Genomic DNA, 57,671 nt, shown 5'->3' with positions numbered 1-57,671 from the left:
GCATATTCCTTATCATTCAATGGTTCTTTTTCAAGGTCACGTACCGCTGTTTTATAACTGAAATCCGCAATTTTTGATAAAAATTCCTCTGTCTTGTTAAAAGGAAGCAGGGTCAATGGCAACTGCCCGACATCACTTTGGGCTTCGGAAGTGATACGCCAAACATCTGTTAACGCCGGACTTAATGAATACCGTGAATTCATGGCCAAAGTACTGCCGACCTTATCGTGCAATAAATCCACTTGATAGCTTAAATCATGAAAGGCTCGCTGATACGTATTTTCGGCGTTGATTAATACAGCATTTTTTTCCTTATGTTCTTGATAACCCCAGAATGCAGTTCCCGCAACAACTACAACAAGCAGGGCAATCACTATATTCCTGATCATTTCCCTTCACCTCTTTACTTACAAAAGATATGTTTTCCGATTCTTTTAATTTGTTCCCTTGACCAGATCCATTTGCTTGTTGCCGTATCGGGATTAAAGTAATATTCTGCATTACCGCTTGGATCCCATCCATTGATAGCATCCACCACTGCTTCTTTCGCCCTTTCGTTCGGTGTAAGCCAAATCTGTCCATCCGCAACAGCCGTAAACGCCCCAGGTTCAAAAATCACTCCCGAAATGGTATTAGGAAATGCAGCACTTTCCACCCTGTTCAGGATTACTGCTGCAACGGCAACCTGACCTGTATATGGCTCCCCTCGCGCCTCTCCATAAACGGCATTGGCCATCAGCTGTATATCATTTTGAGAATAACCTCCTGGAAGATTGGCTGATGTCGTTGTTTTGGGAGGAGCCTTTCCGGAAGCGGTTCCTCCATTTCCTTTCGCTTTTACCTGTTGTTCAATGGGGACTCCCCCATAATAGGTGAAATCGTTTCCTTTATTGATCTGCTCATGAACAAATGCTTTATTGAAATTAGACGCATTCGTCAACTTCTGTTTTGTTGTTGTCCCTGCCAAACCATCGATTGGAAGCCCGAAATCTTGTTGAAAGTTTCGAAGTGCCCAATAAGTGCCCCATCCATAGGCTCCATCAATCTTTCCCTTATAGTAACCGATGTTTTGCAGGCGTGCCTGCAGTTCAATTACATCATCTCCAACCGCACCTTTTTGAATGACTTGGCCCGAAAAGGCATTTGTTCTTGTTTCCGGGTAAATTCCGAAACATATAGTTATACACGAAAACAGCAAAAGCCATTTCCATTTTGACGAAATTCCTTTCATCAAAAACACTCCTCTTTTTCTTGAATTAATGTAATTCTATTTTCTTCTTTACTGGCTTTTTTATTCCAAACATAAAAAAAACGGAGCGGGCAAAATATGCCAGCACTCCGTTTTTAATAGTATTCGTCATTTGCTAAGGTAGTGATTTTGTGAAAGTTTTTCTGCGTGAAAGTCAGACAACAAACGTGCTTTCTTTACTTTTTTCATGCCTAACCACCATAGATAAATCATGAATGGCATAATAAAGTACACCCAAAATCTTTGGGAAACTAAAATATAATCATAAACCCCATGTAATGAAATGGGTATGATCAATGCCAACAATAAATAGACCTTATTATTCGAAGGCGAAAACTTCGCCTTGCCCAAATAATATCCCATGATCACTCCGAACAAAGCGTGACTGGATACAGGGAGAACGGCCCTGAGAAAAGCGTGTTCCACCCCGTTGGCCAGCAGGTACAAAATATTCTCCATTGTGGCAAATCCAAGGGAGACTGCAGCTCCGTAAACAATCCCATCATATGGCTCATCGAATGCCACATGCTGATAAATAACATAAATGAGTATGAACCACTTGAAGAATTCCTCAAGCAGTGCAGCCCATAAAAAAGCATTTGCTAAATCAGTATTCAAGATTTGTTCGGTTTCGAGTACATACTGTATGAACATAATCGGCAATACAAGAAAAACACCGAATAAAAATGTTTTGACCACAACCGATATCGGTTCGGTTTCATATTGATCTTTCAAATAGAAATAGCTCAGTAGCGCCAATCCTGGCGCGATAGCCGCTGCAAACATGACCAGCATTAGCTGACCCTCTTTTCATCTTCGTTTCCTTAATCGTACCATGGAATGAAGAAAAACTGAATCCAAGAATCAACTCTTCCAAATTTTATTTAATCCTTCAGTACTTAAAGAAGGTCTCATCTATTGTGTTTTCGCTTGCCAGCATGACAGCTAACTTAATTCGTGCCTTCTTGCTGTCATAATCAGCGCCTAATATCACACCGCGTTGTTTTAAATCAAATGCGCTGCCTTCATAATCATAAGCTGGGTACACTTTTCCTTCTTCTGCACTTGTAGTCATGACGATCGTTATTCCTTTATCGAGTGCAGCTTGTATGGAAGTTACCATTACAGGGGTAACTTGTCCCCTACCTACACCCTCGAGCACGATGCCTTTCGCACCGTTTGCAACCGCAGCATCAATAAAAAGGCCGTCAGCGCCTGTATGGCACTTGATGATATCCACCCTTGGGATGCAATTCTGAATATCATAACACTCCCTATGTAAAGGTTTTTGATAGATGCTCACGACATCATTATCAATTATCCCCAAATATCCATAGCCAAAAGATTCGAACCCCTGTAAATTGGAAGCATGAACTTTTTTGACATACTTTGCTGAATAGATCCGCTCATTAAAAACGACCACTACCCCAACATCCCTAATAAGATCACTCGCAGCGCATAATATCGAATTCCTTAGATTGGAATATACATCGGTGCCCACCTCTTGAGGAGAGCGTTGGGAGCCGGTCAATACGATTGGACGTTGATCTTTACTCGTGACATCAAGGAAATATGCCGTTTCTTCAAGTGTATCCGTACCGTGGGTCACGACGATTCCCGTAACTTCAGGATCCTCCAATTCCTTTTGTATGGCTGATTTAAGCTGCTGCATTTTTTCAAAGGACATGGACATGCTTGAAATCTGGAAAAGATCAACCACTTTAACCTCGATATCGCTGGGCAATTCGCAAAGGGATGCCAACTCATGGCCAGTCAATGCACCAGAGGCCAACATACCATTCGCAGTTTCTTTACTGGCAATAGTCCCACCAGTCGTTATTAATGATATTTTTTCCATACGGTAACAGCTCCTCATTTATATAATTCACTTTTCTTTAACAGCTAAATGATAGGCAATCAATCCACCATGAAACCTGCCGTTCTCTATGAAGATTTCGTTCGCATTATTTCCGGCTGCCAGAACCCCTGCAATATAAAGACCTTTAACGTTCGTTTCCATCGTTTCCTCGTTATATGCAGGCCTTCCAGTCTCCTTATCAATAGTAATGCCCATTGAAGCTAAAAAGGAATGGTCAGGATGGTAACCAGTCATTGCAAACACAAAATCATTTTTAATGACTTTTTCCTCATCACCTACATGATAGACGACGCTGTCTTCCGTTATCCTGTCGACATTCGCATTAAATTCCATTTTGATCGTTCCATTGCGGACTAATGATTCGAATTCCGGAAGAATCCAAGGTTTGATACTTGGAGAGTAATCCGATCCTCTATAAAGGACTGAAACCCTTGCTCCTGATTTGACCAATTCCAGAGCTGCATCCACACTTGAGTTTTTGCCACCGATGACTGCAACATCACAATTATAGTAGGGATGGCCCTCCTTGAAGTAATGAAACACTTTAGGGAGCTGTTCACCCGGTATGCACATATAGTTAGGATGATCATAGTATCCGGTCGATATGATCACATGCAGAGCTGCATAGTCCCCTTTCGATGTCTTGACCAAAAACTTCCCATCTTCTCCTTTCTCCACTTTTTCCACTTTTTCGAATTTATTGACCCGCAATTCTTTCCTTCTGACTACTTCCCTATAATAGGCTAGCGCCTGATTGCGGACCGGTTTACGGTTTTCGATTATAAAAGCGACATCACCAATCTCCAGTTTTTCACTCGAACTGAAAAAAGTTTGATGTGTCGGATAACGGTAAATGGAATCAACCACATTTCCTTTTTCAATGATCAGGGACTGTATTCCCACTTCTTTAAGAGCGATCGCAGCAGCCAATCCACAAGGGCCCCCACCTATGATAATGACTTCTTCAACATTCATCTTTTTCCACTGCCTTTCCATGCACTATGTAATACGTTCGTCTAAAAATAAAAACTCCTATCAATACATGATAGGAGTTTTTACAAATCATTTCAATGATAAAGCAATGAACATGATTTTTAACTATATGTTGATACTGATTTGAATCCTTTTAGATCCAGCCACGGAAGCGGGAAGCTTCAGCCATTTTTCTTACGCCAATCATATAAGCCGCCAGTCGCATATCAACGCGTCTTGATTGTGCAAGTTCATAAATGTTATTGAAAGATTTCACAAGGATTTTTTCCAGCTTTTCGTCCACTTCTTCTTCAGACCAGTAATAACCTTGATTATTTTGTACCCATTCGAAGTAAGAAACCGTTACACCGCCAGCAGAAGCAAGCACATCAGGAACAAGAAGGATTCCGCGATCCGTTAGGATTTGTGTCGCTTCAATTGTTGTAGGTCCGTTAGCTGCCTCGACAACGATCGATGCTTTGATATCAGCAGCATTTTCTTCAGTGATTTGGTTTTCAATTGCAGCCGGGACTAAAATATCACATTCCAATTCAAGCAGTTCTTTATTTGAAATTGTGCTTTTAAACAATTTCGTTACGGTTCCGAAACTATCTCTCCGATCGAGAAGATAATCGATATCCAATCCTTCAGGATCATGAAGTGCACCGTATGCATCCGAAATTCCAATAACTTTAGCACCTGCGTCATGCATGAACTTAGCTAAGAAACTACCTGCGTTACCAAAACCTTGAATGACGACCCGCGCCCCTTTAATATCGATCCCGCGTTTCTTGGCAGCTTCATTGATACAGATCGTTACACCCTTAGCAGTTGCTGATTCACGGCCATGAGAACCACCAAGCACTAGCGGTTTACCCGTAATGAATCCTGGTGAGTTGAATTCATCCATACGGCTGTATTCATCCATCATCCAAGCCATGATTTGAGAATTTGTAAATACATCAGGTGCCGGGATATCTTTAGTCGGCCCCACGATTTGGCTAATTGCTCGAACGTAGCCCCGGCTCAGTCTTTCAAGCTCACGGAATGACATATTACGAGGATCACAAACGATACCGCCTTTACCCCCGCCGTATGGCAAATCTACGATGCCGCATTTCAAACTCATCCAAATGGATAATGCCTTCACTTCACGTTCCGTTACATTAGGGTGAAAACGGATACCACCTTTTGTAGGCCCAACAGCATCGTTATGCTGTGCACGGTAACCCGTGAAAATTTTAACCGAGCCATCATCCATGCGTACAGGTATCTTCACCGTCAGTAAACGCAAAGGTTCTTTCAACAGCTCAAAAACTTCTTCCGGGTAACCCAGCTTATCCAAAGCTTTATGTATTACAGTTTGGGTTGACCTCAGTACGTCGTGTTTTTCTTCTTCATTTACATGGCTATTGCCTTTTGCCGATTCCATTAAAAGTACCTCCTAGAATATCTCATCCATATATAAAATTATAATGTACAAATAGTCCTCTTCATGTGCTAGTATACACCTTCGTTACATTAATGCAAGAGTAAAAATGGGAATTTAAAAGTTGGAAATATTCTAAAAATGAAAACGTTATCATATCAACTGCTTTCTTACACTTTTACCCTATATCTTCTTCGGCCGAAAGTTGAGACAAAAAAAGGCAAACCACATTTTTTTACCATAATGTGGCTGCCTGGATTCATTTGTTTTACATCAGCTAAAATGTGTGAGCAAAACATGTATCGCTTCATTTTCGATTATACATGTTCCATATTCATTGATGCGGCTGAGTGTCAATGTAGATGCATGGCCATACTCAGCCGCTAAAGATATGACCGTGTCATAAGTCGTGTCTTTTACATTTTCGATAAGTAAATAGTATCTACCCTCAAAATGATAAAGGGTACTTTTAAGCAAACCTTGAAAAGATAATCTATGAGATAATTGGACGATATCTTCAAAGTCATCGAAAACATACAGAATATGAGGGAAGTCATCAATCTTCACCTGTAAATCCAAGAATTCCTCTTCGTCTGCCAATAGTTCCTCTTCTTCCTTTGTCACAATGATTATCAACCCTTGCGCAGGCAAGGAGAAAATTTCGATTGCAATGGAGCCACTCATTTTAAAGCTGAGTTCTTCGCACGCTTCTTCGACCATATCCTGAAATAGCTTGTGGACCTTCAAGGAATTCCCTAAAATATCTTCTTTCGTTATGCCTCTATCAATTAAATCATCAAGGGTCAAAAAAATCTTGATTTTATTATTAGTTAATCGTTCCAGCTTCATAAAAAAATGCCCCCTGGTTACCATCTTCATACATCATATGAAGCCTTGGTCGCAGGGTGCATATCCATTATTTCTCCTAAGAGGGCCGCAGCTAACCTTTCAGCCACTCCTCCCATTTCATTTGCGTGTCCCCCATTAAGACTCCGCTGAAGGCAGTTCGGTCTTCTTCAGAAATAAGGCTGAGGGCCGCACCGCCAAGACCCACCTTCAAATCCGGGAAATCCTTTGTTAACGCTTCAATCAGCTTAAATGTTTCAGCAAGATTCTCTGTCAGTGAACATGACATGAATAGGTAAGAGGGCTTTATGATGTTTAAAACGGTGAAAAGGTCCTTATCAGCAATGGATTCTCCTAAATAAATGGTTTCATACCCTTTCCGCTTTAAAAAAATGGTAAAGATTAATAGTCCAAATTCATGTTTTTCACCGGGAGCACAAACGGTAAGGGCTTTCGGAAGAAAACCATTAGTCGGAATTGTATGCATAACTGAACTGATCCTGGATTTTATTATGTTCGACGCAAAGTGTTCATGAGCGGAAGTAATTTCTCCCCTTTCCCACTTATCCCCAATCCGAACCAATATTGAACCGAGTACATCAACTATGGTTTGTTCGATTGTATACATACTGAATGCTTGGCCTATCAGCATATGGGCTTTATTTTCATTGAAATTCAATAGAGCTTCGATTAATTCATCCGATAACTTAATCGCTTGCTCATCCTTACGGTTCGTTTCTGGAACTCCAGGCTCTAGAGTGCCAGTACTTTCGAGAAGTGAAACGGCTTGGCTTATAGTAAAACCTTGCTTTGTTTTATTAATGAGCCACTTAAGGATTTGCAGATGTTTTTCAGTATACAGCCGGTGCCCCGATTCATTCCTGACAGGTTCGATGAATTTATAGCGCCTTTCCCATGCCCTAAGGGTTCCCGACTGAATGTCCAGCAGTTTTGAAACTGCCTTTATATTATATTTACCTTCTTGCATGGTTTTACAAGGCCTCCAATAACTGTACGATCATTTGATGAAATTATGGTGGATTTTTCAAGGTCTTAAAATACCGGTATTCTCGATAAAAAGCAGCTTAATAGGTTTTTTCCACAGCTTCGCCTATTTCAGTCTCTGTACCCCTTTTCAGGGTGAAGAGGTGCGTTTCCGGCTTAGCTTCAAGCCTTAAAGGCACTGCGCTTGTCCCATAGCCATTACTCGTCATATATATACAGTCCTCCTCTTTTTTAATGCTTCCGATCTGATAGGGCCCGAATCCGAATATGCGAATCTGCCCGCCATGGGTGTGACCTGACAGGACAAGACTAATATGGTGTTCCGGAGTCAACTGTTTCTTGACCAAAGGATTATGGCTCACCAAAATCCGGAAATCCTCATTCCCGCAATCCGACAGGGCAAGGTCAAGCCTATCACGTTCTTCCGATATATCATCAATGCCCAGAAGAGCGATGTGGCTGCCATTTTGAGACTCAAAAGAAACAGCTGTATTATCAAGGATCTTCACACCATGTTTCAAAAGAGTTGCATCCAGTTCATGGAAGTCTCCTTCATAATCATTATTACCCCAAACAAAATAAAGGGGACCTAGTTCTTTTAGTTTCAATATATTTTTTTCCACACGTTCTAAGGGGACCCCGCTTTCCCTAATGTCACCGCCAATAATCACCAAATCTGCCTTGTCACGTGTTTCCTCGATCAATTTATCCGCAACGATCCGCCGATGAATATCGGATATAAAAAAAATCCGCACATCGCCAAAGCCTTCAGGGAAGTCTTTGAAATATAGGTCTTGGGAAATCACCCTATCTTGCATAGCCGTACGCCACATGTAAAAGATCGTGGCAAATGACAGCAGAATGATGATTAAAAATAATCCAGATAACCATAACATCTTAGTTAAACCTTCTTTCCATCCTTATCCAAACGTACTTTCATATAACCATAAAACGATATTACCCGCAATTAAATATCATTTAACGCATTCATCATTTATTTTCATGATATAAGTTAATATCATAATTCTTCTTCATCATTTCAAAAACCTTATGGCGATTTTTCCATTCTTCCTCTTTTTCCCACAATTGCTTACTTTTATTGATGATTTCACAGCGTAGCAGTTGAAACTCCTTTTCAGCTTTATCTAGCTTTTTTTTAATTAAAACCATATATCCATATAGACCAATCGCCGCCGCCAAATAAAGGAAATGGCTAAAATGGTCGACGAAAACACTAAACATACTGAAAAAGGAATAGGAATAGGGTACAACGATATAAAAATAAAGATAAATCATAAAAAGGGCAGCAACAATCATGGTTGCCCATAAGCTTTGAAGGTGCTTCTTTTTAAGTGCCTCGAATTTTCTCTTCCGATCCACGACATTTTGCAGCATTTGTTTTGTTGCTTGATCCGTTTTCTCATCCAATAAAATGATTGTCGATTCCATCGCATTTCCTCCTCTGCTCTTACAAATCATGATATGAAAGAGTAGAGGAAAAAATGATAATGTACCTGTCACGTTTGCCTTCATACTTAACCAAGTCAAACAATTTTAAAAACACCCTGCCTATAAAGACAGAGTGCCATCGTTATTTCTTGATCGGAATTTTCAATACCTGACCTTTGGAGATTTCATTGCCATTCAGCCCATTCCACTCCTTGATCAGAGCAATCCCTTCCTGTGATTTGTAGTAATTCATCGAAATGCGAAATAGTGTTTCTTCACCTTGAACAGTATGTAAGACAACTTTGTATCCCTCTTTATCCGGTTTCGCGGCTTGAACATTTTCGGCAGCCTTTTTCTTTTCTGCTGCTGCCTTCTTTGCTTTTTCGTCAGCTATTTGTTGTGCTTTGGCTTTTTCCTCAGCTTCTTGCTGCGCTTTGGCCTTTTCCTCAGCTTCTTGCTGCGCTTTGGCCTTTTCCTCAGCTTCTTGCTGCGCCTTGGCCTTTTCCTCAGCTTCTTGCTGTGCTTTGGCTTTTTCCTCGGCTTCTTGCTGCGCTTTGGCCTTTTCTTCAGCTTCTTGCTGCGCTTTGGCCTTTTCTTCAGCTTCTTCTTTTCCCTTCTCCGCTTCAGCCTTTGCCGACTCTTTTTCCTTTAAACCCTCTGCCGTTGCTGTAGTGGGAATCGATTCTTTATCTTCCTCTTTTAAGACTACTTGGTCACTTTCATTAACAGGTAAAGGCCTATCCTGAAGATATGTATAAAGGCTGTAAAATCCAATTGGTAGCAAAATAAAAAATAACGCTAATAATTGTATCATTGGAAGTTTAATCTTCACTTTACTTTTTTTCTTTTTATTCTGGTGGACTTTGCTACGCTTGGGCAATGATGACTTAGCCTTCTGACGTTCAATTCGCGAACGTAGTTCACCAGCCTGATCATTTTCTTTTTCATTCTTTTGCACCCGGCTCATTCAAGTCACCCCCTTTCTTGCTAAACCCTCTTTGCTTTTTGTTCCTGATTATAATGCCAAGGATAAAGTCAATCAAAAAGTGGGCCGTTATCGTCACGATGATATTATTAGTCATTTCAAATAAAAAACCGATAAAGAAGCTCAAAACCAAAACATTTAAAAATAAAAACCAATTAAAAAGGTAACGATAATGAACGGCTGCAAAAATGAGGCTCGTAAGAAGCAAACCAAAATGTGTTTGCAACACTCCACGGAATAATACTTCTTCACTTACCGCTACCACTAAAGCTACGATAAAAATCATCGGGTAAGACAAATTACTGAAAATGCGTTCGTTAATACCGCCATCATCCTGATAGGAAGATGGTGTCACTTTCATAAGCAATATGTCAAATAACACGACAATGACTCCAGCGGGAATTCCAATCAGCAAAATATTCAGGTCATCAAAGATAAACAAATCGAAAAAAGCAGAACGGTCTTTAAATAAAATAATACCTAAAAAGATGGCTAACGTTAAGAGAATAATTTGTGTAAGAAACAAATTATACAGCAACTGTTTATCTGTAAGTTGTTTAATTAATTCAGCTTGCTTATTTTTCATTGCCATTTTCCTTCTTTAATAAGATATAAGCCAATTCCTTTTTCCAATTGGAAAAGGAATTGACCGGATCCACCTTGACTTCCGGCCATACATCAGCCATTTTTTCGGCATCCATCCCACAGATATCACAGCAGATGGGGTTCACTTCCCGGTGCTTTTCTCCAAAGTAGTCCAGTATCCCTAAACGGCGACATTCCTGTGCATATATCCAGTGAAGGAATTTATGCAGCTTTTCTTGATTCCTGGATTTCCTCTTTTGACAATACTCTTTCATCCCTGCCACTTGATTCTGATTATTGCCAGTTATGAACTGGGTAAAAAAACGGAGCTGGATTTCGTTCAACGAAAAGGATTGCGACAGCTGTTCTTTTTCTGAAAGGGTCAAATTCGCCAGATTCTTTTGTGTTGCATTAAGGAAAGAACATACACCATCGATTTGCGAATCCGTAGGCAACTGTTGCTCCATCAAATGCAGGGGAAGCCCTTCATCCCCTTCGCTATATAATAAGACAGCCACACTTTGTTTCCGATCTCGTCCCGCCCTGCCTATCTCCTGCAGATATGCTTCCATCGTGGACGGGATATGAAAATGGATAACATATCTGACATCCGATTTATTCACACCCATTCCAAAAGCACTTGTTGCGCATATAATTTTCAACTGGCCGGAAATGAATTGCTGCTGAATGAGCATCCTTTGTTCCTGTTCCATTCCGCCGTGATAATAATTGACACTAACAATCCCGTTATCCTGTAAAAAACCAGCGACCGATTCCGCCACTTTTTTAGAGGAAAAATAAATGATTCCGCTTCCGGTAAATTTCCTGACAAGCTCCAGCACACGGGCTAGCTTCTCATCGTAGCTGAACATTCGCTCGACAATAATGGCAATATTTTCACGATCTACGGATGAGACCATTTCCTTGACCTGTCCAATGTTGAGTTTGACAACGATGTCCCTCCGGACCTCATCGGTTGCAGTTGCTGTCAGGGCAAGAGTCAACGGATTGTTCAGTTCACGCCTCACTTCCCCTAAATTCAAATAATCCGGACGGAAATCGTACCCCCATTGTGAAATGCAGTGTGCTTCGTCTATGACGAACAAACCTATTTCTATGGATTTCAAGGATTTTATCACATCATCGATGCTCAGCATTTCAGGAGATAAAAAGATGAAACGATAACTATGTAACCTATCGAAAGCTTTCCTTTTTTGATTAAGCGTCAAAAAAGAGTTGAGGGTCAATACACTTTTTTCTCCACTCATCTTCAGCTGATCTGCTTGATCCTGCATTAAAGATAATAACGGGGAGACAATTAGGACAGTCTTATTTAAAAGATAAGCCGGCAGCTGATAACATAATGATTTACCTGATCCGGTCGGGAGCATCGCTAAGGTATGACGGCCGGTCATCAATGATTCAACCACTTCCCTTTGACCAGGACGGAATTCATCAAATCCGAATTTTTCTTTGAGGACTCGTTCTATGTTCATCATCTCTCACCTATTTTCGCAAGTACAAGTCTTATTTGGAAAAAGCTTATTTGTTTATTATCGACCATCTGCTTGATAGCTTTAAGCTTTTTCGTACCAAGTTCCTTAATAGCTTCAGCAATTTCCCTCTCATCCTCGATTGTCACATATTCGGAAATCGGAAAATCTTTTTCCGATAAAACAATTTCTACGAGGTGATCTTCGATGGTGTTGACTTTCAATCTGCGGATTTCAGCTATTTCACCGAGATTTTTCCCTTCCTGGATGTATCGTAAAGTAGTCTTTGTAGATTGTGTCAAATGAGGATTACCACTTCTTTTCCAATCATTGGTTAATGAGGACAAGAGAGGGTAATCCTTTCCCGTTTCCATTTCTGCAAGCATTTGATGCAATGAGTCAAGGAATGTATAGCGAACATACTCTTCTTCTACATCTTTCCTTTTTGCAATCTGTTCAAACGTAAGTCCAATCCTGTTTATCCCTGTTATTTTCAAAATGAAAATGTCTCGTTTCATATCACTTTGATTTTCTAAAAGGGATATCAGTTCATCATATAGATGTTGGGCAATCAACGCTCGATCCTGACGATTGGCATGTAAAAATTCCTTTACGAAGAATTGGATTTTGGGATTTCGTTGTATCGGATAAAAACGTCTTTCATTGTGGACAATATGGGATATGGTTTGAATGAGTAAGTTTAACCTCCCCCAGAAAACAGGGGTGATATTGTGATACTTCCAACCATTTAAATACGCCGGAAAAGGATGACTTTTAAAGTAATCGTCCAACATTCCCTCTCCTTGCATACTAATTTCATATGCATCTGGTTTATCCGTTAAATTAATCAAGTCATGCTTAAGTAAATGTTCAATGTTTTGATTTAATTGCTGACGGGTAAATCGAGGTATTGTCCCAAAAATATCCGTTAACCCGAATAAGTGGGCATCTTGGATTGTTTGTGACGATTTCTTACCTTGCAGCATATGGTATATAGCATAAATGGAGCGCTCACCTTGAAATTTTTTTATCGCATATAGAATGATGGCCTGTAGATAATTATTCATGGGACTCACATCCTTGTTTCATTTAACCAATAAACCCATTGTAACAAAAAACTGCAAAAACCGCCGTTATTATTGATGAATACAACGGAAATTATGTGACTAAATGACGAAACATGGAAGGAACCAAGTTAATTATTTCGATGTTTTTCGTTGACATTCAGCTACATGATAGTTATTATCAATACAATTTCTATTGAAAAGTTTGGCATTCGGTCTTACAATAAGAAAGAGATAATAATCTGAAATAAAAAGATTATCAGTTGTTAATCAACTTAGGAGGGGTTATATTCATGGCTAAATTTACTATTGTGGATAAAGAAACATGCATTGCTTGTGGGGCTTGCGGAGCAGCGGCACCAGATATATATGATTATGATGACGAAGGGATTGCATTTGTTACCCTTGACGATAACGAGGGAATCGTTGAAATTCCAGATGTACTTATAGACGACATGATGGATGCATTTGAAGGATGCCCAACGGATTCCATTAAAGTTGCTGACGAGGCATTTGACGGAGATGCACTAAAATTCGAATAAAGGTACAAGCCATTTTCAATCGAGAATGGCTTTTCTTTTGGTCAATGTCGCATTACAACTTCTCATACCAAAAAACAGACATAAAAACAACCGGATATGGATATCCGGTTGTTTTTTTATTTCTATCGTCAATGCCATTAAGCATTTTAATATAATGTTTGCTTATTGATCCATGTCTGTAATTTAATGAACAGCAACATGAATACAGATGTGATGAGCACGCCTTTAATCACGTTGAAAGGCAAGATTGCCGTCGTAACGAACTTTCTTGACTCGGGCGCCGACATGGCATCCCATCCCATAAAGAAGGTATAAGCCGGTAAAAAAACAAAATAGTTTAAAACGCTCATGAATACTGCCATGGAGACTGTTCCCGCAAGTAAGGCGAACGTCATCCCTTTTTTTGAATTGATTTTCTGAAATACATAATAAGTTGGCAACACAAACAGTATTCCGGCTATAAAGTTAGCGATATGCCCCACAGGCACAGCAGTCAAGGTCCCTGTCATGACTAAATCCAATAGGTTTTTAATGAACTCGACTAGAATTCCAGCCATCGGACCAAAAATCAATGCCGCCATCAGTGCTGGGATGTCGCTAAAATCAACATTGAGAAAAGACGGGAATCCTGGAAACGGGAAATTTAAAAGCATCAATAAATAAGAAATGCTTCCCATCATGGCAAGAGTGACCGTTTTTTTCACTTTGTTCTTTTTCATAGTTCTCTCTCCTTCTTTTCCGATCTACCTGAAAAAGAGGTTAGGGTTCCAAAATATGTTGATGCTCAATAAAAAACCTTTAATTCCAATAGAATTAAAGGGATAAATTAAAGGTTACATCAAACAAACGTTCAGCAAATAACTGTTGAAACGCACTCAGGAACCTCCATCTTCTCCCATCCAGACTATACTGTCGGCTTTGGAATCACACCAAATCCTGCCTTGTAAGGCTCGCGGGCTTAGAAGAAGAAATTCCTTCATCACCGCCGGTGGGGAATTGCGCCCCGCCCCGAAGATAGACCTATAAAATTTTTTATACTTCCCATTATATCTGAAATACCTTTTTTTTGATAGCATTTTTCTCATTTGATGCATTTAGGAAGAATATCGAACGCAGTGAACGGCTGAAAAAAAATGCCGGATTTACAATATGACAATTCGAAAATTTTTCGCAAAAGAAGATGAAGCTAATTATATCGCGACATTAAACAAATGATCAGATGAAAATCTTTTGTTTAAGCGCTTTCATTCAGATAAGCCAAATTGACATAATCAGCATTTCAATTGTAAAATTAACTGAAATTTAAGATAATTTTTCCTAGGAAGGTGTTTAGACGTGTATCGGATTTTAGTAGCAGACGCCATTAAACCAGAAGGACTCGGACCGCTTTCAGAGGCACCCAATATTCATCTCATTCAGAAGACCGTAGAGGAAGCTGCAAACGAACTTGATCAGATCGATGCAATTCTCGTGAGAAGTGCAACAAAGGTTTCGGAAGATTTAATGAACCGTATGCCGCAGTTAAAAATTATAGCACGCGCTGGTGTCGGAGTTGATAACATAGACATCCCCGCGGCGACAAAACGCGGGATTGTCGTGGTTAATGCACCTGACGGCAACACCATTTCAACAGCTGAACATACATTCGCGATGATGGCTTCATTAATGCGCCACATTCCACAAGCTTATGCTTCACTGAAAAATGGGGAGTGGAAACGTTCTTCATATACGGGAACTGAACTTCGTGGTAAGACATTAGGCATAGTTGGCTTTGGACGTATCGGAGGGGAAATTGCCAAACGTGCTAAAGTGTTTGGCATGGATGTCATTGTCTATGACCCATTCCTGACTGTCGATCGTGCAAAGAAAATGTCCGTAACGGCCCTGCCGTTAGATGAATTGCTTCCTAAAGCAGACATCATTACTGTTCATACACCGCTAACGAATGAAACTAGAGGATTAATTAATAAAGAAAAACTGCTTACCTGTAAAAAAGGGGTTTATGTACTGAACTGTGCCCGTGGTGGAATTCTAGACGAAGATGATTTATATGAAATGTTAGTTGAAGGGCATGTTGCAGGGGCGGCACTGGACGTTTTCGTCGAAGAACCTCCACTTGGCCATAAACTGCTTGAACTGGATAGCGTCATTGCTACACCGCATCTAGGTGCTTCCACGAAAGAAGCCCAATTAAATGTCGCCGTACAGGTTGCCCAAGAAGTATTGACCTATTTCGAAGGAAATCCAGTCTCAAGTTCAATCAACCTTCCAGCCATATCTAAAGAAGTGTTTGAAAAGGTACAGCCATTCCATCAACTTGTTCAGCAAATGGGATCCATTGCTTCTCAGTGCTTGAATGAAGGAATTCAGGAAATCTCCGTTACATATGCAGGAGAATCTTTGGATTTCGATACAGCGATTCTTACAAAAAGTCTAATCTCTGGCTTTTTAAGATCAAGAGTTGATGCATCAGTCAATGAAGTGAATGCCTTATTGATTGCAAAAGAGCGTGGCATAACCGTTGGTGAAAAAATCTCTACGGACTCTTTAGGTTACTCGAATTTGATCAGCCTTAAAGTAAAAGGTGACAACCGTGAATTAACAATAAGTGGGACGTATATCGAAAATTACGGTTCTCGTATTGTAAGTTTTAATGGTTTCAAAATCGACTTTCATCCGGAATCGAATTTACTTTATATCCAGCATACCGATAAACCTGGTGTAATCGGTAACGTAGGTAAGGTACTGGGTGATCACGGTGTGAATATCGCCACCATGCAGGTTGGCCGAAAAAAAGCTGGCGGGGAAGCCATCATGGTTTTGAGCTTCGATTTACCATTAGAAGACAACATGAAACAGTTTTTAATGGAAACAGAAGAAATTACATTCATGGCCCGTATTTCATTATAAGAAGAAAAAAAGTGCCCGTCATCGCGGGCACTTTTTCTGTTAGTGCAAGAGGGAATTTGCCAACCGTAGGCAGGATGTTCATAACACACCATCATATGGCACCCCCCCTCATTTAGTATTTAGCTCCTGTTTTAATTTACTTGGTTCGGTGCTTCGGGCACCAATATGTCTTCAGTTAAATTCAGCTGGCCAACCTCTTCAATAGGAGCATTTTCAAACTTCACTTTTTCAAAACCAAAGTCCTTAGCTATGAAGAGTATGGCTTCTAAAGCTTGAAGGGTTTCCTCACTATTTTCAATAGCAGCTTGATCTGATAGGTGAATGATCACAAGGTCTCCATTAGAGCTTATCCTTTCCCATTTCAGGTCATGCGGGATTGCAGGTGAAACTCCCTCGATGTCCGCCTCCCCTTTTCCAGCTTGCAGCGCCTCCTCAAAGTCCCGATAACCCATATTACTTGGAACAAGGAACCTTGGAGTGGACTCATCCCTTTGGTAAAGAAGGTATGTGCGATTTTTTTGATGAGGTATATCCACCTCCTTTAAATATCCCGCATGCGCAAACCTGGCACCTTGCTTACCCTCTGTGGAAAATGTCATTTTCTCTATATTATTATAGGAAAGCGTTTCTTCCATCGAATGAAGAAACAGTGTATCTTCATCCAATAGTTGGCTTTTTTCCGGAAAGTCAATATGAGCAGTGGTTGTATCGTTTCCTTGGCTAATCTTTATATCAAGTGGAAAATAGTCAGATAGCCCATATTGCGCTTCATCGATATCGGACATTTGATTAACTAACTGATTCAGTGTATCACTTTCATCATAATGTTTGAGTTTAATTGAAATGGGAACGATGAAATTCATTTGATCATCTGGGACGCCCATCGTAATGATCGATGCATTTTTAAGGTCCTCTTGATAGATCGCTTGTTCAAATGTTTTATCCTTTTCCCCTTTTCGGGGTTCCATTTCTGAAAACTTGTCTTTGGATTCGATTTTCGCTTGGTTACTCGAAAACTCTTGATTTTCCTGTTTATCTTCTGAAAGATTTTCTTTGTTACTTGCATCCTGACGTTCAAGATCTACCATTTCGTTACTTTCAGATAGAGATAATTTCCCACTGCTGCCACTGCCTTCTCGATTTGTCGTTCCTTTTTTTTCAATAATTAACGATGATGCCAAAACAACCATCAAGAATAAGGAGGCGACACCCGCAAATAGAGGTATCCAGTGTTTCTTTTTCTTTTTATCATGTATTCTCGCAAACACCTCTGCCTTGGTTCGGTCATCTTTTAATTTCGGAAGCTCGCGTAGCATGTCTTCAATTTCGCTTTCTTTCCAACGGGATCTTCTCAATGCGGTGGCCCTCCTTTCCTGATAAATCTTCCATCAACTTTTTAATCGCCTTCAAAGCACGGTGCTGGGTCGTTTTTACCTTACTTTCACTCCAATTCAATACTTCAGAAGTTTCCGTAATGGACAATCCCTGAATGTATCGTAAAATGATGACGGATCTTTGATTCGTGGTACACCGGTTTAAGCATTGATAAATATCTTGGATTTCATCGTTCTTTATTGCCACTTCTTCGGGAATGGGCTCTTCATCTTTTAGCAATTGCCTATCCCAATCAAAATTGGGAAAGATTTTGTCTTTCCACCCTTTTTGTTTGCGAAAGTGATCAATCGTCACATTTCTTGCAATCGAATACATCCACGTTTTTTCACTGCTTTTTCCTTCGAAGCGTTCATAGGCCTTCATCACCCGGATATAGACCTCCTGAACAAGGTCTTCAGCGGTTTCTCGATTTTTAGTCATATAAAAAATGAATTGATATATTTCCTGATGATATTTTTCATAAAGATCGTGGAAAACGGAATCCTTCATTTCCCCACATCCGTTCATAAATATAGTCGTCAATCCTAAACAAAAGTTACATACTTCGGCTTTAATCTTATTATAAAATTCCGTTAATTTCCACATTTCAGGGACCTCTTATTTTGTTTCCTAAAAAAACAAAGACAAGTTGGAAAGAGCTCCAATTGCCTTTGTCTTCTCAGTTCCTTATGAAACAAGATTTTTTGGCAAGCCACCCGTCATTCAGCATTTTCCATAATTCGAGGCAGAATAATACTGAACGTCGTCCCTTTATTAGGTAAACTGTTTACCGAAATGTAGCCGTCATGGGCATTGATGATATTTTTTACGATTGCCAAACCCAATCCGGTACCCGAGCGGCCGCGGGTCCTTGCTTTATCCGCTTTATAAAACCTCTCGAATACAAAAGGCAAATCTTCTTCGGGAATTCCAGATCCAGAGTCCCTCACATCAATGATCAGACCCCTTCGATCACTTGTCCTCTGAATGACATCAATGTTACCGCCTGGAGGAGTATGACGAATCGCATTATCAATTAAATTAGTCAAAACCTGTTCAATACGGTCCGGATCGAAATGCCATTGAATTTGATCATCTTGCAGGTTGGCTGATATTGTAATCCCTTTTTCTTTAGCCAGCCCAGAGAACTTACTTGTAATCCTCTTTAAATAAGGAGAAATAGGTACACATTCATAACTAAGATTCATTTTACCCGATTCCAATTTAGCTAGATCGAGAAGATCATTGACTAAACGTCCCATTCTCAAAGATTCATCATAGATGATGCGGGCCATCTCCACCTTTTCCTCTTCACTGCTCGCAATGTCATCTACAATCGCTTCACTATATCCTTGCAACATTGAAATCGGCGTCCTTAACTCATGGGAGACATTCGCTATGAAATCAGTCCTAAGTTTGTCCATACGTCTTTCATCACTCATATCCCTTATGATGGCCACCGCTCCCCGAATGTTGTCGCCATTTGTATATAGCGGACTGACAATCAATCCCCAATTACGGCCCTGCAAGGTAATTTCACCGACTTGTTCCTTATCGAAGGACTCTGATTCATCAAAAAGATTCATCAAAACCAAAGGGACATTCACATTATCTTCCCGGTTATAGCCCTTTTCAAAGTACCAGGATTGCAGAAACCTTTCCGCTGGCGGATTCGTTTCAAGAATTGTGCCATCTTTATTGAAGGTAATGACGCCATCTGCCATACTGCTAAGTATGCTTGAGAGATGTTCCTTTTCCTGGCTGAGTGCATTCATATTGAATTTCAGTTGCTTCCTCATCTGATTAAACGCTATGGCCAGCTCACCGATTTCATCTTGGGTCAGTATTGGAACCTTTGTATCAAATTTCCCCCGGGCAATCGCTAGGGCGGCTTCCCTCATCTTCACCAATGGGGCATTGATTCTTGTGGATAAAAAGAAAGCAAAAATCGTTGTCAGAATAATGGCGATGCCCGCTGCCAATAAAATGAACTGCGTAGTGGATTTTGTGGTTTCTTCCATGGACTCCAACGATTGAAATAGGAACACTTCATCCTGTTCCCCATTCAATTCAAGTGGAATGCCTACCACGATTGCGGACAAACCCTCGTTTCCCGCATTATCGGAAAGCGCCATTTCCTTTTTTACAGTCTTTCTTTCCGTAAAAACCTTGAGCAATTCGGAATCATTTTTAATGAGTTCCGGCGTAATTTCAAACTCATTATCTCTTCCGATGGATGAGAAAACCATTTTGTCATCATTAAGAATGATCATTTTCGTTTCATTGCCTATTAATTCTGAAGCTATTTGTAAAACCTCATTGCTGGATCCCTGATGTTCATTGGTTACCTTAATGATTTGTTCAGCCGTTTTGGTTAAATCATTTTCAATATTTTCAATTTGGAAATTCTCAAAGAATTCGACCAGCAGAACGGTTAAAACAATTAATACAAACGACACGAGCAATAGGATCGTTGCCCATAGCTTCCCTACAACACTGCCCCATAGCATCAGTCATTAATGACTTCGAACTTGTAACCTACACCCCAAACGGTCACAATCATCTTTGCTGCGTTTTCGGATATGCGGTTTAATTTTTCACGCAAGCGTTTAACATGCGTGTCTACAGTTCGAAGATCTCCAAAGAATTCATAGTGCCATACTTCCTTTAACAATTGTTCCCGGTCGAAAACCTTATCTGGGGATTTCGCCAAGAAATATAACAATTCATATTCTTTTGGTGTTAATGAAACCTCTTTGTTATCAGCAAGTACACGGTGGGCATCATTATCTATTGTTAGATGTGAGAAGACGATCACATCTTTTGCCGTCGTTTCCGTTTGCATGTAACCTGTGCTTGAAGATCGACGCAATAAAGCTTTAACCCTTAACACGACTTCACGGGGACTGAACGGCTTTACGATATAATCATCTGTCCCCACTTCGAAGCCTTGAACGCGATTCACTTCTTCCCCTTTAGCCGTCAGCATGATAATCGGAGTCGTTTTCTTTTCCCTTAATTCACGGCAAACTTCGATTCCATCTTTACCAGGCATCATAATATCCAATAAAATTAAATCATAATCATTTTCAAGGGCTTTTGTTAAAGCCATATCTCCATTTTCAGCTTCATCGATTATATATTCTTCTCTTTCCAAATACATCTTTAGTAGCCGGCGGATTCTTTCCTCATCATCCACCACGAGAATTTTAATAGCATTATACATTATGTAATCAGCCTCCTATCATATATTCTACAAAATGAATACTTCCATGACTAATACTTTTTCCTTACATAATACGATAAAGAGCCAATTTCGCATGGCTTCCCTGAACCTTTCACCATTTTGTCACAAAAAAAGGACTTTGACCGGTCATTAAGAATTGATAAGTGCTATTTCACCAAAATATTCCCATTAAAAGGGATGAAGGAAAAAAGGGATCATTCTCTAGAAAAATCGATAAGCAAACTCCTCGACGTTTCTATCAAAAGACCCCCTTCATCCAATATTACAATACAGAATCAAGCATATGAATGCAAACCAGCAATAACAAGATTAACGAATATCAGGTTAAACATTATGATGGCAAAACCGATGACGGCAAGCCAAGCCGATTTTTCCCCTTGCCACCCCTTTGACATCCGCAGATGCAAGAAAGCCGCATAAAACAACCAAGTAACCAGTGCCCAAACCTCTTTTGGATCCCAGCCCCAGAATCGTGTCCAGGCCACTTGAGCCCAGATCATTGCAAAAATTAGGGCACCGAGTGTAAAGATCGGAAAACCGATAAGGACCGAACGATAACTAATCTCGTCCAATAAATTCAAATTCACATTTTTAACGATCGGTTTAATCAATGCTGCCACTCTTTTGCGAGCAATCAACCTTATTAAACCATACAGGACGAGTCCCATGCCGAATGACCAAAGAACAGTATTCAGTTTCTTGGCATTGATCAGTGCAGGCATGTCCACCAGTGGTTCAAATCGATCCCCCTCGATGAGTTTCCCTTCATTGGGACCTACCAACGCCGGTAGGTTGAATTCCTGTTTGACCTCTGCACCTTTTTTATCGACCCAATCAAAATTCGCCTTATAATCCATGGCGGCAAAAGAAGAAGTGATGATGACGAAACCGATGGTGCAGACTAATGTGAACATGATGACTTCAAGCCAGAACGTTCTTTTGCTTGATTTTGTCTGATCAACGAATTTGATTAAATAAATGATGGCAGTAACGAAACTTATGGCAAGGATCGACTGTCCTGCCGCTGCAGTCGTTACATGAATATGTAGCCAATCACTCTGCAAAGCAGGGATGAGTGGCGAAATTTCTGTAGGGAACATACTTGCATAAGCGATTATCAATAATGCAATCGGTAAAGCGAAAAGACCAAGGGCAGGTGTTTTATAAAGAAAATAAATTAATATGAAAGCACCGACCAGCATCATTCCGAAAAAGGTCGTGAATTCAAACAGGTTACTTACCGGGGCATGGCCGGCAGCAATCCATCTGGTGATGAAATACCCAATTTGTGCCGCAAACCCGAGAATGGTGATGAAAATGCCCAGTTTTGCCCATTTGTTTTGTTTCTTTTCCTCCGCACCGCGTTTATCCTTGATCGATCCCCCGAATAAAAAGGTAGCGATCAGATATAAAATGAAAGCTGCATATAAAAGGTTACTGCTTAATTCAGCCATTTAATACTTCCCCCTTACTAGACTCCTCTTCAAGTTGATCCATTGGTTCGGAAAGTGATGTTGATTCTATCGCTTGTTTTATATCTCTTTTAATGCCGTGCCAGTTTTTGTTTGTATGGCCGGCCAAAAGTATCCCATCATCTTTCCTCTTAATCCATATACGCCGGTGATTCCAATATGACCCTTGGACAACGCCGATCATGAAGATGATTCCACCCGTGAATAGGATCCAAAGCGTTAAATCCTTCCTGACGGTCAAAGCCGTGACATCTTGGGTTTCCACACCATTAAAAGCCATTTTATAGGTGTTTTCCCCTAAAGGCTCCACAGTTTCCTTAATCGCTACGAAACTGACTTCACCCTCTGGCTTATCCGGAGTATGCATTTTAAAGATAAATGCTGGATTATTCGGAATCTTCGATATCGTTCTAGGTTCGCCTTTTTCATCGAACTCGAAATCGGGGAAGTAACTGATCAAATCAACGGAATATCCTTCTTTCAACTCGTATTTCTTTTGAGGGTTGTTCAAATCAACCTTTAAGCTTCCATATTTCTCTTCGGTTTTTTTATTTATCAAATTAAATGCCATCGTACTGAGCTCATCCAGCTTATAGTCTACTTGGTAGAGGGCATAATGATCATGTTTCAGAGGTTCATTGACTTTGATTTTATAATCTTTAAGCTTATCAAGGTCCACTTTTTCCCCCGGTAAGGTATCTCCCTTGCGCTCATAGAGCGTAACATCGGATTGATATGTTTTTGCGATCGTTCCGGTTTTATCAATTGCAGCACTGTACTGCTTATCTTCTTCACTCTCTTTATCATACACCTCTAAGGTAAATTCATTATTCTGAAGGTAGTATTCACCATTTGTACCCGGGATTTCTTTTCTCTCTCCTTCACGCAGCCAAAGTACTTTGTCGATATACATCCCAGGGACGGAACGTAATAATGCCCCAATTAAGAAAATGATAAGTCCAATATGATTTACATAGGGTCCCCAACGTGAAAAACGACCCTTTTCGGCAAGTATATGACCGTTTTCCTCTCGAATATGATAACGCTGCCTTTTTAATCTATCCTTTACTTCTTCAAGGTTTATATCTTGGTCTTCAAGCTTTGTCTCCCCATAAATCCGCTGACGTTTCATGAAGCCGTCATGACGTGTGACCCCTTGTTTTTTTAACGATCGATATAATGGAAAGAACCGGTCGATACTGGCAATCAATAGTGATATGCCCAGCATGCCTATGATAATCAAATACCACCATGAACTATACAAGTTATGAAACCCGAGTTCATAATACACCATCCCGAACCAGCCGTATTCCAGTTCATAATGCTCTGCAGGCGTAGCAGTTGAAGGGATGTACATTTCCTGGGGTAAAATCGTCCCGATTGCTGAAGCGATCAAGGCAATGACAATGAGCGTCACCCCGACCTTAACGGAAGAAAAGAAGTTCCATATTTTATCGATGATCGTTTTTTTATATGTTTGTGAACGCCTGGCACTTCCTTCATATCTCATATCAATAAGCTTGTTCTCTTTTTCGTTATCAAGCACCATACCGCATTTACCACAAATCTTTGTGCCAAATGGATTTACATGACCACAATCGCATTTTACTTCTTTCATGTCAAAAACTCCCCAATATCATGGTTTAATTCTCTCCATATGCTTTTGGATGCTCTCTTCTGTCAAAGCTCCGGTGATGATATCTATCACTTTCCCCTCTTTATCAACCAAAAAGGAGACAGGCAATATATCCACGCGATAAGCATTTTCCACTTCCCTACCTTTATCGATCATGACAGGAAAGGTAAGATTATGCTTTGTAATGAAATTATTGACAGCATAGTCAGATTCCCCGACATTAACCGCCAATATCTCAACGCCCTGGTCTTTAAAGTTTTTATATTGATTTTCCATATAAGGCATTTCATATTCACACGGCTTGCAATATGTACCCCAAAAGTTCAGGAAGACGCCTTTTCCCTTGTAATCGGAAAGTTTATGCTCTTTACCTTCCATATCAGTCAAGACGAAATTGGGTGCATCGGATCCTTTTCTCAGGCTTTCATTCTTATCTTTAGTGAAATTCGTATAAAGGGCAAACACTAAAGCTGCACCTAAAAGCAGGAGAATGATGGTTCTGCTAATTAGGCGTCGCTTCTTTTTATCCATAGAAATCCTCCTAAGGCCACACTAAATTTACCATACCATTATACCATTTAACGCCATGTCCTTTATATTTACATTTCTGAAGGTTTTGTGACATTCTTTCCCGATTCATGAAGGAAAAGGTATTTACAGGTTGTTTTCCACCACCCATTCTTCCAGGGGAAGAATGGGGTAGTGGTTTCAACCCAAAAATACAGGAAAAATACTCGCTTACATTCTCCGCTGTTTAGGCTCGGTCGTTGCTAAAGTCCGCATTAATTTAACTTCATGTGGAGTCAGCTCACGGGAATCCCCTGCAGTCAAACCGTCCAAGGTCAAGAAACCATATTGTTCCCTCTTCAATTTAATGACGGGATGGCCAATTGCTTCGAACATCCTGCGGACTTGCCTGTTCCTGCCCTCATGTATTGTGATTTCAACTATGGCCGTTTCCTTTTTCTTGTCGGTAGACAATACCCTCGTCTTGGCAGGAGCAGTCTTGCCATCCTCCAACTTGATACCCTTATCCAGCTTTTTCAAGCTTTCACGCAAAGGCATCCCTTTCACTTTTGCCACATACACTTTATCCACTTCATGCTTCGGATGCATTAACGTGTTTGCAAATTCCCCGTCATTGGTTAAAATCAACAAACCCGAAGTATCGTAATCCAAGCGGCCAACTGGATAAATCCGTTCATTGATGTAAGGGAAAAAGTCCGTTACGACTTTTCTGTTCTTATCATCAGAAACAGCCGAAATGACGCCGCGCGGTTTATAGAATAGGAAATAAACCGGAGCTTCTTTTTCAAGCGGGACTTCATTAACCTCAACCTTATCATTAGGCCCCACTTTCACACCTAATTCCTTCACTACTTTGCCGTTGACTTTTACCTTACCTTCTAAAATCAACTCTTCTGCTTTACGGCGGGAAGCCAGTCCAGCATGTGCTATCACCTTTTGTAATCGTTCCATCTATCTTCACCCCATAGTATAATCATTCGTTTGTTATTGTCTATACATACACAATCATACAATTATTACATATCGAGAGGCAAAAACAAAAGGTTTTTCGTGATTAAGAGCTTTCTTTTATTATTACACCAATAATGGGACGGTTAAATGGGTTGGTTTCCATAATGAGTGTAACATAGCTTATTTTTCCATACAAAAAAATGTTTCTTTTGAGAAAGTTTGAATGCACCTTAATGATGGAGGGCTACTTTTAAGAAAAAAAGACAAAAAAAAAGAAATGGAATCTTCCATTTCCCTAACTTTTAATTCATACCGAAAACCAGTGTGACGACGATAACGGCAGCTATGATTCCGATCAAGTCTGCCAAAAGACCGACTTTAAGGGCATCACCCATTTTTTTGATCCCGACGGCTCCAAAATAAACAGTCAATACATAGAAGGTGGTATCCGTACTTCCCTGAATAGTTGCAGCCAAGCGGCCAATAAAGGAATCCGGTCCATAAACAGATATCAGGTCGCTGGTTATTCCTAAAGCGGCTGTTCCGGATATTGGTCTAATAATCGCAAGGGGTAAAACCTCAGACGGAAAATGAAGAAGGGAAAGCAAGGGGTGCAGTGATTGTACAATGAAATCCAAGGCCCCTGATGCCCTAAATACCGAAATCGCCACAAGCATCCCTACCAGGAAAGGGATGAGGGAAAAGGACATGCTGATTCCTTCTTTCCCCCCCTCTACGAAGGTCTCATAGGTGGGAACTCTCTTCAATGTGCCGTACAGTAATATACCTAGGATCAAAATCGGTATCATCCATATTGAAATGGTGGTCATCCAGTGCAACATCCTATTCCCTCCCGCTCCTCTTTCTCCTGTAATAAAAATATCGATCTATCGCGATTCCTCCAACGGCAGAAATGGCCGTTGCTATTATGGTCGGAAAAACGATGTCCGTCGGGGAGTGGGCATCGTAGTTCATTCGGATCGCAATGACAGTAGTTGGAATCAACGTTACGCTTGAAGTATTGATTGCTAAAAAAGTGACCATCGAGCGGCTGACCGTTGCTTTTCCTCCATTTAGTTTCTTTAGCTGTTCCATGGCTTTTATACCAAGAGGCGTAGCTGCATTCCCCAACCCGAATGTATTTGCCATCATATTGGAAAGTATATACCCCATAGCGGGATGATTAGGAGGCACTTCAGGGAATAGCCATCTCATGAACGGCTTGAACAAGTTGGATAGTTTATCTAACAGCCCCGATTCCTCCGCGATTTTCATCAAACCCAGCCAAAAGACAAGTATGCTCATCAGTCCCAGGCAAAGGGTGACCGCTTCCTTTGCGCTGACAAATAGAGCTTCATTCACCTGATCCATCGTTCCATTAATCATGCCAAAGACGATACCGATCACAAACATCCCGACCCAAATGTAATTAACCATTGCGTCCGATTCCCAATACCGCTTCAAATACTTCAGCCCATGAAGATTGGAATGATTGTTGCTTGAAGCTTTCTTTTGATTCCCCATAAAAAATTGAACGAGTGCCTATTTTCTTTCCATCAAGATAGATGGATGCTCTGCCGACCACTTCCGGGATTTTCCTTTTATCTTTCCAAGCATTCCGGGGCTTCAACAATTTCATTTTCACATTGACCAATTCTCTCTCTTCCTTTGTTAGTGGATACGAAAAATCATTTTTAATGTAGACATGTCCTTTATATATTTTATTTTCCATGTTTTCCACCATGCCTGCGGGTAAAATTTCTGTAGGCGTATAATCCTTAAAGGCGGATTCGTACATTTGAATATGATCATTCCAATCATCCGGACCATTCAATGTCACAGCAATCAGGTCAAGCTCGTTTTTTGTTGCCGTCGTGACCAAGGTACGTTTTGCTAGTTTGGTATACCCTGTTTTCCCCCCTGTGCAATACTCATATAATTGTGTAAGTAGGCGATTTTTGTTCTTCCATACATAATCCCATTGTTCTGTGGAATTAGGTGCCCTGTGTTCCTTTGTGCCGGCAATCTTTACATACGTTTCATTTTGCATGGCATAACGAGTGAGAATGGCCATATCATATGCGGTTGAATAATGGTTCTTCGTATTATCCAAACCATGTGGATTTGAAAAATGGGTATTTTTCATCCCTATTTCTTCCGCCTTTTGATTCATCATCCAGACGAATCCATCCAGGCTTCCGCCAACCTTTTCACTGATTGCGACTGCTGCATCATTACCAGAACGAAGCATCAAGCCATATACCAAATCTTCGAGCTTAATTCTTTCTCCTACTTTTAAGTAAAGGGAAGATCCCTCCGTCCCGAAGGCATTGCTGCTCACCTTCACTGTCTCATCCATTTGTCCCGATTCAATAGCCAAGATAGCCGTCATTATTTTCGTAATGCTTGCTATGCGATTCTTTTCATGAGCATTCACTTCATAAATGACCCTTCCGCTATCCTCATCCATTAAAATCGCGCTATGGGCACTTACGGATACATTTGCATTGGCACTTTCTACAGGTGCCATTAAAGACAAAAGGAGAATGACGATACACAAACTCGATAACCCTTTATATAGAAAACGCATGAGTGCCCCCTCGTCTCTTTACTTGTTTTTGTACAAGTTTATGCAAAGGGACAAGGGTTATGAATAAAAGAATCTAATCCTTCATGATATCTACTGATTTTCAAGGGAAAAATCCCATAAAAAAAATCGATAGGGACCCCTATCGATTTAGTGTTCTATTATACTAATAATGCAGCGATTTCATCAATTTTCTTAGCTCCGAATACCACTTGTTCATCATTGATGATCATGGCCGGCACGCTCATGACTTTATATTTCTTCTTGATTTCCTGGAAATTGCTTATATCGACCATTTCAGCTTCAACGTTAGGGTTTTCAATCGCTATGCGCTGTGCACCCACTACAACGTCAGGACAGTAGTGACATGCCAATGAAACCATGACCTTAATGTTCGCTTTTTTACTGATTCCCTTAATTGAATTCAATACGACTGAGTCCAATGCTTGACCAGGTCCAGCCAGGTTATAGATGGCCAAAATGAAGGAATTCAACTCATGGCCGCCTGGTACACCGTGGTATTTAACGCCACTGTATTCACCATTCGAATTTAAGAGGGAAACGACAGGGAACTTATCTGCATTGATTTTTTCTTCAATTTCCGTATTTTCACCTTTGTTGTATAACTCAAGATGAAGCTTATCTCCTAATTCCGCAACATCCAACAGGAAGTCTCGCAATTCGACTGATTTTGGCAAACTTTCATCGACTATGGACACCAATGTAACGTCGCTCTCCATCTTGCCGAAGATTCCCTTTAATTGGCCACGTAACGCATCACTTAATAAAGCGCTCTTGCCTGCTGGGACAGCGGCCTGTTCTTTTTTCGCCGGTTTTTCAACTTCAGGTTCATCTTTGATTCCTAGGCGATCCTTTTCTTCTTCAATATATTTCCCGGCATCCGTTGCTGCAATCGCTCCATCAGATACAGCTGTGATAATCTGGCGCAAGGATTTTGGCCTTAGGTCGCCCGCCGCATAGACACCATTCACATTAGTCTTCATATCATCATCGGTTAAAATGTAACCAGCATCATCCATTTCGATATGGCCCTTGAATATCTCTGTCTTCGGCTCGTAACCTATGAAAACGAATACTCCAAACGTATTGTCTTCTTCCTTCGCCTTATATTCAAATTCTTCTTTAGTAACGTTATTGATGAAACGTGCACTTTGAATCATCCCGTCTCCATGAACCCCAAGGATTTCCGTATTGAATTTCACTTCAATCTTATCATTTGCCATTACTTTATCAACAATGGACGGGGCACACGAGAAGCTTGATTCTCGGGCGATGATTGTAACTTTTGTAGCAAAACGTGTCAGGAATATTGCTTCTTCAGCGGCTGCATATCCTGCACCGATAACGAAAACTTCCAACCCTTCAAAGAATTCACCATCACATGTTGAACAATAAGCTACACCGCGGCCAGTGAATTCCTCTTCACCTGGAAAACCCAGCGTCCTTGGAGAAGCACCCGTTGCAATGATGACGGCGCGTGCATGGTAGTCCCCGCCAAGGGTTTTTACGACTTTCACCTCACCGGAGAAATCCACGCCCGTTACATCAGCTTTAGCGAATTCAACGCCAAAATCTTCGTTTTGAAGCTTCATTTCTTCAACTAATCTAGGGCCCGATATATGACGGATACCAGGGTAATTGGCTATTTCCGATGTAGTGGCAGCTTGTCCGCCGCCAGTTCCTTTTTCAAGAATTATTGTCTTTAACTTGGCTCTTCCAGCATAAACGCCGGCTGAGAGGCCTGCAGGACCGCCACCAATAATTAATAAATCATATATTTTTTTCATCTTTTGTGCTCCTTGCTGAATGATAATACGTACTAAACTGTTATTTTGAAAAACAAAAGGCACTTATTTTAGGTAAGTGCCTTTTGTCATTGGATCTTGTCGGACGAATTGTCCCAGTAATCGTAATCAAAGCTGGTTATGTCCATTGATTAAAGAAATGGACCATCCCATAAATATTAAAGTTTACCTACTAGGTCCAGGCTTGGTTCAAGAGTATCTTCACCTGGAGTCCATTTTGCAGGGCAAACTTTATCCCCATGTTCCGCTACGAATTGTGCAGCTTGAACTTTTCTTACAAGTTCTTCAGCATTGCGGCCAATTCCTAAGTCATTAATTTCGTATGCTTTAATTTGTCCTTCTGGATTTACGATGAAAGTTCCACGTAGAGCCAATCCATCTTCTTCAATCAATACACCGAATTGACGGGATAAAACGTTAGCTGGGTCAGCTAACATTGGATATTGGATTTTACCGATTGTATCAGTAGCATCAGCCCATCCTTTGTGGCTGAAATGAGTATCTGTTGAAACTGAGTAAACTTCACAACCAATTTCCTTGAATGTTTCATAGTTATCCTGAAGATCAGCTAATTCAGTTGGACATACGAAAGAGAAGTCAGCTGGATAGAAAAAGAATACTGCCCATTTTCCTTTAACATCTTCAAGTGTAACTTCCTTGAATTCTCCTGCATGGTAAGCTTGTACTTTAAAATCTTCAACTTGTTTATTGATCAATGACATATTAAATTCCTCCAATAGCTATTTTTTTATCTGCTCCTGTTTATAATAATTATTAAATAGAAACTAGTCAATAAATATACCTTAATAATTTTTAAGTTCACAAATTGGTCACAGTTTTTATATTAATATAAATTAATTATTATTAAAAACCCATAATACTTCAAAGTAGCATTTTCAACACAGTTCCAATGTTATTTCAAGGATTCAAATAAGACACATACTCATTATTTCGTTAGATGATATCCTCTCCTTTTCAATCTAATAATAATATCCAAATGAGAATCATAAGTCGCTTTAAAATAAAATCTGCGGGTCTCCCTTCATATCTTTCCCATATTCCCCCTGAAAAATTCGTGTTACAAAATTTCAGGCAAAAAAAAAAAACGAACCTTCACGGCTCGTATATTTGTAATTGGTTCTCCATAGACATTATTAATCAGTTATTGCTTTTTCCAAATAAGCTTTTTCGCTTCGGTGAATCTTACGGCTGTTTTCGGCCAGTTTACAACGTCCCACCATTTGTCCACATAGGCAGCACGATTATTTTTATATTGCAGGTAATAAGCATGTTCCCATACATCAAGAACAAGGATTGGGATCGTATCCCACTGGGTCAAAACCATGTGCAATTCCGATTGAAGTATTTCTAGCCGCCGTGCACGCGGGGCCCAGACTAAAATCGCCCAGCCAACACCTTCTACTTGTTTAGCAGCCTCACTAAAATGACTTTTAAAAGCTGCAAAGCTTCCAAAATCCTTCTCAATCTGTTTAAGTAAATCGCCCCTTGGCTGTCCGCCCCCTCCCGGAACCATCACTTCCCAGAACAGCGTATGGAGATAATGGCCTGATCCATGAAAGGCCGCTTCCTTTTCCCAATGTTTCAACAAGGAAAAATCATTCGTTTCTCTCGCTTTTTTCATCATCAATTCCGCTTTATTCAAACCATCGACATATGCTTGATGATGCTTATCATGGTGCAGATACATGATTTCCCTTGAAATCGTCGGTTCCAGCGCATCATAGGCATAAGGTAACGGCGGTAGCGTATGCTTCCCAATCGGTACTGATTGCCTTTCCTGTATATTGAATTCCCTAGCGAGTTCTTCAATTTCCTCGTAGACCCGAGCCATCTCTTCTTCAATCAGGACCATATCCTCATAATCCATTTCTTCCTCATCCATATTCTTTGCCAACTCGGAAAGCCGTTCAATATTTGACAGCAATGGCGAATCGGTGAAGTCGATCACCTCAAGATATTCCATCACTCCATCGACCCAATCACTTACCTCTTTAGCATAGTCTCTTACCTCAGACATCTTGCAACCTCCTCTTAACCTTTATGCACATAAATCATCAAAGTATTTTATGTTTCGATTAAGCGGAGATTCCATTTATAGCTAAAAAAAACAGCAAGGCTTATTAAGCCTTGCTGTTTCATTATCTTGACTGCAACATTTTCGTCCGGTAATCCGTTTCATAAAACTCCAATTCTTCACGCATGGTCTGGAATCCACTTTCCACGGCCTTCAGAATGGATATTATACTGTCAGGTACACTTTGGTGAAATTTAATCGAGTTTTTTCCTGTATAGGCAGATCTGCTGTCCTCAAACCACCGATCTGATTTTGGGGAAAAGTATTCTTCGATACATTGATGATAAACTCTATAAAGCGTCTTTTCAGCTGCAGCTTTATTGAAAACATCATTTTTCAGAACGATTTGGCAAGCCTCCAAGCCCTCTTCACAACTTACAAGCATTCTTCTTAAACTGGAAAGGATCCCTTTATAATAGGTTTCATCCCCGCTTTTTTCCTCTTGCAGCTTAGAATAGGTCGTCTCATTTATAAATTCTTCCAGTTGAGCCACTGTCGTTTCTAAAAAGCCCTTTACATCTTCAAGCTGAGATTTTACCAATGTATTCCCCAACCGTGAACCCTCCTCAAATTGATTAAGATTGAATATAATAGTCAACATGTGATTCTATATCATATGGTTTAGCTTGGTCAATAGATATAAACACTTTCTCCAATTTTTCAAAATCTATATTTTCGAAATAACCAGCCAGCTCTTTTTCTGCATTTATATATATTCGTTTTCGGTTAACCAGGCTCGGGTCTTTGAGTAGACAGACCATGGCAATGATATCAGCCATATAAATATCTCTGTTAGGGCTTTTGAATATGGGATTGGCGGGATATGGGGTCCAACGAGAGACCATATCATCAAAATAGCGGAGATACAGTACATTCAGCGTCTTTTCTTCTCCATCCTTTATGTATTGTATAACGGATCGATTAAAGAAGTCCTCAGGTGAATTTGACTTTTCCTTTTCAAGCCCAAATCCATTGCATGCTACAATTCGCACCCGCAATCCCCCCGCATTCATTTTTTTCTATATTATCACAATTCAAAGAAAAATGTTATTCGATTGTTTGTTGAAATTTTTCAAAAAACAGATCGGCTTCACCGCTTTCAAAGCTATCATCCGAATTATCGGCGAGGGGCGGTAATTCATCTATGGAGTTCAGGCCGAAGTAATCCAAAAACTCTTTTGTTGTCCCATATAAATAAGCCCGGCCCGAGCCTTCAGCACGTCCGACCTCTTTAATTAAGACTTTAGTGACAAGTGTATGAATGGGGCGTTCGGTTTTCACTCCGCGTATTTCATCAATTTCAGCTCTAGTAATCGGCTGTTTATAGGCAATGATTGCGAGTGTTTCCAATGCCGCCTGGGACAAGCCTTGAGTGTTTGATGTTTCGACTAATCTTTTCAAGTAATCCGAGTGCTCTTTCTTTGTCGTCATTTGATAAACACCAGCTATTTCGACCACCTGAATCCCGCGTACATCAGATATATATTCTTCCTTCAAACTTTCAACGATGTCCGTTGCTTGATATTCCGTAATTTCCAGGACAGAGGCAATTTGTTTGACGGAGAGCCCTTCATCTCCGGCAGCAAACAATAATGCCTCTAGAATCCCTTTCCAATTAATAACTTCCAACTGGTTCTACACCTTCCTTAGCAGCAATCATGATTTCCGAAAAGTTATCTTCCTGTTCAACGATGATTTCATTAAGTTTCATCAGCTCCAGTACCGCCATGAAAGTGATGACGATATGCTCTTTAACCGGGAGCGAAAACAGTTCAAAAAAACTTTTCTTCCCTTTAATTGATTGTAACTCAATCATGATTTCATCCATTCGTTTCTCTATCGATATCTCTTGTTTCGTTACTTTCGTGTAAAGCGGCTTTTGAATTTTTTGCCTTCGCAGCAGTTTTTGCAAAGCCCCCAACATATCGTATAGACTTATATTCAACTCTTGTTTATCACTTTCCGCTTCTTTAACATAAACAGATAAATCACTTGGGGGTTTGGTGAACATCAAGCTTCTTTCTTCTTCCATCCCTTTAAATTCTTCGGCTGCATTTTTATACTTTTTATATTCTAATAGTTTTTCCACAAGCTCATCCCGCGGATCTTCCTCAAATATTTCCCCATCTTCATCAATCACTTGTTCATCTTCATGCTTTGGAAGCAGCATTTTACTCTTGATGGCAAGCAATGTTGCAGCCATCACCAGATATTCGCTGGCCACATCCAATTCCAGATGCTGCATCGTATGGATGTAACCTAGGTATTGATCTGTAATATCAGCCATCGGAATATCGTAGATGTCTATTTCCAGGCGATTGATCAAATGCAGGAGTAAATCCATCGGACCTTCGAAAGCGTCAATTTTTATATTATAACCCATTAAATTACCTCATTTAAATCTAATTGGCCGATATAGACCTATTTCTTTTACTAATCAAGTATAGTGGATTGCCGCCCTTTATCCAAATAATAATTTACTGTCCAAAGAAAAGTTTTTATTAGGGATTTCCGTCAAATGGGTCATTGCCCAATCACATTCCGAAATCCAACATAACCTAGAAATGTAAGAATAGCAGAACAAAGGAGGTACTCATTATGGGTGCAGGTGGTTTTGGAAACGGCGGCGGATTCGCGTTTATTGTAGTATTGTTCATTTTATTAGTTATCGTCGGTGCTTCTTGGTGTTAATGGAAGACTGATGAATCAAGCTGATTGCCTTGCAATCAGCTTTCCTTATTTTCCAAGAAAAAATTCTATGCTAAACTTAGTGAGTATACATAGCGGATGTTAAGCTATTAGAAAATGGCTTTTTGCCTTATTTTAGATGATTCCATCAAACCAAAGGGGTGCTCCTATTGACTTACGCGGAAGACTACCTTTCTTTCCTTGTCCATTTCCATGGTTCCAGGGATTACTTTGAATGTCATGAAATCCTTGAAGAATATTGGAAGGAAACCGCACCAAAAGAGCGTGACTCTCATTGGGTAGGGCTCATTCAAATTGCGGTTGCCCTGTATCATGATCGCAGGGGAAACAAAAAAGGGGCTGCAAGGACCCTGTCTAAAGCCCTGGCAAATCTCCATCTTAAAAAGGCCGAGCTCCTGAAGTTGGGACTCGATCCAGAACGACTGTTCAAATTGCTCGAGGATACCCTTGAGCGAATGTTATCACAAAAGCCATATAAAAGCATCATTCTTCCGATAGCGGATCAATGCTTGATCGAAAAATGCCAGTCCATGTGTTTCCAAGAAGGGTACATATGGGGTGCGGATAGCGACATGGCCAATACATCGATAGTTGATAAGCACCTAATGCGTGACCGTTCGGATGTCATTTCAGAAAGGGCTCGACAGCTTTCCCTTCGAAAAACAAGAATGGAGGACCGCCCTTAAGCGCGGTCCTCCATTCTTGCTTTCATATTCAGAAATCTTCACACTTATCAAGAAAGCTTTCCGTAAACTCATTTGCTTTTAATTCTTTGTCAGGATATTGCTCCTTGATGGCCCTGACCATCGTTTTACCGATACCTTGCTTCCGGAAGGATGGATTTACAGATATATGTTGTATCTCAATGTGGTTTGAAGAGACTTCTATCCCGATCAAGCCCGTAATCTCTTCATCTTTCCATAAGAACAGCTGTAGGTTTTCATCCGTTTCATAATTCTTCATCGTATTCCGAAGCGTTTTTATCTCTTTTTCATTTGGCATGAAAGATAATAATCCCATGGCAAACTTCTCATAACTTTTCTTATACTTAATCAACATAATATCCCTCGTTACTAAATAACGTTTTTATTATCTTCCTGTTTTCCAATTAATTTGCGTTGAATAATAATTCTCACATATAACATTTACATCATACATAAAAACCTCGTTCGTTTCAACATCACTTTCAGCACTTGATTTATCAATGTGCTATGTGCTAAGCGATAAACAGCCAGTATACGATTCCCCACATCAAAGCGATAATAAGCATCATAAGTAAAAGAGTCTTATTACTTTTCCTCATCCCATACCCCTTTATGAATGGTCCAAATATTTAAATAACGAATTCATTCTACTATAACTTAACACAATCTGACAAATATCCTTGCAATCTTGCTTCGATTTTACTACATTGGTAAAGTGATCTAGGTTCATAGAGTGACATTTTAAGTATAAAAGACAAAGATACACCCAACTTCTTCGTTAAAATGAACGTAGCTATCTTGGCTATATAAATTTTTTTCAGGAAAATATGTATCTTTTTTATCCTTTGTTTCGTCAAATACTATGAATCTGATTTAAAGGTGCCGCCCTTTTATTGAAAGATTCCCAATTCAGCAGGAAAAGTTAAGGAGGATTATCATGAAAAAAATGAATAAATGGGTCATTGTAACCATTTTATTATGTCTATTATTGCCATATAAGGCTTTTGCAGATGCAGCTGTTGGTGAAATGATCGTCACACTTGGTGAGAATTTGACAAATGAACAAAAAAATATGATTTTATCAGAAATGAAAGCGCCAAATGATGTTGAGGTTTTAACGGTTACAAATGCGGAGGAACATGAATACTTAGGAGACTATATCGCTAGCCGTCTGATCGGTACAAAAGCGATTTCATCTTCTGCGATTACTTTGGAGGAAAAAGGTACCGGACTTAAACTGGAATCGAAAAACATTAACTGGGTTTCCGATGAAATGTATATCAATGCACTGGCTACTGCCGGAGTAAAGGATGCTACCGTCTATGTCACAGCACCTATACCCGTTTCCGGTACAGCGGCTTTGACAGGAGTCATTAAAGCCTATGAAATCTCTGCCGACAAGAAGATTCCTGAAGATGTGAAACAGGCAGCGAATGAAGAAATGGTGAAAACAGCAAAATTGGGTGACGAAATCGGTACAGAAGAAGCCTCTGCACTTGTTACGAAAATCAAAGAGGAAATGGCTGCAAATCCACCAGCCAATACTGAAGAGGTCCGCGATGTTGTCGAGTCTTCAGCAAAAGACCTTGGAATCGCCTTAAATGAAGATCAAGTTCAAAGTTTAATTGATTTATTCAATAAGCTAAAAGAATTGGATATTGATTGGAACGCTGTCGGTGATCAGCTGACTGCAGCTAAAGATAAACTTTCCAATTTTCTTGAATCCGAAGAGGGTCAATCATTTCTGGATAAATTGAAAGAAGTTTTCAGTAGTTTAATAGACGCGATCAAGTCACTTTTCAGCTGAATGAAATAAAAAAAGGATGGCCAATGCCATCCTTTTTTCTATTTTTTATTGACGACTGCGGCTTCATGAAGGGCCAAATCCAAATGGATAAGATCTTCGTAAGTCTCACGTTTGATGACCAACCGGGCTTCTCCGTTTTCGGCAAAGACGACTGCCGGTCTCGGAATCCGATTGTAATTATTCGACATGGAATATCCATATGCGCCTGTACAAAATACCGCCAAGACATCACCGCGGCCGGCTTTTGGCAATGGTAAATCCCAAATCAACATATCTCCGCTTTCACAGCATTTGCCTGCAATGGACACTGTCTCTTCTACAGGGTCTAGTGGCCGGTTTGCAAGAATGGCATCATATTTCGCTTCGTAAAGAGCGGGACGTAGATTATCACTCATGCCCCCATCTACGGCAATATATTTACGGACATTAGGAACTTCCTTTTCAGAACCGACCTTGTACAGGGTCACACCAGCGTCCCCGACCAATGAACGGCCAGGTTCTATCCAGATTTCAGGCATCACTAAATCAGAATCAGCAATCAGGTTCTGCACTTCCCTAACGATCTCCTCAACATATTGAGACGCCGGTAGCGGGTCGTCCTCTTCTGTATACCGAATCCCGAATCCCCCTCCGAGATTCAATACCTTTGGTTGAAACCCTACCGAACCGTGCCAATCACTCAGCTTGCCGATAATTTTTTGGGCTGCCAGCAGGAAACCGGTCGTTTGAAAGATCTGGGAACCGATATGGCAGTGCAATCCCAGCACTTCCAGAAATTCGCTTTTAAGCGCTTGTCGAAGGGCAGCTTCGGCCTGGCCGTTAATAAGATCAAAACCAAATTTCGAATCTTCTTGCCCTGTCAAAATATAATCATGCGTATGGGCTTCGATACCTGGTGTTACACGGAGAAGGATTTTCACCTTTTGTTCACGGTTTGTACAAATTTCTTCCAACAGTGTCAACTCTGAAAAATTATCGACTACTATACAGCCAATGTCATAATCCAAAGCCATATGTAGCTCTTCTTCACTTTTGTTATTTCCATGGAAGTGAATCCGTTCTGTTGGGAAATTTGCCTTAATTGCCGTATATAATTCTCCCGCTGAGACAACATCAAGGGAAAGTCCCTCTTGCTCAGCCAACTGGATCATGGCAATCGAAGAAAAGGCCTTACTAGCGTAAGCGACTTGTGCTGAAATCCCCAATTCCTCAAAAGTTCTCTTGAACCCTCTCGCCCGTTCGCGAATTAGCTCTACATCATAAACATATAATGGTGTACCAAATTGTTCGATCAATTCGATCGTGTCCACTCCGCCAATCTCCAGATGTCCACGTTCATTGACACCACCGGTTCCGTACAAATGCATGATAGCCTCACCTTCCTAACTTAAAACTAAATATTAATAAGAAATGAGGCAGCCTCAAATAAAGATACCCTGCTGTAAAAGGTCCTCTATATGAACAAGCCTCATCCGAATCAATTATCCCATGTAAATATTGTTCTCTATGACTGCTTAGTGGTTCGAAGGGAAAGACAGATTGGTTTAAACTCCAAAGAGTCATGGTAGCTTTTTCTCTTTGTAAAGCCTAACTTTATCGCTTTATCCGAATAAAAATAAATTACCACAACTTTTCGACAACATCAACCTTTAGATTTTCTCGGCTGCCTATATAAATCCTGGGGATGTACAATGCTCGGACGTTCTATAGAACCTGGATAAGGTCTTCTAAATATTATATGTGACAAGGCCTTCGGCTGAAACGGGAGAAGCGGCCATAAATAAGGCGTATTTAAGGTTTTTATACTAGTGAGCATGATCAAATAGAGTGTGATGCCTATAACTAAGCCAGGCACTTTAAATAAAGCGACCAACACTATCAGTACTAAACGGGAAATTTTATTCGCAACCCCCAATTCTAAACTCGGAGTGACAAATGTACCGATTGTCGCTACAGAAGCGTAGAGAACCACTTCAGGTACAAATAGGCCAACATCTATCGCTATTTGTCCTATCAAAACCGCCGCAACCAAGCCCATTGCCGTGGAAAGCGGGGTCGGGGTATGAACGGCTGCCATCCTTAAAAACTCTATGCCTATATCGGAAATGAAGATTTGGATCACTATGGGTATATGCGTTTTTTCATTCGGCCCGATATACTCGAACTTTTCCGGCAGGAGGGAAGGCTCTAAACAAAACAATAACCAAATCGGAAGCAAGAATAATGAAACGAAAATCCCGAGAAACCGTACCCAGCGCACCAAGGTCCCAACGGCAGGTGCCTGCCGATACTCCTCAGCGTGTTGCATGTGATGAAAAAGGGTGGACGGGGTAATGATGACACTCGGTGAAGTATCCACATAAATGAGGACATGCCCCTCAAGCAAATGCGTTGCCGCCACATCAGCCCGTTCCGTGTATCTGACAAGCGGGTAGGGGTTATACCTTTGCTTTACGATGAACTCTTCGATCGTTTTATCAGACATCGTTATGCCATCAACCTCAATACTATTCAATTCCTTACGAACGATTTCTATTAAATCCGGATCGGCAATATCTTTAATGTAGCCGATGGATATATCGGATTTCGATCGTTCCCCTACATGCAACATTTCGAAACGTAATCTTTCATCCCGGATTCTTCGTCTGGTTATCGCTGTGTTAATGATGATATTCTCGACAAAACCATCCCTTGATCCACGGACGACTTTTTCCGTATCGGGTTCTACTGGCTGTCTCCCGGGATAACTCCTGACATCCACTACCAGTCCTATTGGTTTACCATCTACAACAACGACTATTAAACCGGATAATACCTGATCAACAAGCTCATCCATCGTCTTTATTTCCTGAACGGATTGGTGTACGAGTAAGTCTTTGACTACATCAAAAACTTTAGTAGACACGATATCGGCATTTTTGTTATGAATAAGAGAATCGAGGATATCAATGATGTACTCTGTATCCGTCAGCCCGTTTATATAGTAAATATGCACATCTTTTCTTAAGACCTTTATCCTTCTTACTCCTAAGTCAAAGCTGACGCCCAGACCTACTTTCTCTTCCATATACGCGTCAACTTCCGCTACCCTACTCGGAATCGGCATCATGTTTTGAGGTTTTTCTGAAGTCATCATGACCACTCCTTTCCAATATGATTTCCACCGCTAGCTTCGTTATCGGTGCTCCTCTTTTAAAATCGTCCTGATGGGACATTTTTCCGATATCCCCTATCCCAACTACTATGGGAACATGTAATTGATCGATGCAATACACCGTATCACCTGTTATCTTGCCCAGTTCAAATTCCTCGGCGCCGTATTTATCAACCCCGTTCGGTGTCAAATTACCATCACGGTCAATGCAGATATCCACCTTGGTCCATTCTTCCCTTCTAGTCTTTGACGCGACCGCTATCACGCCAAGGACATCAATATCAGGGTGTCCGGCAACTACCTTCATTGCCTGTTCGCCTGATCCTTCTCCTATAAAACCGCTATCATCAAACATGACCAATACAGGATCATACTTCGCCTTTTTTATTAATTCAACTAACTCCAAGCCCGTATATCGTGATGGATTACCTTGGGACATGGAGATACATCTTCCCCCTATTTCCTTGGCTACATGCTCGACAGCCCGTTTCGCATACTCATCTCCATCCGTAATCAATATCACTTTTCGTTTGGTCACCATCTTGGGCCTACCTTTCATCATCAGGAATAGTTACCTCATACACTTATAAATCGACAAAATAAATCCATTGGAATAATGATCCGGCTATTTTTCCCAATACGAGTGCCATTAACAGATAAATGATCTTCTCTTGAATTCCGATTCGTTTTGAAAGAACCGGAAATACATTCAGGACTTCAGTTAAGGCAGCAGCAAGCATCCCATTAAATATCCCGTCAGCCAAACCGATCGGAATTAATAGAAAATGCGGGAGGGAAAGTTCCGTTTCCTGTAATCCTAACCATGTTCCTGCGACAACTCCGGCAATGATGGCTCCTTCGTAGTAATGAATCATTTTCATTGTCTTTGTCAGCTGAGTCAGTCTTGGAATCACCCCAAGTACAGTTAAAAACGCTACAAAACCGGCACCTGTCGCAAAACCCCCGGCTAAACCGACAAAGATTCCGAAGATGATTTTACCGGTCATCAAGGTGGCGCACGTTTTCCTTATTTTCATTCATGATTACATAACGGTCCAAATCCTGCTGATAGTTGAACATTTCAACCTCGAGCGGACTAGGTTCCTCATTGAAGCGTTTTTTAAAGAAATGATTAAAAAATAGAATCATGCCCATACCAAGGCCGAAGCTATATGGGATTTGGATCAATAACGGCTTATCTTCCACTTTTCCCGTTATTATGGTAAAGATTTTTTGATGCACTTCCCCCATGCTCACATCCACATGAAAATTCATGATCGTCATCCCGCCGCCGACAAATAACAAAAACCAAACTAAGGCGAATGACAGGTATGACATTTTCTTTTTCGAGAGAATGATTTCGATGATCGTCTGGGAGGGGCCGAATGTTTCCACTTCAATAGTCGGATCCACCTTGCGGATGGCCATGATAACTTGAGCCAAATCAATGACAATAATATTCTTATCTTCCTTCTTGACCGTTAATAATATGATTTCTTCAATTTTGGTAATCACTTCTTCAGGCCCGATTATCCTTGCAATATCTTTTATCCTCACCGTTTGATTTCCCTTTGCTTGTACACGGTTCCTCATCCTGATATATACAACTGCCATTATCATCACATCCCGACCTTTTATTTCCTTATGCTAGTAGTATGGATTGGAAGCAGTTTGAAAATGCAGGAAGTGAACCATGTCCAAATATTACTAATTTGAAAACAAAAAAAGACACGCTGCAATGACAGCATGTCTTTTTGGTTTACATTCATCTATTAATGAGTGGGGAAGAAAATCAGCTGAACCAAAAATATCAATCCAAAAATATAAATGAGCGGGTGTACTGATTTTCCTTTTCCACTGAATACCTTCATTAAGGGATATGTGATGAACCCAATTGCAATCCCTGTAGATATACTTGAAGTAAGCGGCATCGTTAAAATAATTACAAATGCTGGAAATGCCTCATCGAAAATTTTCCAATTGACTTTAGCCAGCCCTTCCATCATGAAACATCCCACGATGATCAAAACGGGAGCTGTGATTGCTTGAACTGAAGAAATTGCCGATATCAATGGAGAAAAGAAAATCGATACAGCAAACAAGATTGCCACGACAGTAGCGGTTAATCCCGTACGTCCGCCTGCGGCCACTCCCGTGCTTGATTCCACATAGGCAGTCGATGGGCTTGTACCAAACATCGAGCCGACTGTAGTCGCAATCGCATCACCTAAAAAGGCTTTCTTGGCACGAGGGATTTTCCCATCCTTCGTTAGTCCTGCCTGTTCTGTCACGCCAATCAAGGTACCTGTCGTATCGAAGATCGTCACAAGTAAAAAGGCGAAAACGATTGAATATAAAGAATTCGTGAAGACCCCAGCGATATCGATATCGAAAAATACCGGTGTTGGTGGTACAGATAAGACCCCATCGAAGTTGAGCAAACCGATAAAGTAGCCAATGATTGCCGTAACGATCATACCAATGAAAATTGCCCCTTTTATATTACGGGCCATAAAAATCAAGGTAATGAATAAGCCTGCTAACGCTAAAACGGTTCCAGGCTGATGCAAATCGCCAAGCGTCACCATCGTTGATTCATTAGGCACTACGATTCCAGCATTTTTCAATCCGATAAACGCAATGAATAAACCAATTCCGGATGTGATGCCATATTTCAATGAGTTAGGGATCGCATCAATTATCATTTTACGCAAGCTAGTCACGCTAATTAATAGAAATAGCAAACCAGCAATGAAAACCGTACCGAATACGGTCTGGTATGAAAGGCCCTGTGCCCCCACCACGCTGGCAAAATAAGCATTCAAACCCATCCCTGGTGCTATCGCAATCGGGTATTTTGCAACGAGCCCCATGATAAGGGTACCAATCACCGCTGATATGACCGTTGCCATGAAAACTTGTTCAAATGGAATTCCGATTGAAGACAATAAAGCCGGATTCACAATGAGGATATAAACCATAGTTAAAAATGTCGTAACACCCGCCATGACTTCTGTACGGACATCCGTCCCATTTTCTTTCAGGGAGAAAAACTTTTCCATAAACATATTTTTAGACCTCCAGATCTAAAGGAATCACCGACAACCGTTTGCACGAAAATACAAGGTGTCCTAATATTGTACTGCATCGACGTTTTTCCTGATCATTATTCATTGAAAGAAAGATAAAAAACGAATGAGAAACGCGACCTTTACTATAATATTCGTTTTTATTCCTAAATTCAACTAAAAATTCGACCCCATCCATATTTTCATCTTAAGTCACTTTTACTTTTTCCTAAAATCAATATTTATTTTCAGCGCAATAAAAAAACCACATGAATCACTGATTCATGTGGTTTTTCATTTGCTGAAGAATCTTCTTTTCCAGCCTTGACACCTGAACTTGGGAAATACCAAGCCTTGCCGCCACTTCCGATTGCGTCTGATCTTTATAATACCTCAAGAAAACAATCAGCCTTTCACGTTCATTCAATTCATGTATGGCTTCTTTCAAAGCGATTTGATCGAACCAGGATGTTTCATTATGGTCGGCAATCTGGTCAAGAAGGGTAATCGGATCTCCATCATTTTCATAAACCGTTTCATGGATGGATGAAGGGCTCCTGCTAGCTTCTTGGGCCATGATGATTTCCTCTGGCGACAGCTCTAGATGTTCCGCCAATTCATTGACAGTCGGAACACGGCCATACGTCTTTGAAAGTTCCTCTTTGGCCCGGCGAATTTTATTCGCCATTTCCTTTAATGACCGGCTTACCTTAACCGTTCCGTCATCACGGATAAAACGTTGGATTTCACCAATGATCATAGGCACAGCATACGTTGAGAATTTCACTTCAAACGATAAGTCAAATTTATCCACGGACTTCAACAGACCTATACAGCCTATTTGATAAAGGTCATCCGGTTCGTAACCTCGATTGAGGAATCTTTGCACTACTGACCATACAAGCCTCAGATTGCTATTGACAATCAAATTCCTTGCATCTTGGTCACCGCTCTGGCTGCGTTGGATTAAACTCCGCAATTCCTCATCTTTTAAATGGGGCTGGCCTTTCTTGCTCTTCTCGTTTTTAACCTCCACATCCATATGCAAGTCTCCCTTAATTGCACAAAGCTCTGCTTGTAGTTAAGTGCTTTTTTAATCGAATGATCGTGCCTTCGCCCTTATGGGAAATTATATTGATTTCATCCATGAAGTTTTCCATGATGGTGAATCCCATACCGGAACGTTCAAGTTCGGGTTTTGTCGTAAATAACGGCTGTTTAGCCTCCTCGACGTCTTCAATGCCCAGTCCTTCATCCCGGATGGTCAATTCCACAGTATCGCCTTCGATGACCACTGAAATGTAGACCCAACCTTCAGGATCACTCTCATACCCATGGATAATCGAATTCGTAACGGCTTCTGACACGACGGTCTTGATCTCTGTCAATTCATCCATCGTCGGGTCCAATTGGGCAATGAATGCCGCAACCGTTACCCTGGCAAAAGATTCATTTTGGCTAAGTGCAGAAAATTTCGTTTCCATTTTATTTTTCATATTAGGCAACCCCCAGTCTTTGCAAAGCGTTTTTTTCGGATAGTTCCATTTTAACAATTTTAAACAACCCTGACATCTCAAATAACCGCTTTACTGCTGGAGAAATTGCACAGACCACCATTTCACCTTGCTTTTTGTTTACCTGCTTATAACGGCCCAAAATAACTCCGAGCCCTGAACTGTCCATAAAATCCAATTCTTCCATGTTAAGGATGATATGCTTGATATTATGCTTTTGAATGGCTGCCTCTGCCTGATTTTTCAATTTTTCTGCTGTATGATGATCTAAATCACCTTTGAGACGAATGCACAATACGCGGTTTTTCGCCTCCATATTAATCGTAAGACTCATTATATACAGCCTCCTTCACTGTCTTATAAAGAGTCAAATTCTCTTTTTCACCTGCCGATTCCTCCTTACTAGCAAAACTAGTGGAGTTTCGCCTAAATTAGTACGATTAACAGGCAATGCGACAATTTATTCTATTTCGCCTGGGTAAACATGCCGAATGCCCGTTTATACAATTGCCACCAGCTGGCATTATCAACAGTTTCCTTCGCAACAATCGGAGATTCGACATACACCTTACCGTTTTTCTTCAATTCAAGCGTACCAATCTCATCACCTTTTTTAATCGGGGCATCCAAATCTTTATCAAGCGTGATTTTTTTTGTAAAATCCTTTGCCGTTCCGTTTTTGGCTGTCAAAACTGAAATAGGTTCACTTGTGACGCCCACCACGGATTTCTTTTGTCCTTTACTTACCTTGGCTTCACCTAACACCTCACCGCGTTTATAAATAGGGTATGTGATGTATTGTGAAAATGCATAATCTAACATCTTGGTGACCTGAGCGTTTCGTTCCTTTGGAGAAACGGCTCCGAAAACGACGGCAATGACACGCATATTCCCTTTTTTAGCAGTCGCTGTCAAACAATATTTCGCTTCATTTGTGAATCCTGTCTTCAGTCCATCGACCCCAGGATAAAATTTCACTAATCTATTTGTGTTGACTAGCCAGAATTTCTTTTCGGTATTTTCACGGAGATAATCTTCATATGTACCCGTGAACCTTGTAATCGTATCGTATTTCAATAATTCCTTCGCCATGATCGACATATCATGTGCCGAACTGTAATGATCTTTAACAGGAAGTCCCGTTGCGTTTTGGAACTTTGTATTTTTCAACCCGAGGTCTTTCGCCTTTTTGTTCATTTTCCTGACAAACTCTTCTTCCGATCCAGCTAAACGTTCAGCCATCGCCACCGATGCATCATTCGCCGAACCAATCGAGATGCCCTTAAGCATTTGTTCTGTGGTCATTTCTTCACCTGGCTCGAGGAAGATCTGGGAACCGCCCATCGACGCTGCATACTCACTAGTCCTGATTTTCTCCTTCATGCTAAGTTCGCCTTTATCGATCGCTTCCATTATCAGCAGCATCGTCATGATTTTCGTCATGCTTGCCGGTGAAAGACGATCGTCTGCATTTTTATCATAGAGAACAGTACCTGTATCCCGTTCAATCAAAATAGCGGATTTAGCATTTGCCGCCAATTCGACTCCTTTTTCTTCAGCTGCTTTTGTATGCGGGATGTTAAAACCCAATGCTACCAAAACGGTTAAAAATACAGAAAGAATCCGCTTCATCTCCATACCCTCCAATCTTTATATTTTTTATTTTTTCCATTAAACCCATTTTTATACAAATAAAGATGAATTTTGAACATATACTGGATATAGGGTAACAAAGTGAACCAAATTAAAAGGGGATGCGCATGGGCATCCCCTTTTAAAAATCCAATGGGATAAACGTAAAAAGGCCGCTCAAAAGTGCGGCCTTTTTTGGATAATGTTTATTCCATGATCTCTTTATAGATCAATGTAGGTTTTTCTACTTTCTCTTTTGAAATCGTAATGCTTTCATACAATTTTTCTTTTACCTTTGAAACATCTTCGAAATTGCTGTAAATCGTCACAAGTGATTCACCTTTTGCCACGGTTTCCCCGATTTTTTTACGAAGTACCAGTCCGACTGCCAAATCAATCTCTGATTCTTTTGTCGCCCGCCCGGCTCCTAAAAGCATGGCTGCCGTTCCTACTTCATCAGCGATGATTTCCGATACATATCCGTCCTCTTTCGCTTCCAGCTCGAATATATGAGCAGCCTGCGGTAGTTTTTCCGGCTGATCTACAACCGAACCATCGCCTCCTTGCGCTTCCAGGAAAATCTTGAATGAGTTAAGTGCAGACCCATCCTTGATCGCATTTTCCAGCAAGGTTCTTGCTTCTTCCAGCGAGCTTGCCTTTTTGGCAAGGTATACCATATGGCTTCCTAGTGTTAAAGAAAGTTCCGTTAAATCTTCCGGTCCCTCTCCTTTAAGCGTATCGATGGCTTCCTTCACTTCTAAAGCATTTCCGATTGCGTAACCCAACGGTTGGCTCATATCGGAAATGACAGCCATCGTGTTTCGTCCCACATTGTTACCAATGCTAACCATTGCATGCGCCAACTCTTCGGAATCTTCGAGAGTTTTCATGAAAGCGCCCGCTCCCGTTTTAACATCAAGTACGATTGCATCAGCACCCGCGGCGATTTTCTTACTCATGATCGAGCCAGCAATCAAACCGATACTGTTAACGGTACCCGTAACATCGCGCAATGCATATAACTTTTTGTCGGCCGGAGTCAGGTTACCACTTTGCCCAATGACAGCTATCTTATTTTTATTTACAAGTCGGATGAACTCGTCATTTTCTATTTCGACATGAAATCCTTTTACAGACTCCAACTTATCGATCGTTCCGCCTGTATGGCCAAGACCGCGTCCTGACATCTTTGCCACTGGAACACCTACAGCAGCAACCAATGGCCCAAGCACTAGAGTTGTGGTATCACCAACACCGCCTGTTGAATGTTTATCGACCTTGATTCCTTCAACCATCGATAAATCAATTTGATCTCCTGATTCGACCATTGCCATGGTTAGATCAGCACGTTCCTGCTCATTCATGCCTTTGAAATAAACAGCCATTGACCAAGCGCTCATTTGGTAATCCGGAATCGATCCATCGGTAAACCCTTTGATGATGAACTGTATTTCTTCTGTAGTAAGAGCCTTTCCATCACGCTTTTTCTCGATTAAATCTACCATTCTCATATTAGAATCCCCGCTTTTTGAAGACACCGCTTCTCTTTAGGTGTACTTGTATTTTTTTGGTTCGTTTTATATGTCTTTAACGATTTGCTTAACAAATTCAAGAAAACTGCTTTTTACTTTTTCAGTCGTTTCAATTACCTCTTCATGTGACAAAGGCTGATCAAGAATGCCTGCGGCCATATTGGTAAGGCATGAGATTCCGAGCACCTTCATTCCGCTATGCCTTGCTACGATCACTTCCGGAACTGTCGACATACCAACTGCATCCCCGCCAAGGATCCTTGCCATTTTCACTTCTGCCGGTGTCTCATAGGTCGGTCCTGTATTTCCGATATAGACACCTTCTTTAATATCCAATCCTAGTGAAGCCGCTATTTTTTTGGCTTGCGTCCTAAGGTCTTTATTATAAGCTTCCGACATATCAGGGAATCTAGGGCCAAAACGCTCTTCATTAGGACCAATCAATGGGTTTGCCCCCATTAAATTAATATGATCCGTAATGAGCATCAAGTCACCTGGTTCATAGCTTTCATTAACGCTTCCGGCAGCATTCGTTACGATTAACGTCTCAACACCAAGAAGTTTCATTACACGGACAGGAAAAGTGACCTTCTCCATGGAATAACCCTCATAAAAATGGAAACGTCCTTGCATCGCTACAACTTTTTTGCCACTTAAATGTCCAATGACAAGCTGTCCAGCGTGTCCTTCAACAGTCGATACCGGGAATTCCGGGATTTCGTGGTAAGGAATCGTTATCGGATTTTCAATTTCATCCGCCAATACTCCAAGTCCGGAACCAAGAATCAGTCCTATCTCTGGAGAGCCTTCCATTTTACTTTTTATGAATGACGCAGCAGTCTCTATTTTATTAAACATTTATTTATTCTCCCCTAAATTTAGATCGCCCAATATATTTTTTCCGAAGGCAGGCATTTTCACATCAAAATTAGCAGCGACCGTCGCCCCAATATCAGCAAAAGTATCTCTTATCGGGAGTTCGGCACCTTCTGTAAATCGTTTGGAATAGACTAATAATGGTACATATTCACGTGTGTGATCGGTTCCTTCATGGACCGGGTCATTCCCGTGGTCTGCAGTGATGATCAATAAATCATCCTCTTTCAGTTTTTCAAGGACTTCCGGCATCCGAGCATCGAATTCTTCCAATGCCTTTCCGTATCCCTCTGGATCGCGGCGGTGACCGTATAAAGCATCAAAGTCGACTAGATTAAGGAAACTTAACCCTTTGAAATCCTGTTCTACCGTTTGGATTAATTTATCCATTCCATCCATATTGGATACGGTCCTTAATGATTCAGTCACACCTTCCCCATCAAAGATATCCGAGATCTTCCCGATTGCAAGCACATCATAACCAGAATCTTTCAATTCATCCATTACTGTCCGGTCAAACGGCTTTAATGCATAATCATGACGGTTAGGCGTTCTTTTGAAGTTGCCCGGTTCACCTGTGAACGGTCTGGCAATGACGCGTCCAACCTTGAACTCATCAGCCATTGTCACTTCACGGGCAATTTCACAAATCTTGTATAATTCGTCTATCGGGACGATATCTTCATGTGCAGCAATCTGTAATACGGAATCAGCCGATGTATATACAATCAGCGCACCCGTTTTCATATGTTCCTCGCCAAGCCTCTCAATGATTTCCGTGCCGCTTGCCGGGACGTTCCCAATAATTCCCCGACCCATCTTCGCCTCGAGTTCATTGACTAATAATTCCGGGAAACCATCTGGAAATACACGGAATGGAGTCGATATATTCAAACCCATGATTTCCCAATGTCCAGTCATCGTATCTTTTCCTGTAGAGGCTTCCTTCATTTTCGTATAGTATGCGAGAGGTTGCTGAGCTTTATCAATTCCCTTGATTTCACGAATATTGCCTAAACCCAATTTTGCGAGGGTCGGCATGTTCAATCCATTCATTTTTTCTGCGATATGGCCGAGTGTATCCGCACCTTTATCGCCGAATAAATCTGCATCAGGTGCTTCGCCAATCCCAACTGAATCCATAACTATTACAAATATTCGTTTAAATGCTGAATTCCCTTTCATGAGTCATTCCTCCTAAAATAGTAAATCACTTTTTATACTCTCTATAATACCCTTATTCTGCTCAGTTACTCTTCTTTTAAATGAAATCGCAAGAACGTCAGAAGTCTGACCTCTCTACATTGTAAACGATTACCATGATAGAGACAAATAATATATTTCGGAATGAAACAAAGTGCCAAAAGATGTGCGTTAGAATCATCAGCAGCACTTATATCAGTCTAGTCGACAAAGAAAAAAGGCTGCTCCTTCAACTGCCTCGCAGTTAAATTCACAACCTTTCTACCATTCTACTATTCCTTTAAGCTCGCGGATGGAATTTTGAATAGACATCCTTGATCCGTACGTTCGTAATATGTGTATAAATTTGAGTTGTCGATATATCCGCATGACCGAGCATTTCTTGGACGGCACGTAAATCAGCCCCATTCATCAATAGATGTGTCGCGAAAGAATGTCTTAGTGTATGCGGTGTAATTTCTTTTTCAATTTGTGCCGATTTTACAAGTTTTTTTAAAATCTTCCAAAAGCCCTGCCTTGTCAGCCTGTTTCCATGATGATTCAAAAAAAGTGAATCTGTCCTGTGCTTGGGACTGGCCATTTTCCCCCTGGAACTTTCCATATAATGTTCAATCGCACCCAATGCAGTTTGTCCAATCGGAATGATCCTCTCTTTATTTCCTTTCCCTACACAACGGACAAAACCCATCGATGCATGGACATCACTCATATCCATGGATATCAACTCACTGACACGCATACCCGTCGCATACATCAGTTCCAGCATTGCCTTATCGCGTAATCCGTATTCATCCATTTTCTTCGGGGCTTCCAATAGTGCTTCAACCTCTTCCATGCTTAATACCTTTGGAAGGCTTCGTTCCGGTTTTGGCGTTTCTATATGTATGGACGGATCTTGATCGGTTACTTTTTCCCTTAGAAGAAATTGATGAAAAGACCGAATGGAAGCTATATGACGCGCTACCGTCTTCGATGATTTCCCTTGATCCTTCAAATGCACGAGAAAATGCAGGATGTTCACCCGCCGTGAATCATTCCAATCCCCAATGGTTTCAACATCTTTCAGATAGCTCCAATATGATCTTAAGTCACGCTCATACGAGACGAGCGTATTATTGGCAAGTCCTTTTTCAATGGTTAAAAAATGAATGAAATCCCTAATTTGATTCTCCATATTCATTACTCCCCGTTTAAATAAAACAACATTAGGCGTTCAAGCCATGCATCATCACCCGTATCAACAGCCTTCGATACTTTTACAGCCATGCCTTTCGGTTCATCATAACGATGATAATTTTGATATTCCTGATTTAACCATACCATTCCTATATAAAAAAGAACAGTGAAGCTAACAAAGAGAATCATCACTTTAGCCGTGTGCAAAATAAGCGATAATGATGTTTTCATCCTTTCCCCTCCCATTCGGCCCTTTGTATCAATCTATGCCCAACAGGACAAGTTTTATACGTGTTTCGGAAAGGAGAAAGCAAAAACAGCTCTTACTTGAGAAAACAGGCTTTTAAAATGCAGAAAACCTTCTCCATTAAATGGAAAAGGCCCGACTTCATTCACCCTAATTTTCTTCTTTGTCATGACATCGATGACAAATGCCATGAAAGGTTAATCTATGGTCTTTTATCTTGAAGTTCCAGTCGCGTTCCACAATGTCTTCTACGTCTTCAAGTAAGTCTTCCTGGATCTCATCTACCGCACCACATTCCACACAAACAAGATGATGATGGAAATGCGCAGCTCCTTCTTGTCTTAAATCATAACGGGAAACCCCGTCTCCAAAGTTAATTTTATCTACTATCTTCAATTCAGTCAGCAACTCTAGCGTACGGTAAACTGTTGCCAATCCAATTTCCGGCGACTTTTCTTTGACAAGGAGGTAAACGTCTTCTGCGCTTAAATGATCCTCTTCATGCTCAAGTAAAACGCGGACGGTCGCTTCTCGCTGAGGCGTTAATTTGTAGCTGGACGAGTGTAACTGCTTTTTTATCCTATCAATTCTGTTTTCTATTTCCATACCTAATATTCCCTCCCGCGCCGCTATCTTATCCATTATATCAAAAGAGGGAAAACTGTCAAAATAGATTTCTTGTTAAAGATAAAAAAATTTGCGGGAACGGTATATTTCTATCAATGACCCAATAAACTTACGACATTTTTCATTAAAGAAGGGGATAGGTACGCTTCAAATGCAGCAGCCGTAATCAAAAATACCCCCGACAAAACCAATGAGAAAATATACCGTGAAATTATCGGCTTCAGCGGTTCACGAACCTGCTTAAGGAAAATCCGGCTGATCATTTTCATTGATAACGAGACTGCAAGGACGGTTATTACGATGAATATCGGGACGATGAAAATATTTTGGGGCAGAATAGCGACAAACGATAATAAGAACCCGCTCCATCCCATTTGATTGACTAAAAAGCCTACCGTGAATCCAACAACCATCCCTTTTATAAATAACAAAACCAGGATGACAGGCAAACCGATGACCGATATTCCGAGAATCCAGATGACCCCTATATATTTTATATTATGCATAATACTTTGGCTGAACATATCATGCGAAGATGCAAATTCACCTTTGGATACTTGTCCGAAAAATTGCGATAAATAATAGAACAAGTCTTCCTTTTGGGTAAAGCTCAAGCTATTCACCAATATTGCCCCAAAAATGACACCCATCAAAAAAAGCACAGTGATAAAGACATATAATGAGGAATGTTCGTTAATATGTTTCATTACGGCATTTTGTACGACAGATTTTTTTTTCATCTTTCATCCTCCCAACTCCGCTTACTAGAATCTATGTTTTCACTCTTTCATTTATGCTAAGAAAACTTTCCCCATCAGCCGAACACCTTGAACCCAATTCATGTTATAATTTTCCATACCAATGAGATGGAGGCAGGATATGAAACCTATATTAATGGATTTTCCCGAAAAAATTGAAACCCCACGATTATATCTAAGACCTTGTCAGCCTGGCGATGGCCTGGACCTTTACGAAGCCATTGTCCATTCTAAACCTGAATTGCAACAGTGGCTGCCGTTTGCCCATCAAGATGTTTCTTTGGAAACCTCTGAACAGAACGTCCTTAAGGCCTTTGCGAACTTCATTTTAAAAGAGGATATCAGACTCCATATTTATAGAAAAGAAGACGATCAATTCATCGGCTCCACTGGTCTGCACCGAATTAACTGGGATATTCCTAAATTCGAAATTGGCTATTGGATTGATACGAGATTCAGTAAACTAGGCTACATAACGGAGACTGTGGAAAAGTTAACCAAATTCGCCTTTTACCATTACGGCGCAAAACGGGTCGAAATTCGCTGTGATCCTAATAATATTGCCAGCAAACGGATTCCCGAGAAGCTGGGATTTACCCTTGAAGGAATTTTGCGTAATGACTGCCTTAGTGCAGACGGAAAGGAAGTGCGGGACACCTCCATTTATGCAAAAACTACAAATTAAAAAAAGTCCTGGCAGATCTCATCTGTCAGGACTTTTTTCAGTTAATTCCTTTTTGATCTTTCCGTACTTTCCTCCGCCCCCCACTTCAAAAGAAAGCGTCCCTTTTCTGGCAGAATCGATGTAGACCGCCAATTTTTCAGGAACGATTTCCATTAGCTGTTCAAGCGTAACTTCATGAAGGATATTCATCTCTGTTCCAAATGCCACCAGCAGTTTTTCCATGGATTTAGGTCCGAGTCCCGGTATGAAATCTAGTGGTACTTGATGGATATACGGCGGCCTTTCCTTTCCGTTTCTCCCGTCCATCTCGGAAATGGAGAGTTCTTCAATCCTGGACGATACCCCTTTAATAATGGATTTATTACCACACTCAGGACATTGTTCACTATCCCTCAATACCTGATGTAAACACTCTGAACATACGGTTTGATGATACTTTCCCAATAAGGGGTTCAATCCATAATTAACGGTCACCTTGCGATTCCCTGTTTCTTTAAGGGCTTTTGCCAACTCATTGAAACTTGGTTCTTCAAGCAGGACTTTTTGATATTCACGAGCGATTTTCCCAAGCGAATGCGCATCGGAATTTGTTACGAATACATAGGAGTCCAACTCCTCGATATCCTTGACCATTTCTGTATCTGAACTTAAACCAAGTTCGATGGCATCAATTAGCTTCGGATCGAATACTTCTGTCAGACTGGATCGCACCCCTTTTCCATATAAGCTTTTAAATGGGGTGAAAACATGTGCCGGGATAAACAGGCCGCCCAGTGACTTCACGATTTTTTGCAGCGTTCTTCCATCGCAATAAATCCTTTGGGAGCTCAAGGTGATATTTTTAACATGCCCGCTCATCCATGAGGAGAATTCCTTCATCGCTTTTAAAGTGGGAAAATAGGCGAGGACATGGATCGGTCCATTACAATTCTGATCATAAATTTCAATCTCCGAGCCCGGAATGATGGTTGTATTCTTGTATTGAAGTCCGCCTTCAATCTTTTCCGTGATTTGGCCATCCAGAATCCCCGCTTCGATCTCTTCGATAATTTCAGGAGAATGGCAATCGATTATCCCGATTAGATCAAGGCCCTTCCTTTCACTTGCCACTTGCAGCACATTGCTGAAGGTTAACGTTTTAGCACCTGTTATTTTCACGGCCCTTCCGCTTCTCGTTCTGCCTATATGGATATGCAGGTCAGCGTAATACTCTTTCATTTATGATGTCATCGCCTTTTTCAACTGCAGATACTGAACTGCATATGCCGTTTTGGCATCCTGGATCTTCCCTTCATCCATATAAGTTTGGGCTTCCTCCAACGTGAGTTCAAGCATCTCGACAAATTCATCTTCATCCAGTGGTGCCGCATTTTCTTTCTTTTTCAAATTGTGGGCCACATACATGTGGACCAATTCATCGGCGAAACCTGGGGATGTATAGAAGGATATGATGTGCTCCATTTTTTCACAATCATAACCTGTCTCCTCTTCCAGCTCCCGTTTAGCCGACAGAACCGGTTCTTCGCCTTTTTCCAGCTTCCCTGCAGGAATTTCCACCAAGCTTCTCTCCAGCGCTTTACGGTACTGTTCAACCATGATGATCTTATTTTCTGACGTGAGAGCTATGATGGCAACCGCTCCCGGATGCTTGATTATTTCACGTTTACCCGTTTTCCCATCAGGAAGCTCTACATCATCCACTTGCAGGCTGATTACTTTTCCTGTGAAGATTTTTTCCGAAGACAGCGTTTTTTCTTCAAATTTTTTCATCCTGACCACTCCTCTGTTCTAATTGCAGCATGTTTCCTCATACATTTTACCATAATAAAGATGGAGGTCGATTTAATGAAAGTTTACGTATTGGAAAAAAGCGTTACTTTATCCGGAAAGAGCTGGGAAATCCTTCAAAAACTAAAACAATTACAAAATCAATATGTTTATGTCAATGATTGGATTGCCGACATACACGATCAGGTGCCGCCCACTCCTTTAAAACGGATCAAGTGAATTCTTTGAGTGAAATGGATTTCTCCTTTACAATGAATGTAAAGGGAGTGGATAACATGAAAAAACGCAGACTAGGAAATTCTGACTTGCTAGTTTCTGAAATCGGGCTTGGATGCATGTCATTGGGGACTATTGAAAATCAGGCATCCGAAATCATACAGGCCGCTTTAGATGAAGGAATCAATTATTTTGATACTGCCGATTTATATGATTTCGGTATGAATGAAGAAATCGTCGGAAAGAATTTAAAATCGGTCCGCGATAAGGTATACATAGCCACCAAGGTTGGAAACCGCTGGAATGAAAATAAAGATTCCTGGAGTTGGGATCCATCTGGCGCTCATATTAAAACGGCAGTAAAAGATAGCTTAAAGCGATTGGGGACTGATTATATTGATCTTTATCAGTTACATGGCGGCACCACTTCAGACAATATCGAAGAAACGGTAGAAGCATTTGAAGATTTGAAAAAAGAAGGCTATATCCGATATTATGGAATTTCCTCGATTCGTCCGAATGTCATCAAGGAATTCACTGAAAAGTCTGAGCTTGATTCCGTGATGATGCAATTTAATCTACTCGACCGCCGCCCAGAAGAGTGGCTGTCCCTTTTGGCCAGCAAACAGATCAGCATGATCGCCCGTGGCCCCCTTGCCAAAGGGCTGCTCAGTGAAAAAATGCTTGAAAAAGCAAATGAGGATGGATACCTTGACTATAGCTATCACGAACTTAAAGATTTGCTTCCGCAAATAAAGGACAAACTTTCCGATAGGAAGTTGAATGAAACGGCAATTCAATATGTATTGTCCCATCAAAGCGTCGCTACCGTTGTTCCAGGAGCAAGCTCGGTACAGCAGCTCCGTGATAACTGCCAGGCCGCTAACAGCCCTTCACTGTCCAAAACCGAGTTGGATATCCTGAAGCGGTTGACCAAAGTGAATAAATATGAAAGTCACCGTAATTAATAAATATGTCAGGACGACCTTTAGGCTGCACTGTCTCCGTTCAACCAACGGGATAGTCAGCCTTTTTCCGTTCCACCTTTTTTTCACCATACTTCTTCTTTACCGATTTCAAGTTCCGATCATTCTAATTCCTTTCAAAACCAATTTAACGGTTTTAAACATTTCATTGGACATCCTAAAATTAATATTGTACAATTTAATTGTGCACAATTAAAAATAAAAAGATAAGGGAGAAAAAATGATGACAAAAACATTATTTACAACGTCTGTAACAGTTGATGGCGGCAGAGAAGGAACGGCAATTTCTGCTGACGGCAACTTCACGGTTGATATTGCGATGCCTGGAACGCCTAGGGCTAAACAGATGCCTGAAGCATCTAATCCGGAACAGCTTTTTGCAGCTGGTTATGCTGCATGTTTTGATAGTGCTTTGCAATCAGTTGGTAAAATTGAACGCGTTTCTTTCGATTCCAAAGTCACCGCAAGCGTCAGTCTATTGATGGGTGAGATGCATCAGTATAGCTTGGCTGTAACTTTGGCTGTGAAGGGCTCCGGGGTCGACAAGGAGACATTCGAAACCCTTGTTCATAAAGCGCATCAAATGTGTCCTTATTCAAAAGCAATCAATGGCAATGTGGATGTCGCCTTTGAAATAGATGTAGACTAATCCAACAAAAAGACGCTTGGGGTTCCCAAGCGTCTACAGTTTTTTTGGGCTTGTACAAATTTTGACGTTGATTTCCACTTCAGGCACTCGCTTTCCGCGGGCGGTCCGGGAGCCTCCTCGACGCACTTGCGCCTGTGGGGTCTCCCTTGGACTCGCTATTCCCGCAGGAGTCTCGCACCTTCCGTTCCAATCAACTATGTTTAAAATTTCAGATAG

63 protein-coding genes and 1 riboswitch (1 of these 64 running past the window's edge) are annotated in these 57,671 nt (G+C 40.8%); of the genes, 9 read left to right on the top strand and 54 right to left on the bottom strand.

What is annotated here, in order from left to right:
* From ypeB to ACIQYG_RS16600, 14 genes are all read right to left on the bottom strand, one after another.
* Positions 1-389 carry the 5' end (the start) of a germination protein YpeB gene (ypeB, locus tag ACIQYG_RS16665; RefSeq protein ID WP_402839904.1) on the bottom strand. It extends 967 nt beyond the left edge of the window, so 389 of the gene's 1,356 nt are visible here — the first part of the coding sequence; the start codon lies at positions 387-389; its stop codon lies beyond the left edge, outside the window.
* A 14-nt stretch (positions 390-403) separates the two neighbouring features.
* A complete protein-coding gene (gene sleB / locus ACIQYG_RS16660) occupies positions 404-1,231 on the bottom strand; it encodes a spore cortex-lytic enzyme (RefSeq protein WP_402839901.1) in 828 nt (275 codons plus the stop codon).
* 126 nt (positions 1,232-1,357) lie between these two features.
* A complete protein-coding gene (gene prsW, locus ACIQYG_RS16655) occupies positions 1,358-2,044 on the bottom strand; it encodes a glutamic-type intramembrane protease PrsW (RefSeq protein ID WP_402839898.1) in 687 nt (228 codons plus the stop codon).
* Between the two features lie 97 nt (positions 2,045-2,141).
* The gene (locus ACIQYG_RS16650) at positions 2,142-3,107 is read right to left on the bottom strand and encodes an asparaginase (RefSeq protein ID WP_402839896.1); all 966 of its coding nucleotides are present in this window, start codon (positions 3,105-3,107) and stop codon (positions 2,142-2,144) included.
* Between the two features lie 27 nt (positions 3,108-3,134).
* A complete protein-coding gene (locus ACIQYG_RS16645) occupies positions 3,135-4,103 on the bottom strand; it encodes a YpdA family putative bacillithiol disulfide reductase (protein WP_402839893.1) in 969 nt (322 codons plus the stop codon).
* A gap of 151 nt (positions 4,104-4,254) precedes the next feature.
* Positions 4,255-5,532, bottom strand: a complete 1,278-nt coding sequence (locus tag ACIQYG_RS16640) for a Glu/Leu/Phe/Val family dehydrogenase (protein WP_048681753.1) — start codon at positions 5,530-5,532, stop codon at positions 4,255-4,257.
* A 270-nt stretch (positions 5,533-5,802) separates the two neighbouring features.
* Positions 5,803-6,378, bottom strand: coding sequence for a genetic competence negative regulator (locus ACIQYG_RS16635; protein ID WP_095389680.1), 576 nt, complete (start codon positions 6,376-6,378; stop codon positions 5,803-5,805).
* Positions 6,379-6,469: 91 nt separating this feature from the next.
* Entirely contained in the window at positions 6,470-7,363 is an 894-nt protein-coding gene (locus ACIQYG_RS16630; protein WP_402839889.1) for a MerR family transcriptional regulator, read from the bottom strand.
* 97 nt (positions 7,364-7,460) lie between these two features.
* Positions 7,461-8,276, bottom strand: coding sequence for a metallophosphoesterase (locus ACIQYG_RS16625; protein ID WP_402839886.1), 816 nt, complete (start codon positions 8,274-8,276; stop codon positions 7,461-7,463).
* Positions 8,277-8,370: 94 nt separating this feature from the next.
* Positions 8,371-8,829 (bottom strand): YpbF family protein, encoded by a 459-nt coding sequence (locus tag ACIQYG_RS16620; RefSeq protein ID WP_402839883.1) that lies wholly within the window; start codon positions 8,827-8,829, stop codon positions 8,371-8,373.
* Between the two features lie 142 nt (positions 8,830-8,971).
* Positions 8,972-9,796 carry a LysM peptidoglycan-binding domain-containing protein gene (locus ACIQYG_RS16615; RefSeq protein ID WP_402839881.1) on the bottom strand — a complete coding sequence of 275 codons (825 nt, stop codon included), beginning with the start codon at positions 9,794-9,796 and terminating at the stop codon, positions 8,972-8,974.
* Positions 9,774-10,400: a CPBP family intramembrane glutamic endopeptidase gene (locus ACIQYG_RS16610; RefSeq protein WP_402839878.1), complete on the bottom strand. Its 627-nt coding sequence runs from the start codon at positions 10,398-10,400 to the stop codon at positions 9,774-9,776. The genes ACIQYG_RS16615 and ACIQYG_RS16610 overlap by 23 nt, the downstream gene beginning before the upstream one ends.
* Positions 10,390-11,895, bottom strand: coding sequence for a RecQ family ATP-dependent DNA helicase (locus tag ACIQYG_RS16605; protein WP_402839875.1), 1,506 nt, complete (start codon positions 11,893-11,895; stop codon positions 10,390-10,392). Before ACIQYG_RS16605 ends, ACIQYG_RS16610 begins: the two co-directional genes overlap by 11 nt.
* Positions 11,895-12,959: a YpbB family protein gene (locus ACIQYG_RS16600; protein ID WP_402839873.1), complete on the bottom strand. Its 1,065-nt coding sequence runs from the start codon at positions 12,957-12,959 to the stop codon at positions 11,895-11,897. Before ACIQYG_RS16600 ends, ACIQYG_RS16605 begins: the two co-directional genes overlap by 1 nt.
* A 290-nt stretch (positions 12,960-13,249) precedes the next feature.
* On the opposite strand from ACIQYG_RS16600, the gene ACIQYG_RS16595 reads away from it, so the two are divergent.
* Complete coding sequence (locus ACIQYG_RS16595) at positions 13,250-13,498, top strand: ferredoxin (RefSeq protein ID WP_034308087.1); 249 nt, start codon at positions 13,250-13,252, stop codon at positions 13,496-13,498.
* Positions 13,499-13,644: 146 nt separating this feature from the next.
* Here the strand turns inward: ACIQYG_RS16595 and ACIQYG_RS16590 are convergent, their stop codons facing one another.
* A complete protein-coding gene (locus tag ACIQYG_RS16590; RefSeq protein WP_402839869.1) occupies positions 13,645-14,217 on the bottom strand; it encodes an ECF transporter S component in 573 nt (190 codons plus the stop codon).
* Between the two features lie 164 nt (positions 14,218-14,381).
* Positions 14,382-14,518: riboswitch (FMN riboswitch) on the bottom strand.
* Positions 14,519-14,833: 315 nt separating this feature from the next.
* Here ACIQYG_RS16590 and serA point away from each other — a divergent pair.
* Entirely contained in the window at positions 14,834-16,408 is a 1,575-nt protein-coding gene (gene serA / locus ACIQYG_RS16585; protein WP_402839866.1) for a phosphoglycerate dehydrogenase, read from the top strand.
* Between the two features lie 131 nt (positions 16,409-16,539).
* Here the strand turns inward: serA and ACIQYG_RS16580 are convergent, their stop codons facing one another.
* From ACIQYG_RS16580 to ACIQYG_RS16495, 18 genes are all read right to left on the bottom strand, one after another.
* Positions 16,540-17,763, bottom strand: coding sequence for a hypothetical protein (locus ACIQYG_RS16580; protein WP_402839863.1), 1,224 nt, complete (start codon positions 17,761-17,763; stop codon positions 16,540-16,542).
* A complete protein-coding gene (gene sigX, locus ACIQYG_RS16575) occupies positions 17,729-18,310 on the bottom strand; it encodes an RNA polymerase sigma factor SigX (protein WP_402840256.1) in 582 nt (193 codons plus the stop codon). The genes ACIQYG_RS16580 and sigX overlap by 35 nt, the downstream gene beginning before the upstream one ends.
* A 191-nt stretch (positions 18,311-18,501) precedes the next feature.
* Positions 18,502-20,295, bottom strand: a complete 1,794-nt coding sequence (locus ACIQYG_RS16570) for an ATP-binding protein (RefSeq protein WP_402840254.1) — start codon at positions 20,293-20,295, stop codon at positions 18,502-18,504.
* Positions 20,292-21,008: a response regulator gene (locus ACIQYG_RS16565; protein ID WP_034308096.1), complete on the bottom strand. Its 717-nt coding sequence runs from the start codon at positions 21,006-21,008 to the stop codon at positions 20,292-20,294. The genes ACIQYG_RS16570 and ACIQYG_RS16565 overlap by 4 nt, the downstream gene beginning before the upstream one ends.
* A 296-nt stretch (positions 21,009-21,304) precedes the next feature.
* The gene (gene ccsB, locus ACIQYG_RS16560) at positions 21,305-22,483 is read right to left on the bottom strand and encodes a c-type cytochrome biogenesis protein CcsB (RefSeq protein ID WP_402839860.1); all 1,179 of its coding nucleotides are present in this window, start codon (positions 22,481-22,483) and stop codon (positions 21,305-21,307) included.
* Positions 22,476-24,119: a cytochrome c biogenesis protein ResB gene (gene resB, locus ACIQYG_RS16555; RefSeq protein WP_402839857.1), complete on the bottom strand. Its 1,644-nt coding sequence runs from the start codon at positions 24,117-24,119 to the stop codon at positions 22,476-22,478. Before resB ends, ccsB begins: the two co-directional genes overlap by 8 nt.
* Positions 24,120-24,137: 18 nt before the next feature.
* Entirely contained in the window at positions 24,138-24,668 is a 531-nt protein-coding gene (gene resA / locus ACIQYG_RS16550; protein WP_402839854.1) for a thiol-disulfide oxidoreductase ResA, read from the bottom strand.
* A 207-nt stretch (positions 24,669-24,875) separates the two neighbouring features.
* On the bottom strand, positions 24,876-25,616 hold the full coding sequence (gene rluB / locus ACIQYG_RS16545) for a 23S rRNA pseudouridine(2605) synthase RluB (RefSeq protein WP_034308106.1): 741 nt from the start codon (positions 25,614-25,616) through the stop codon (positions 24,876-24,878).
* Between the two features lie 302 nt (positions 25,617-25,918).
* The gene (locus tag ACIQYG_RS16540) at positions 25,919-26,446 is read right to left on the bottom strand and encodes a spore maturation protein (RefSeq protein WP_402840251.1); all 528 of its coding nucleotides are present in this window, start codon (positions 26,444-26,446) and stop codon (positions 25,919-25,921) included.
* A 13-nt stretch (positions 26,447-26,459) separates the two neighbouring features.
* On the bottom strand, positions 26,460-27,053 hold the full coding sequence (locus ACIQYG_RS16535; protein ID WP_048680124.1) for a nucleoside recognition domain-containing protein: 594 nt from the start codon (positions 27,051-27,053) through the stop codon (positions 26,460-26,462).
* Positions 27,046-28,206 (bottom strand): D-alanyl-D-alanine carboxypeptidase family protein, encoded by a 1,161-nt coding sequence (locus ACIQYG_RS16530; protein ID WP_402839850.1) that lies wholly within the window; start codon positions 28,204-28,206, stop codon positions 27,046-27,048. Before ACIQYG_RS16530 ends, ACIQYG_RS16535 begins: the two co-directional genes overlap by 8 nt.
* 158 nt (positions 28,207-28,364) lie before the next feature.
* On the bottom strand, positions 28,365-30,011 hold the full coding sequence (locus tag ACIQYG_RS16525; RefSeq protein ID WP_402839847.1) for an FAD-dependent oxidoreductase: 1,647 nt from the start codon (positions 30,009-30,011) through the stop codon (positions 28,365-28,367).
* Between the two features lie 176 nt (positions 30,012-30,187).
* Positions 30,188-30,751 (bottom strand): alkyl hydroperoxide reductase subunit C, encoded by a 564-nt coding sequence (gene ahpC, locus ACIQYG_RS16520; protein ID WP_061144331.1) that lies wholly within the window; start codon positions 30,749-30,751, stop codon positions 30,188-30,190.
* A 440-nt stretch (positions 30,752-31,191) separates the two neighbouring features.
* A complete protein-coding gene (locus ACIQYG_RS16515) occupies positions 31,192-32,067 on the bottom strand; it encodes a superoxide dismutase (RefSeq protein WP_402839844.1) in 876 nt (291 codons plus the stop codon).
* A 121-nt stretch (positions 32,068-32,188) separates the two neighbouring features.
* Positions 32,189-32,677 carry a YpuI family protein gene (locus ACIQYG_RS16510; protein ID WP_034308117.1) on the bottom strand — a complete coding sequence of 163 codons (489 nt, stop codon included), beginning with the start codon at positions 32,675-32,677 and terminating at the stop codon, positions 32,189-32,191.
* A gap of 22 nt (positions 32,678-32,699) precedes the next feature.
* Entirely contained in the window at positions 32,700-33,116 is a 417-nt protein-coding gene (locus ACIQYG_RS16505) for a hypothetical protein (RefSeq protein ID WP_402839841.1), read from the bottom strand.
* 55 nt (positions 33,117-33,171) lie between these two features.
* Positions 33,172-33,753, bottom strand: coding sequence for an SMC-Scp complex subunit ScpB (gene scpB, locus ACIQYG_RS16500; protein ID WP_402839838.1), 582 nt, complete (start codon positions 33,751-33,753; stop codon positions 33,172-33,174).
* The gene (locus ACIQYG_RS16495) at positions 33,740-34,507 is read right to left on the bottom strand and encodes a segregation/condensation protein A (RefSeq protein WP_402839835.1); all 768 of its coding nucleotides are present in this window, start codon (positions 34,505-34,507) and stop codon (positions 33,740-33,742) included. The genes scpB and ACIQYG_RS16495 overlap by 14 nt, the downstream gene beginning before the upstream one ends.
* Before the next feature lie 215 nt (positions 34,508-34,722).
* Between ACIQYG_RS16495 and ACIQYG_RS16490 the strand changes: the two genes are divergently transcribed.
* Together ACIQYG_RS16490 and ACIQYG_RS16485 are read left to right on the top strand one after the other, a co-directional pair.
* A complete protein-coding gene (locus ACIQYG_RS16490) occupies positions 34,723-34,815 on the top strand; it encodes a YjcZ family sporulation protein (RefSeq protein ID WP_072273196.1) in 93 nt (30 codons plus the stop codon).
* 167 nt (positions 34,816-34,982) lie between these two features.
* Positions 34,983-35,519 (top strand): DUF309 domain-containing protein, encoded by a 537-nt coding sequence (locus ACIQYG_RS16485; protein WP_402839832.1) that lies wholly within the window; start codon positions 34,983-34,985, stop codon positions 35,517-35,519.
* A 28-nt stretch (positions 35,520-35,547) separates the two neighbouring features.
* On the opposite strand, the gene ACIQYG_RS16480 is transcribed toward ACIQYG_RS16485, so the two are convergent.
* On the bottom strand, positions 35,548-35,892 hold the full coding sequence (locus ACIQYG_RS16480) for a GNAT family N-acetyltransferase (RefSeq protein WP_402839829.1): 345 nt from the start codon (positions 35,890-35,892) through the stop codon (positions 35,548-35,550).
* Positions 35,893-36,483: 591 nt separating this feature from the next.
* Between ACIQYG_RS16480 and ACIQYG_RS16475 the strand changes: the two genes are divergently transcribed.
* Positions 36,484-37,344 (top strand): DUF1002 domain-containing protein, encoded by an 861-nt coding sequence (locus ACIQYG_RS16475; RefSeq protein WP_402840248.1) that lies wholly within the window; start codon positions 36,484-36,486, stop codon positions 37,342-37,344.
* Positions 37,345-37,382: 38 nt separating this feature from the next.
* On the opposite strand, the gene lysA is transcribed toward ACIQYG_RS16475, so the two are convergent.
* The 17 genes from lysA to spoIIM form a co-directional block, all read right to left on the bottom strand.
* Positions 37,383-38,711 carry a diaminopimelate decarboxylase gene (gene lysA, locus ACIQYG_RS16470; RefSeq protein WP_402839826.1) on the bottom strand — a complete coding sequence of 443 codons (1,329 nt, stop codon included), beginning with the start codon at positions 38,709-38,711 and terminating at the stop codon, positions 37,383-37,385.
* Positions 38,712-38,986: 275 nt separating this feature from the next.
* Positions 38,987-40,453 carry a spore germination protein gene (locus ACIQYG_RS16465; RefSeq protein WP_402840245.1) on the bottom strand — a complete coding sequence of 489 codons (1,467 nt, stop codon included), beginning with the start codon at positions 40,451-40,453 and terminating at the stop codon, positions 38,987-38,989.
* On the bottom strand, positions 40,434-41,039 hold the full coding sequence (gene spoVAEA / locus ACIQYG_RS16460) for a stage V sporulation protein SpoVABEA (protein ID WP_095389705.1): 606 nt from the start codon (positions 41,037-41,039) through the stop codon (positions 40,434-40,436). The genes ACIQYG_RS16465 and spoVAEA overlap by 20 nt, the downstream gene beginning before the upstream one ends.
* Positions 41,040-41,082: 43 nt before the next feature.
* Entirely contained in the window at positions 41,083-41,505 is a 423-nt protein-coding gene (locus ACIQYG_RS16455; protein WP_034308131.1) for a stage V sporulation protein AB, read from the bottom strand.
* Positions 41,495-42,112, bottom strand: coding sequence for a stage V sporulation protein AA (locus ACIQYG_RS16450; protein WP_402839821.1), 618 nt, complete (start codon positions 42,110-42,112; stop codon positions 41,495-41,497). Before ACIQYG_RS16450 ends, ACIQYG_RS16455 begins: the two co-directional genes overlap by 11 nt.
* A gap of 158 nt (positions 42,113-42,270) precedes the next feature.
* Positions 42,271-43,560 (bottom strand): NCS2 family permease, encoded by a 1,290-nt coding sequence (locus tag ACIQYG_RS16445; protein WP_402840242.1) that lies wholly within the window; start codon positions 43,558-43,560, stop codon positions 42,271-42,273.
* Between the two features lie 280 nt (positions 43,561-43,840).
* Positions 43,841-44,608, bottom strand: a complete 768-nt coding sequence (gene sigF / locus ACIQYG_RS16440; protein WP_402839818.1) for an RNA polymerase sporulation sigma factor SigF — start codon at positions 44,606-44,608, stop codon at positions 43,841-43,843.
* A 13-nt stretch (positions 44,609-44,621) separates the two neighbouring features.
* The gene (gene spoIIAB / locus ACIQYG_RS16435) at positions 44,622-45,062 is read right to left on the bottom strand and encodes an anti-sigma F factor (protein WP_034308139.1); all 441 of its coding nucleotides are present in this window, start codon (positions 45,060-45,062) and stop codon (positions 44,622-44,624) included.
* 1 nt (position 45,063) lies between these two features.
* Positions 45,064-45,414 (bottom strand): anti-sigma F factor antagonist, encoded by a 351-nt coding sequence (spoIIAA, locus tag ACIQYG_RS16430; protein WP_034308142.1) that lies wholly within the window; start codon positions 45,412-45,414, stop codon positions 45,064-45,066.
* A 131-nt stretch (positions 45,415-45,545) separates the two neighbouring features.
* A complete protein-coding gene (locus ACIQYG_RS16425; protein ID WP_402839814.1) occupies positions 45,546-46,712 on the bottom strand; it encodes a D-alanyl-D-alanine carboxypeptidase family protein in 1,167 nt (388 codons plus the stop codon).
* A gap of 206 nt (positions 46,713-46,918) precedes the next feature.
* The gene (locus ACIQYG_RS16420) at positions 46,919-48,223 is read right to left on the bottom strand and encodes a pyrimidine-nucleoside phosphorylase (RefSeq protein WP_402839811.1); all 1,305 of its coding nucleotides are present in this window, start codon (positions 48,221-48,223) and stop codon (positions 46,919-46,921) included.
* A 66-nt stretch (positions 48,224-48,289) separates the two neighbouring features.
* Complete coding sequence (locus tag ACIQYG_RS16415) at positions 48,290-49,102, bottom strand: purine-nucleoside phosphorylase (protein WP_402839808.1); 813 nt, start codon at positions 49,100-49,102, stop codon at positions 48,290-48,292.
* Positions 49,103-50,305, bottom strand: a complete 1,203-nt coding sequence (gene deoB / locus ACIQYG_RS16410; RefSeq protein WP_402839805.1) for a phosphopentomutase — start codon at positions 50,303-50,305, stop codon at positions 49,103-49,105.
* A 298-nt stretch (positions 50,306-50,603) separates the two neighbouring features.
* Positions 50,604-51,497, bottom strand: coding sequence for a site-specific tyrosine recombinase XerD (gene xerD, locus ACIQYG_RS16405; RefSeq protein ID WP_402839802.1), 894 nt, complete (start codon positions 51,495-51,497; stop codon positions 50,604-50,606).
* A gap of 5 nt (positions 51,498-51,502) precedes the next feature.
* Entirely contained in the window at positions 51,503-51,730 is a 228-nt protein-coding gene (locus tag ACIQYG_RS16400; RefSeq protein WP_402839799.1) for a YqzK family protein, read from the bottom strand.
* 166 nt (positions 51,731-51,896) lie between these two features.
* Positions 51,897-52,346 (bottom strand): ferric iron uptake transcriptional regulator, encoded by a 450-nt coding sequence (gene fur, locus ACIQYG_RS16395; RefSeq protein WP_034311309.1) that lies wholly within the window; start codon positions 52,344-52,346, stop codon positions 51,897-51,899.
* 119 nt (positions 52,347-52,465) lie between these two features.
* Complete coding sequence (gene spoIIM, locus ACIQYG_RS16390) at positions 52,466-53,113, bottom strand: stage II sporulation protein M (RefSeq protein ID WP_137016110.1); 648 nt, start codon at positions 53,111-53,113, stop codon at positions 52,466-52,468.
* A gap of 139 nt (positions 53,114-53,252) precedes the next feature.
* Between spoIIM and ACIQYG_RS16385 the strand changes: the two genes are divergently transcribed.
* On the top strand, positions 53,253-53,816 hold the full coding sequence (locus tag ACIQYG_RS16385) for a GNAT family N-acetyltransferase (RefSeq protein WP_402839794.1): 564 nt from the start codon (positions 53,253-53,255) through the stop codon (positions 53,814-53,816).
* 18 nt (positions 53,817-53,834) lie between these two features.
* Here the strand turns inward: ACIQYG_RS16385 and ACIQYG_RS16380 are convergent, their stop codons facing one another.
* Positions 53,835-55,034: an endonuclease Q family protein gene (locus ACIQYG_RS16380; protein WP_402839791.1), complete on the bottom strand. Its 1,200-nt coding sequence runs from the start codon at positions 55,032-55,034 to the stop codon at positions 53,835-53,837.
* On the bottom strand, positions 55,035-55,586 hold the full coding sequence (locus tag ACIQYG_RS16375; RefSeq protein ID WP_402839788.1) for an NUDIX hydrolase: 552 nt from the start codon (positions 55,584-55,586) through the stop codon (positions 55,035-55,037).
* Positions 55,587-55,661: 75 nt separating this feature from the next.
* Between ACIQYG_RS16375 and mciZ the strand changes: the two genes are divergently transcribed.
* From mciZ to ACIQYG_RS16360, 3 genes are all read left to right on the top strand, one after another.
* A complete protein-coding gene (gene mciZ / locus ACIQYG_RS16370; RefSeq protein WP_072273199.1) occupies positions 55,662-55,823 on the top strand; it encodes a Z-ring formation inhibitor MciZ in 162 nt (53 codons plus the stop codon).
* A 56-nt stretch (positions 55,824-55,879) separates the two neighbouring features.
* On the top strand, positions 55,880-56,788 hold the full coding sequence (locus ACIQYG_RS16365; RefSeq protein ID WP_402839784.1) for an aldo/keto reductase: 909 nt from the start codon (positions 55,880-55,882) through the stop codon (positions 56,786-56,788).
* Positions 56,789-57,029: 241 nt separating this feature from the next.
* The gene (locus tag ACIQYG_RS16360) at positions 57,030-57,455 is read left to right on the top strand and encodes an Ohr family peroxiredoxin (protein WP_053535641.1); all 426 of its coding nucleotides are present in this window, start codon (positions 57,030-57,032) and stop codon (positions 57,453-57,455) included.
* A 33-nt stretch (positions 57,456-57,488) separates the two neighbouring features.
* Here the strand turns inward: ACIQYG_RS16360 and ACIQYG_RS16355 are convergent.
* Positions 57,489-57,671, bottom strand: a 183-nt coding sequence (locus ACIQYG_RS16355; RefSeq protein WP_402839781.1) for a hypothetical protein, incomplete at its 5' end; no start/stop codon positions are given.

The sequence above is a fragment of the Peribacillus sp. NPDC096622 genome (genome assembly GCF_044762665.1).
GTDB classification, from domain to species: Bacteria; Bacillota; Bacilli; order Bacillales; family DSM-1321; genus Peribacillus; species Peribacillus frigoritolerans_B.
The sequence above is the reverse complement of the archived record's forward strand: the minus strand, read 5'-3'. Positions and strand labels throughout refer to the sequence as shown.

Bases quoted from the DNA above. Each gene is read 5' to 3' on its own strand.
- ACIQYG_RS16540 (WP_402840251.1), bottom strand. From the start codon at position 26,446: ATGACCACCATTTCAATATGGATGATACCGATTTTGATCCTAGGTATA.
- ACIQYG_RS16480 (WP_402839829.1), bottom strand. From the start codon at position 35,892: ATGTTGATTAAGTATAAGAAAAGTTATGAGAAGTTTGCCATGGGATTA.
- ACIQYG_RS16490 (WP_072273196.1), top strand. From the start codon at position 34,723: ATGGGTGCAGGTGGTTTTGGAAACGGCGGCGGATTCGCGTTTATTGTA.
- resA (WP_402839854.1), bottom strand. From the start codon at position 24,668: ATGGATAAAAAGAAGCGACGCCTAATTAGCAGAACCATCATTCTCCTG.
- ACIQYG_RS16590 (WP_402839869.1), bottom strand. From the start codon at position 14,217: ATGAAAAAGAACAAAGTGAAAAAAACGGTCACTCTTGCCATGATGGGA.
- ACIQYG_RS16375 (WP_402839788.1), bottom strand. From the start codon at position 55,586: ATGAAAAAATTTGAAGAAAAAACGCTGTCTTCGGAAAAAATCTTCACA.
- ACIQYG_RS16630 (WP_402839889.1), bottom strand. From the start codon at position 7,363: ATGCAAGAAGGTAAATATAATATAAAGGCAGTTTCAAAACTGCTGGAC.
- ACIQYG_RS16635 (WP_095389680.1), bottom strand. From the start codon at position 6,378: ATGAAGCTGGAACGATTAACTAATAATAAAATCAAGATTTTTTTGACC.
- ccsB (WP_402839860.1), bottom strand. From the start codon at position 22,483: ATGGCTGAATTAAGCAGTAACCTTTTATATGCAGCTTTCATTTTATAT.
- ACIQYG_RS16620 (WP_402839883.1), bottom strand. From the start codon at position 8,829: ATGGAATCGACAATCATTTTATTGGATGAGAAAACGGATCAAGCAACA.
- spoIIM (WP_137016110.1), bottom strand. From the start codon at position 53,113: ATGAAAAAAAAATCTGTCGTACAAAATGCCGTAATGAAACATATTAAC.
- spoIIAA (WP_034308142.1), bottom strand. From the start codon at position 45,414: ATGAGTCTTACGATTAATATGGAGGCGAAAAACCGCGTATTGTGCATT.
- ACIQYG_RS16530 (WP_402839850.1), bottom strand. From the start codon at position 28,206: ATGCGTTTTCTATATAAAGGGTTATCGAGTTTGTGTATCGTCATTCTC.
- ACIQYG_RS16455 (WP_034308131.1), bottom strand. From the start codon at position 41,505: ATGACCGGTAAAATCATCTTCGGAATCTTTGTCGGTTTAGCCGGGGGT.
- ACIQYG_RS16640 (WP_048681753.1), bottom strand. From the start codon at position 5,532: ATGGAATCGGCAAAAGGCAATAGCCATGTAAATGAAGAAGAAAAACAC.
- ACIQYG_RS16450 (WP_402839821.1), bottom strand. From the start codon at position 42,112: ATGGCAGTTGTATATATCAGGATGAGGAACCGTGTACAAGCAAAGGGA.
- ACIQYG_RS16600 (WP_402839873.1), bottom strand. From the start codon at position 12,959: ATGAATAATTATCTACAGGCCATCATTCTATATGCGATAAAAAAATTT.
- ACIQYG_RS16360 (WP_053535641.1), top strand. From the start codon at position 57,030: ATGACAAAAACATTATTTACAACGTCTGTAACAGTTGATGGCGGCAGA.
- lysA (WP_402839826.1), bottom strand. From the start codon at position 38,711: ATGCATTTGTACGGAACCGGTGGTGTCAATGAACGTGGACATCTGGAG.
- sigF (WP_402839818.1), bottom strand. From the start codon at position 44,608: ATGGATGTGGAGGTTAAAAACGAGAAGAGCAAGAAAGGCCAGCCCCAT.
- ACIQYG_RS16645 (WP_402839893.1), bottom strand. From the start codon at position 4,103: ATGAATGTTGAAGAAGTCATTATCATAGGTGGGGGCCCTTGTGGATTG.
- ACIQYG_RS16615 (WP_402839881.1), bottom strand. From the start codon at position 9,796: ATGAGCCGGGTGCAAAAGAATGAAAAAGAAAATGATCAGGCTGGTGAA.
- ACIQYG_RS16650 (WP_402839896.1), bottom strand. From the start codon at position 3,107: ATGGAAAAAATATCATTAATAACGACTGGTGGGACTATTGCCAGTAAA.
- ACIQYG_RS16565 (WP_034308096.1), bottom strand. From the start codon at position 21,008: ATGTATAATGCTATTAAAATTCTCGTGGTGGATGATGAGGAAAGAATC.
- spoIIAB (WP_034308139.1), bottom strand. From the start codon at position 45,062: ATGAAAAATAAAATGGAAACGAAATTTTCTGCACTTAGCCAAAATGAA.
- ACIQYG_RS16400 (WP_402839799.1), bottom strand. From the start codon at position 51,730: ATGAAAACATCATTATCGCTTATTTTGCACACGGCTAAAGTGATGATT.
- ACIQYG_RS16465 (WP_402840245.1), bottom strand. From the start codon at position 40,453: ATGATGCCGATTCCGAGTAGGGTAGCGGAAGTTGACGCGTATATGGAA.
- mciZ (WP_072273199.1), top strand. From the start codon at position 55,662: ATGAAAGTTTACGTATTGGAAAAAAGCGTTACTTTATCCGGAAAGAGC.
- sigX (WP_402840256.1), bottom strand. From the start codon at position 18,310: ATGAACGGATGTGGGGAAATGAAGGATTCCGTTTTCCACGATCTTTAT.
- ACIQYG_RS16525 (WP_402839847.1), bottom strand. From the start codon at position 30,011: ATGAAAAAAATATATGATTTATTAATTATTGGTGGCGGTCCTGCAGGC.
- ACIQYG_RS16515 (WP_402839844.1), bottom strand. From the start codon at position 32,067: ATGTCTGAGGTAAGAGACTATGCTAAAGAGGTAAGTGATTGGGTCGAT.
- spoVAEA (WP_095389705.1), bottom strand. From the start codon at position 41,039: ATGGTGACCAAACGAAAAGTGATATTGATTACGGATGGAGATGAGTAT.
- ACIQYG_RS16420 (WP_402839811.1), bottom strand. From the start codon at position 48,223: ATGAGAATGGTAGATTTAATCGAGAAAAAGCGTGATGGAAAGGCTCTT.
- ACIQYG_RS16495 (WP_402839835.1), bottom strand. From the start codon at position 34,507: ATGGGTTATAATATAAAAATTGACGCTTTCGAAGGTCCGATGGATTTA.
- ACIQYG_RS16445 (WP_402840242.1), bottom strand. From the start codon at position 43,560: ATGGAAAAGTTTTTCTCCCTGAAAGAAAATGGGACGGATGTCCGTACA.
- ACIQYG_RS16415 (WP_402839808.1), bottom strand. From the start codon at position 49,102: ATGTTTAATAAAATAGAGACTGCTGCGTCATTCATAAAAAGTAAAATG.
- resB (WP_402839857.1), bottom strand. From the start codon at position 24,119: ATGAAAGAAGTAAAATGCGATTGTGGTCATGTAAATCCATTTGGCACA.
- deoB (WP_402839805.1), bottom strand. From the start codon at position 50,305: ATGAAAGGGAATTCAGCATTTAAACGAATATTTGTAATAGTTATGGAT.
- rluB (WP_034308106.1), bottom strand. From the start codon at position 25,616: ATGGAACGATTACAAAAGGTGATAGCACATGCTGGACTGGCTTCCCGC.
- ACIQYG_RS16380 (WP_402839791.1), bottom strand. From the start codon at position 55,034: ATGAAAGAGTATTACGCTGACCTGCATATCCATATAGGCAGAACGAGA.
- ACIQYG_RS16625 (WP_402839886.1), bottom strand. From the start codon at position 8,276: ATGTTATGGTTATCTGGATTATTTTTAATCATCATTCTGCTGTCATTT.
- ACIQYG_RS16595 (WP_034308087.1), top strand. From the start codon at position 13,250: ATGGCTAAATTTACTATTGTGGATAAAGAAACATGCATTGCTTGTGGG.
- ahpC (WP_061144331.1), bottom strand. From the start codon at position 30,751: ATGTCATTGATCAATAAACAAGTTGAAGATTTTAAAGTACAAGCTTAC.
- ACIQYG_RS16535 (WP_048680124.1), bottom strand. From the start codon at position 27,053: ATGGTTAATTACATTTGGGTCGGGATGTTTGTGATCGGTATCGTCTTT.
- sleB (WP_402839901.1), bottom strand. From the start codon at position 1,231: ATGAAAGGAATTTCGTCAAAATGGAAATGGCTTTTGCTGTTTTCGTGT.
- ACIQYG_RS16385 (WP_402839794.1), top strand. From the start codon at position 53,253: ATGAAACCTATATTAATGGATTTTCCCGAAAAAATTGAAACCCCACGA.
- prsW (WP_402839898.1), bottom strand. From the start codon at position 2,044: ATGCTGGTCATGTTTGCAGCGGCTATCGCGCCAGGATTGGCGCTACTG.
- ACIQYG_RS16425 (WP_402839814.1), bottom strand. From the start codon at position 46,712: ATGAAGCGGATTCTTTCTGTATTTTTAACCGTTTTGGTAGCATTGGGT.
- ACIQYG_RS16605 (WP_402839875.1), bottom strand. From the start codon at position 11,895: ATGAACATAGAACGAGTCCTCAAAGAAAAATTCGGATTTGATGAATTC.
- ACIQYG_RS16610 (WP_402839878.1), bottom strand. From the start codon at position 10,400: ATGAAAAATAAGCAAGCTGAATTAATTAAACAACTTACAGATAAACAG.
- xerD (WP_402839802.1), bottom strand. From the start codon at position 51,497: ATGGAGAATCAAATTAGGGATTTCATTCATTTTTTAACCATTGAAAAA.
- ACIQYG_RS16365 (WP_402839784.1), top strand. From the start codon at position 55,880: ATGAAAAAACGCAGACTAGGAAATTCTGACTTGCTAGTTTCTGAAATC.
- ACIQYG_RS16475 (WP_402840248.1), top strand. From the start codon at position 36,484: ATGAATAAATGGGTCATTGTAACCATTTTATTATGTCTATTATTGCCA.